The sequence below is a fragment of the Pseudomonas sp. 478 genome (genome assembly GCF_003254125.1).
In the GTDB taxonomy this organism is placed as follows: domain Bacteria; phylum Pseudomonadota; class Gammaproteobacteria; order Pseudomonadales; family Pseudomonadaceae; genus Aquipseudomonas.
The window spans coordinates 1-56,855 of sequence record NZ_QKZG01000008.1 but is presented as its reverse complement, the minus strand read 5'-3'; the positions used below and the strand labels follow the sequence as shown (position 1 = coordinate 56,855).

Here is a 56,855-nt window from a genome sequence, read left to right as displayed (position 1 = left end):
AGATATTGAAGGTGACGGGTTGCAGGGTGGGGTCGAATGCTGGCGCACCGGCGTGACACAGGTTGATGCTTTCCAGGATCTTCAGCACGTGGGCGTACATGGTGCTGGCTTTGTAGGTGGGGCGCATACCCGCGCGGGTATTGATGAACAACTCGTCTTCGAAACTGGTACGCAGCTTTTTCAGGCAGTAACTCACGGTGGACTGGCTGACGCAGAGCGCCTCGGATACACCGCTGACGCTGCTTTGCTCATACACGGCGATAAACACCATGAGGTCCTGCATATCGAGCTTTCTAAGCAAGTTACTGTTCAACATCCGTTCGTCTCGCTGTGCTCCTTGCGCTGACTGTGCGCAAACTTGTGCGAGTGATCCTAACGGAACGATGGTGCCAGGAGAATGCCTTGTAGGCGTTTTCATGGAAAGTTGTGGGGCAATTCCAGAGGCCTTCAGTCCTGAACGGCGACAGGTACCCCGCGGCGGCTGGACATCAGCAGTGCCCACATACCGACTCCGACCAGCAACGCGCCAATGATTTCCAGCGACAGTGGCGACTGACGTAACCAGAACCAGTGAAACAATGTAAGAAACAGTGTGCTCAGGTAAATGTAGGAAATGACCGAGGAGGGGGCGATAACGCCGATGGCCCGATGCAGCAGCCAGAAGGTCGCCAGCGTGGCGAACACCGCCAGGTAAATCAGCCACCAGAAATCGCTCACGGTCAGCAATGACGCCGATCGCCAGCCGCCGCTGAACCCACAGAATGTCAGCAGAAACAGCGCGCCGAACAGCATGTTCCAGAACGTCATGCCCACCGGGCCGCGACCCTTGAGGCTGCGAGTCTTGAGCCGTTGACTCAGGGGCGAATAGAGCGCCATCGCCAGGCAACCGACGCCATACACCGACACTGCATACAGCGAAGGCAGCTCACCAGGGCCTGCGCCTTTCAAAACCAGCAACACGGCCCCGGCAGCGGCAATCAGCATCGGCAGCACCCGTTGTTTCAGGTGGCTGTCGGGCATCAAAACGGCTTCGAACAGCAATGTCAGCAGTGGCACCAAGGTGAACATCGTCCCGGTGTTGACCGCCGAGGTATAGCGCAGAGCCTCGAACAGCGAGCCGAAATACACCGCCAGCAGCAAGCCGAGTACGGCATGGCCGAACAGTCCGCGGGCGGTCATGGCGGTATCGCCCTTGAACAGCAGCAGCGGCAAAAATACCAGGGCGCAGAACAGCAGGCGCAAACCGGTCAGAAGGATCGGGTCGATGGCTTGGCTGACCTGTGCTGCCGCCGAAAACGATGCAGCGATCAACAGTGCCCAGAGCAACATGCCGACGTGAGCGGCGGCGAAACCGGTGTGTTTCATGGTGGGGTTTCCGGGTCAGTGAATGTGTTGGGCGTAATGCCGCGGATCGAAGCGCAAGACCATCAGGACCATCAGTGCCATGACGCCGGTCAGTGACCACCAGGCCCATTCGAAGCTGCCAAGCTGATCGCGGATCAACCCGGCAATCAGCGGCGAGAGACCGGCGATCAGGTAGCCGATGCCTTGCACGAACGCGGTCAGGCCACCGGCACGCTGGGGATTGTCCAGATGATCCAGGGACACAATCAGGCTCATCGGGAACAGTCCGCCGATACCGAGCCCCAGCAGACATGGCCATAACAGAGCCAGGTGTTGCGGACTGAGAACAAGCCCGCAGAAACCGGCCATGATCAGCGCCAGCAACACCACCAGCACCACGCGCCGGTCACGGCTGCGGTTGGCGATGGCCGGTGTCAGCAGGCCGGACAACACTTCCATGGCGGTCAGGAAACCCAGCAGCAACCCGGCGTTTTGTTCGCCCCAACCCTTTTCCACGTAGTACGGCGCCAGCCAGGCCAGCACACAGGTGTAGGACGCCGTGCCCAGGCCGAAGAAGATTGCGAGCAGCCAGGCGCGGGAATTGCCGAAGAAGGAGCCATTGCGCTGCGCCTGAGCAGTCTGCGCCGGCAGCCTTTCACGTTGCACGCACCAAAACAGCAGCGCTACCAGCGCCAGTGCCGCCCAGATCGCCAGGCCTACGCGCCAGCTGCCAGTGCGGATCATCACCAGCGGCGCAAACGACGCCGCAATCGCTGCGCCGCCCATGATCGACGTGACGTAGAGCCCCATGCACACGGCAACGTTGTCGCTGAAGCGGGATTTGATCAGCGCCGGCATCAACGCCTGGATCAGCGCGATACCGATACCCGCCAGCACGGCGCTGAGGATCAGTTCGGCCGCCGAATCGAGGAATAACCGCGATACCGTGGCCACGCCGATGATCAGCAGCGAGAGCACCACGGTGCGTTGTTCGCCGATTCGTTGGCTGACGCCCAGCCCAAAGAACATCGCCAGCCCCATTGCCATCACTGGCAGCATGGTCAACAACGAGGCCAGGCTGAAACTCAGTGCAATGTCGCCGCGAATCGCTGACAGCAAAGGACCGACGGCGGCCATGGACGGTCGCAGGTTCAGGGCGACAAGAATGATGCTGAATATCAGCCAGAGGGCGGGGCGGGAGATTACGCGAACGTTTTCCATCTATCGGACCTTGAATGACAAGGAGCCGATTAGGCGCGCGAGGCCTGCGGGCCGCAAATCAGAAAGTCCGGGGCAGTATTTAGAAATTAAATACTTCTGCCGTGACATTGAACCCTGTGGGAGCGGGCTTGCTCGCGAAAGCGGTGTGTCAGTCGCTACTCATGTGGCTGACACGCCGCTTTCGCGAGCAAGTCGAATCGTCGCACCGCCGCTCCCACATTGGATAGTGGTGTTTTGGAGGTTGATTGTTTAGTCGTATCGCAACCAAAGTTCTTCAAATCCCGATTTAACGGCTTATCTACCCGTGTGACGCTGCGGCTCATCTGTTTCCTGTGGTTTTTTCTATGGACGGTTGTCCCGTCGCACTTCCCTGCGAATTAGCCTTTTGGGCGCTGTGGCACTGCCGTCACGCGCGCCCACCGGATTCCTGCATTTCCCGTTGATTGTTCTTACAGGTCCCGCGCTATGCGCCGGGATCAAAGCGGCGACGCCTGTGCGTTTGCCTGACGCGGAAATAAGAGAATTGCCATGAGCGTTGCCACGACATCTTTCGCCTCCAAGCAAGAAGCCCTGACCTTTCTGGAACAGAACCCGGATATCGAGATGTTCGAGTTGTTCATCCTCGACAATAACGGTGTACCGCGGGGCAAGTTGCTGCACCGCGATGAGTTGCTGGCGGTGTACGAAAGCGGGCGGCCATTGCCGAGCACCATTCTTGGCCTGACCATCAACGGCGATGACGTGGAAAACTCTGGCCTGGTCTGGGACGTTGGCGATATCGACTGCCGGGCGTACCCGATCAGCGGCAGTTTGACGCGCATGCCGTGGCGGCTGATTCCTACGGCGGCGGTGCAGGTCAGCATGCACCCGAAAGAGGGCATGCCCGCGACGATTGCCGATCCACGGCATCTGCTGGCGAAAGTTATCGAAGGCTTGCAGGCCGACGGTTATTACCCGGTGATGGCGGCGGAGCTGGAGTTCTACCTGCTGGATCAGCAGCGCGACAGCAACGGTCGGCCGCAACCGGCGCGGGATGCCGATGGCGGGCGGCCGCGAGGGACTCAAGTCTACGGATTGCGTGAACTGGAACAGATCGAGCCGTTTCTGGCCGATCTCTACAGCGCCTGCAAACTGCAGGGCATTCCGGCGCGCACGGCGATTTCCGAATACGCGCCGGGGCAAGTGGAAATCACCCTCGAACACCGCACCGACGCCTTGCAGGCGATGGACGAAGCGGTGCGCTACAAGCGACTGGTCAAAGGCGTGGCGCACAAGCACGGGATGACGGCGTGCTTCATGGCCAAACCGTTCGATGACCTGGCGGGCACTGGCATGCACATGCACGTCAGCCTGGCGGACAAGGAGGGCAACAACCTGTTCGCCAGCGAAGCTGCGGACGGCACGCCGCTGCTCAAACAGGCGGTCGGCGGGATGCTCAGCACCTTGCTCGATTCGTTGCTGCTGTTCTGTCCGAACGCCAACTCTTACCGTCGCTTTCAAACCAACAGCTATGCGCCGCTGGCACCTACGTGGGGCGTGGACAATCGCACCGTGAGTTTGCGCGTGCCCGGCGGGCCGGCGTTTTCCCGGCATATCGAACACCGCATCTGTGGCGCCGACGCCAACCCGTATCTGGCGGCCGCGGCGATTCTGGCCGGGATCCATCGCGGTATTCGCGAGCAACTCGATCCTGGCGCGCCGGTGGAGGGCAATGGGTACGCCCAGGCCACGGAACTGTTGCCGACTGACTGGCTGACCACGTTACGAGCGCTGGAAGGTTCGAGCTGGGCACGGGAAGCGTTCGGCAGTGAATTCCTCGGTGTGTACCTGGCAGTAAAACGTGCCGAGTATCGACAGTTCATGGGCGAGGTCGGCGAGCAGGACTGGCGTTGGTATTTGCATCAAGCCTGAACAGAACCTGAATCGTTCTCAAATAAGTTAGAGATTTTGGCCCAACGCCATGAGCCAACCAATCGTTGGCTTCTTTTTCACAAAATATTGATGGTTGGCTGACTAAAATTAGTGATGTTACGGCCAATGAAATTTTCACATTTGGCGAAGGCACTTTTATTCAGGAACAGCCGATCATCATGTTGAAGATTAAAGCCGTGCGCCCCGAATGGGTCACACTGATTGCCAGTGCCTTTCTATTGGCAGGATTCAATTTAGTTCTCTGGCAACACCTGTTTGAAATCACGGCCTCTGATGGTCAAGGCATCGTCATGCGCGTGGCGTTCGGCTTGATGATTCTGGCTGCCTTCAACATTGTGCTGACCCTGCTGGCGTTCCGGCCTGTGCTCAAACCGGTCTTGACCCTGATCTTTATGGTCAGCGCCGGGGTGGCGTATTTCATGGCCCAATACGGTGTTTTGATTGACACCGGGATGTTGCGTAACTTTGCGCAAACCAATGCGACGGAAGTGCGTGACTTACTCTCGATCAAGTTGCTTGTTTATATTGTTTTGCTCGGTATTTTGCCGTCTTTTTTGTTATGGAAGACGCCGGTTAGTTACCGTCGCTGGCACCGTGAGCTACTCAGTAAAGTTCTCGTGAGTGTCGCATCGGTTGCTGTGATCGGGGGGGTCGCACTGGTTAACTATCAAGGCTTGTCCTCATTGTTTCGCAATCACCATGAGTTGCGCCTGATGGTGGTGCCGAGCAACTACATCGGCGCCTCGGCCGGCTATCTGCGTGAGCAGGTCGTCTCTGCGCGGCAACCCTTCGTCAAACTGGGCGAAGATGCCCAGCGAAATCCCGCCTTGCAAACCCACGGCCGCAAATCCCTGACCGTACTGGTGGTGGGCGAAAGTGCCCGGGCCGAGAACTTCGGCATCCTGGGGTATGACCGTGACACTACGCCCAAACTGAGTAAAGAAGCTGGCTTGATCGCTTTTACCGATGTGCATTCCTGCGGGACGGAAACAGCGGTGTCGGTGCCGTGCATGTTCTCCGACATGGGCCGCAAGAATTACAACGCCAGCAAGGCAAAAAACCAGGAAGGCCTGCTGGACGTGCTCAAGCGCGCGGGTCTCGATGTGATCTGGCGCGATAACCAATCGGGCTGCAAGGGCACGTGCGATCGGGTCACCCTCGACGACGTCAGTAACCTGAAAGACCCGGTACTGTGCGCCAATAGCGAATGCCGCGATGAAATCCTGCTGCAGGGTTTGCAGCACTTCATCGATACCCTGGATAAAGACACGGTACTGGTGTTGCACCAGATGGGCAGTCACGGTCCGGAATACTTCAAGCGCTACCCGAAAGAGTACGAGCGCTTCACCCCGGTTTGTGAAAGTAACGCCCTGAACAATTGCAGCCGCGAAAGTATCGTCAATGGCTACGACAACACCCTGGTGTATACCGACCACGTGCTGTCCACCCTGATCGATTTGTTGCGTAGCAATCAGGGTAAAGTCGACACCGCGATGCTCTATCTGTCGGACCACGGCGAATCCCTGGGTGAGTACAACTTGTTCCTGCATGGCACGCCTTACATGCTGGCGCCGGAACAACAAAAACATGTCGCGATGCTGGCCTGGTTTTCCGACAGCTATCAAAAGTCGTACTCGGTGGACGCTAATTGCCTGCAACAGAGCCGCGAAAAACCCTTGAGCCAGGACAACCTGTTCCATTCGATGCTCGGTTTGCTGGAGGTCAAGAGCAAGGTCTACAACCAGGACCTGGATATGTTTGCCGGGTGTCGCGGTGCAGTGACCGACGGTGTGTTGGCCAAAGAGTGAGTGCTTCAACCTTTTTTCCACGCACCGGTCGCTAACCCGCGGCCGGTTAGCGTTTTTCCCCCGAGAACCATTGCACATGTCTGCTCAATCCCCATCCGCCATCGAGCTTGAGATCGCCCGGCGCTACGATCAGGAGCACGCCCGCGTCTGTCTTCAGCCGCGACCCCGTGGCCTGGCCGGGCGGTTGACGTTCTGGCGTGACGAGCAACTGGTGCGCAATGCGCTCAAGGCTGCCGGCGAACCGGGGTTGGTTCTTGATTTGGCCTGCGGTGTCGGGCGCTACTGGCCGGTACTGGCTGAGCATGCAAACCGGGTGATTCTCGCGGCCGACCCGTCGCAGGACATACTCGATCATGCCCGCACCCACCATCCGCAGAACTTGCTGGAACGGGTCAAGACCTTTCAGAGTTCAGCGTTCACCATTGGCTTGTCGGCGAATGCGGTTGACTGCATTTTTTGCATGCAACTGTTTCAACACATCGCCTGCCCTGAGCATCGTTTGGCCATGCTTAAGGAATTCCATCGGGTCAGTCGCGATACGGTGATTGTGGCGGTACGGGTCGATGCTCATTTCAAAGGCCGGCGCATAGATGTACAGGGCGTTCCGGTCCGACCGTTGGTCAGCAAGGCCGAGGTGGAAGCCGAGTTCAAGCGCGCAGGTTTGCGCTTGCTCAGTCATCAGGACTTTCTGCCCGGCTGTGCGCGGATGCGCGTCTACGTACTGCGTAAGGCCGGCTAGTCTCCGCTTATCAGACATTTCTTGCTGTTCGGCAGGCATTTTCGCTAAAGCTCTTGTTCAGTGGATGCGAGGAAATCGCCGGGGGCGATATATACTGCGCGCCATTCTTCAAGGGAGAGCCGTGTGGCCATCGATATTCACTGGATTCGCGACAACGATAGCCTCGGTCAGTTTTGCGCCGAGTGGCAGCAGCTGCCATTCGTTGCCCTCGACACCGAATTCATGCGGGTCGACACCTTTTATCCGATTGCAGGCCTGCTGCAGATCGGCGATGGCGTACGCGCTTACCTGATTGACCCGCTGAGCATCGACAACTGGCAGCCGCTGGCCGCGTTGCTGGAAAACCCGGCCGTGGTCAAAGTCGTCCATGCGTGCAGCGAAGACCTCGAAGTCCTGCTGCGCCTGACCGGCAGCCTGCCAGTGCCGCTGTTCGACACCCAGTTGGCCGCCGCTTACCTGAACCTCGGTTTTTCCATGGGCTATTCGCGGCTGGTGCAGGAAGTGCTCGGCATCGACCTGCCCAAGGGCGAGACCCGTTCCGACTGGCTGCAACGTCCACTTTCCGACACCCAAATCAGCTACGCCGCCGAAGATGCCTTGCACTTGGCGGAAGTTTTTGTACAGCTGCGTCCGAAACTGTCTGACGACAAGTACGCCTGGGTCCTGGAAGACGGCGCCGAGCTGGTGGCCAACCTGCGCCGTGAAGTTGATCCGTATGAGGTCTATCGCGAAGCCAAGCTGGCCTGGAAGCTTTCCCGCGCCCAGCTCGCCGTATTGCGTGAACTGTGCGCCTGGCGCGAGCGCGAAGCCCGCGCCCGTGATCTGCCGCGCAACCGCATCGTGCGTGAGCATTCCCTGTGGCCGCTGGCGCGGACTCAGCCGGACAACCTTGGCGCGTTGGCGAAAATCGAAGACATGCACCCGCGTACCGTGCGTCAGGACGGCGAGTTTCTGCTTGATCTGATCAAACGCTCTGGCAGTGTGTCGCCAGATCAATGGCCGCCAGCAGTGCCAGAGCCTTTGCCGGTGGACGCCGCCGCACTGGTCAAACAGCTGCGTGCGATCGGCCAGGCCGAAGCCGAGCGCCTGAACATTGCGCCGGAGCTGATGCTGCGCAAGAAAACCCTGGAAGCGCTGCTCAAGAGCGGCTACCCCAACGGTCCTTACCAATTGCCTGATTCGCTGCGTGGCTGGCGCCGCGAATTGATGGGCCAGGCGCTGCTCGACAGCCTGGCCACCGCCGGAGAACAGTCTTGAAGCGTATTTGTTCCATTTATCGAAGCTTGAAGAAAAACGAGATGTACCTCTATGTGCTCAAAAGCGATGCACTGGAGCGTGTTCCGGAAAGTCTGATGGCCGCCTTCGGCAAACCGCATCACGCCTTCGACCTGGTGCTGACCCCGGAGCGCAAACTGTCGCGCGAGGACATCACCGTGGTGTTGGAAAACCTTGAGAAGCAGGGTTACCACTTGCAAATGCCGCCGGCCGAAGACGAATACATCGAACACTTGCCGGAAGAATTGCTGCGCCGCAACGACCCGATGTGACCGGCAGACAGGCTCTGTTCAGAGCCTTTATGAAACACTGGAATGATTTTGGCGATGGCCAGGCCGATGGAGCATTACTCCATTGGCGGCCGACTGCTCTGTTTTTGAAAGGTTTGAACCATGCGCGTTCTGATTGCTGAACACGACCACCCTGTGTACGCCCAGCTGTTGCGTCAAGCAGCGCCCGACCTGGAAGTGCTGACCAGCGGCGACTCCGCCGAACTGGCCAGCCAGGCCGCTGATTGTCCGATCTGGCTCGGTCAGCCGGACTTGCTGGCGACCTTGCTACGTCAGGGCCACGAGCCACAATGGCTGCAATCGACCTGGGCGGGCATTACGCCGCTGCTGGCCGACGGCTTGCCACGTCACTATCGCCTGACTCGGGCGGTGGGGATTTTTGGTCAGGTCATGGCCGAATACGTGCTGACCTACATGCTCGGCCACGAGCGCGAAGTGCTGCCGCGGCTGGTCAGCCAGGTCGAGCGCAAGTGGGACAGTCGCCAGGGCCAAAGCCTGGCTGGCCGCAAAGTGTTGATCGTTGGCACCGGTGACATCGGCCAGACCGTGGCGCAGTTTCTTCTGCCGTTTGGCGTCGAGTTGTACGGCATCGCCAGCGAAGCCCGCGAGCAGGCGCCGTTTGTCGAAGTCGGGGCATTGGCTGATCTGCCGCGTCTGGTGGGTGAAGTGGATTACGTGATCAATCTGCTGCCCAATACACCAAACACCCACGACCTGTACGACGCGGCGCTGTTCAAGCAGTTCAAGCCGACCGGGTTGTTCATCAACGTCGGGCGTGGCGTGGCGGTGGTCGATGCGGACCTGGTGGAGGCCTTGAAAGAAGGGCATCTGGCCGGTGCCGTGATTGACGTCTGCCGTCAGGAGCCGCTACCGCAACGTCATCCGTTCTGGACCGCCTGGGGTCTGCTGCTGACCGGCCACAGCTCGGCACCGACCTCGCCATCGATGATGGTGAACCTGTTTGTCGAGAACCTGCGGGCGTATCAGGCGGGTGAGGCATTGCGTGGGGAAGTGGATTTCAATCGCGGGTATTGAATTACACCGATGATCGTTCCCACGCTCTGCGTGGGAATGCATCCGGTGACGCTCTGTGTCACATCTCAAAGCGGAACGCGGAGCGTCCCTGGCGGCATTCCCACGCAGAGCGTGGGAACGATCGGGTTCAGCGCGCTTAGAGGGTGAAGTCGCCTTCAGCGGCCAACTCGCTCAGCGGACGACGTGGGCTTGGCTCTTCACGCGCTTGCAGGTACTCCGCCAGCGTCGCTTTGTCGCCCAGTTTGCCCACCGCTACCGCTGCGTGCAGCGCATAACCCTCTGGAATGTTCAGCTCCTTGCGCGTCAGGTCCTGGTCGAAACCGGCCATGCCGTGGGTGTGCCAGCCGCTGATGCTTGCTTGTAGCGCCAGATGGCCCCAAGCGGAACCGGTGTCGAAGGTGTGCCACAAGGCCGGGGTTTCTTCGGTGGCGCCAGGTACCGCGAAGGTGGTTTTCGAGATCACGATCACCAGTGCCGAGGCGTGCTGCGCCCAGCCGCGGTTGAACTCATTCAGCAGGCCCAGGAAACGCTCCCAGTTCGGCGTGTCGCGACGTGCATAGAGAAACCGCCAAGGCTGCGAGTTGTACGCCGATGGCGCCCAGCGCGCGGCTTCGAAGAAGCTCAGCAGCGTTTCTTCCGGGATGCTTTCGCCGGTAAAGGCGCGGGGCGACCAGCGGTCGGTGAACTGAGGGTGGATGGCATAGTCGGCAACGCGTGGATTAGCGCTCATCAAGTGATTCCTTGCTACGTTTGAAAGAATTGGGGCGACGCAAAACCCTACTGGGCGGCGCAATAACTGACAAGCTCGTTCTACCGGCAGTCGCCAACGCTTGGCCCACAAGGGCCTTGGCACTAGACTGGCGGCCTTTTCACCACCTGATGTTGATGCTTGAGCCATGGCCGCCAAAGTCGAACCGTTCTGGATACGCAAAACCCTCGATCAACTCGATCAAGAGGAATGGGAATCGCTGTGCGACGGCTGTGGCCTGTGCTGCCTGCAAAAGCTCGAAGATGAAGACGACAACAGCGTCTACTACACGCGTATCGCCTGCAAACTGCTGGACCTGAAAACCTGTCAGTGCACCGATTACCCGAACCGCCGCGATTTCGTCCCCGACTGCATCCAGCTCACACCGGGCAAGGCTGACGAGTTCAAATGGTTGCCGCCGACCTGCGGCTATCGACTGGTCAGCGAAGGCAAGGACCTGCCGCTTTGGCACCATCTGGTGTGCGGTGATCGCGATGCGGTGCACCACGAGCGAATTTCCCAGTCCGGGCGCATGCTCGCCGAAGGCAGCGTGGCCGAAGACGATTGGGAAGACCATCTGATTTTTCGGGCGGGTTAATTCCCACTCACAAAATGGGTAGTGATTACTAGAATTCAGGGCTGCTACGCAGCCCAGCGCGAGCAAGCTCGCTCGCCACAAGGAGTGTGTATGGCTGTGGGATGGCGGCTGGCGTTGGCCTTTGGGCTTTTGGCCCTGGGTTCGCCCGTGTGGGCGGCGAAGAAGGTTGATCTGGATTACCACGTGCGCCTGTTGCCGCAAAGCGACCAGGCCGAAGTGCGACTGACCCTGGCCCAGGGTTCGGCAGTACGCAGCCTGGATTTTGACCTGGGCGACGGTAGCCAATACAGCGATTTCAAGGCCGACGGCCAATGGCAGTTCACGCCGGGCAAGCAGACCCGTGGTGTCTGGCGTCCGTCCGCCGACAAGGCCAGCCTGACCTACCGCGTACGCATCAGCCAAGGGCGCAAGAGCGGCAGCTTCGATACGCGCATGACGCCAACGTGGGCGCTGATGCGCGGCGATGATCTGGTGCCGGCGGCCAAACTCGATCAGCAGGACGGCATCGAGTTGGTTTCACGCCTTGAATTCGAATTGCCCACCGGCTGGAAAAGCGTCGAAACTGCCTGGCCGCGAATCGGCAAGAACAAATTCCGGGTCGATAACGTTTCTCGCTTGTTCGACCGGCCCACGGGCTGGATGCTCGCCGGCCACCTCGGTAGCCGTCGCACGCGGCTTGGGGAAACCGAAGTCACCGTCGCCTCGCCTCAGGGCCAGGGCATGCGCCGCATGGATGTGCTGACGCTGCTGACTTTTGTCTGGCCGCAAGTGCAGGCGGTGTATCCCCGTCATCCCGTCAAACTGTTGATCGTCGGTGCCAATGACCCGATGTGGCGTGGCAGTCTGGGCGCTCACGAATCGATCTATCTGAACACGCGTCTGCCGCTGGTCAGCGAAAGCGGCACCAGTGCACTGGTGCGGGAATTGGCACAGGTGTTCGGACGGATCAACGACCAACAGCGCAGTGACTGGATCAGCGAAGGATTTGCCGAGTATTACGCCATCGAACTGGTGCGCCGCGCCGGCGGCATGAGCGATGAGCGGTATGAGAGTTTGCAGAAGAAGTTGGCCAAGGACAGCCAGAAGGTCACGACCTTGCGTGGTGATCAGGCCAGCCCGGCGCAGGTGTCGAAAGCGGTCGTGTTATTGCAGGAACTGGATCGCGAGATTCGCCTGAAGACCCGCAACAAGCGTTCGCTGGATGATGTGTTGCGCGGGGCGATGCATTTGCAGAGTGTGGATACCAAGGAGTTTGTTCAACTGGCCGAGAGCATCATTGGTGAATCTTCGAAGGTCCTCGACACCGAGTTGCTTCAGTAATACCGTCATCGCGGGCAAGCCTTGCTCCTACAGGTAGTGTGTCGTTCACAAATGTCGTGATCGACACACTACCTGTAGGAGCAAGGCTTGCCCGCGATGGGGCCCTGAACCTCGCCACAAAATTCCGGATCAAACCCCGGTTTTAGGCGACTTCAACGAATCATTACCGGTCACGGTAGCGGTATTGGTCGCCGCTTCGGCATTCGCCTTCAACCGGTTCAGCTCTTCACCCGCCCGCTGAATCTTCGCCCGCACGTTGTTCATGTCCTGACGGCTTTTCTCCAGCAGGCTTTTCGCTGAACTGTGCCCGGTAATACCACGCGCCAGGGCCACACCGCCGATCGCCACTTGAATCAACCCGAACACACCACCGCGACGCAGGCCCTTGCCGACCATCACCACGCCGCCGGCCAGTGAAGCGATACGTTCCCAACCCTGCACGTTCTGCTCCGTGTGAGTCTGGAACGGGGTGGATTCGATGCGTTCTACGCGTTTGAGTTCGCTCATGATCTGTCTCCTGGCTGGAATGACTGCTTCAAGAATAGATAAATAAGCTGACTGCCGAGGCGGGCGGCTTGTTCCATCGGATATGTGCTGAATCAGCGAAACTTTGCCCCGGAACGAGTGTTGAGCCCCTTGGACATGCGGTCATAGAGCACGACGTTGACGGTGGCCGCCAGGTTCATGCAACCGGTGGTGGGGATGTAGACCACGTCTTCGCACCAGTCGCGAATCTCTTTATCCAGCGAGCCGTCTTCCGGGCCGAAGATGTACAGCGCGCGGTCCGGATGGGTGTATTCCGGCAGCGAGCGGGCACCTTCCACCAGTTCCACAGCGACTGGAACACAGCCCAGCGGCAGGATTTTTTTCAGGTCGTCGATGCCGATCAGCGGAATGTCGTAGTGGACGCGCTTGGTGTCGGTGACGAAGTCGGCGGCGCGTTCATAACGCTTGCCGGTATAGAACACGGACGCCACGCCATAACAGCCAGCGGCGCGCATCACCGAACCGACGTTCTCCGGTGATTTGGGGTTATACAAACCAATGCAGCTGTACCGTTTGTCTGCCACGAGCGGGGTGCCTTCGGGGAAAAAACGGCGATTATACGGGGATTGGGGGAGGGTGGTCAGTTTGTAGATTGGTGGTGTCTGGTCGGCCGTCTTCGCGAGCAAGCCCGCTCCCACATCGATCTCAGGTGAATACACTACTGGCGTACGCCACAGATCAATGTGGGAGCGGGCTTGCTCGCGAAGGGGCCGGTTGAAGCACTGAAGATCTTCAGTCTTCTTTCTTCATCAAGCCGGCCAACGCGGCAAACGGGTTGTGCGTCGCCTTGGCGATTTTCGGCGAGCTCAGCGAGCCTTCACCGAAATACTGCTGGTCGGTGTACCGCGAGTGTTCGTTGTCGTGGCAATACAGGCACAGCAATTCCCAGTTCGAGCCATCCTGAGGGTTGTTGTCGTGGTTATGGTCGCGGTGGTGCACGGTCAGTTCGCTCAGGCGCTTGCCGGAAAACTCACGGGCGCAACGACCGCAAACGTGCGGGTACATTTTCAGGGCCTTGTCGCGGTAACCCATTTCCTTGTCGCGCTGGTTGTCGGCAAGGATGCGGTCCAGTTTCGACGTATTGGTAGGTGTTGACGAACTCATGGGTTCACCTTTGTAAAAGACTAATGACGGTATTAAACGCAGTTTAGCTCAGCCCTTGAGCTTCTCGGCAATCCAGATGGTGTGACGGGTGCCTTTGTTGCCATGGGCGAAGACCTGGACTTCCTCGGCCTTGAAGCCGGCCTTCTTCAGTTTGTCGGAAAACTGTCGGTCAGCGCTCGCGGACCAGACGGCCAGCACGCCTTTAGGCCGCAGGGCCTTGGCGCAGGCGCTCAGGCCGCCAGCGGAGTAGAGCCAGCTGTTGGCCTTCTGGGTCAGGCCTTCGGGGCCGTTGTCGACGTCGAGCATGATTGCGTCGAATCCTTGTGGCTCGGCTTGCAGGACGTTGGCCACGTCTTCCATGCGAATGACCGTGCGCGGGTCCAGCAGCGGGTTCCCGGCTTTCTCACCCAGCGCGCCACGGTTCCACTCCACCACCCCCGGCACCAGTTCGGCGACCACCACTTCAGCGGTCTTGCCCAAATGCTTGAGGGCCGAGGCGAGGGTGAAGCCCATGCCCAGGCCGCCGATCAGCACGCGCGAATTCGGCCGGCCGGCCACTTTACGGCACGGGATCTCCGCCAGAGCGTCTTCCGAGCCGTGCATGCGGGTGTTCATCAGTTGCCCGCCGTCGCCGCCCTGGATCTTGATGACGAAATCCTCACCGTATTCGAACAGGCACAAGGCACCGCCATTTTCAGGAATTGGAGCGGTGTCGAGCAGAACGAAACGTTTCATGGGACTCACTTGAGGAGAAATTGGCATAAGAGGGAGAAGGCAAACACGCGCCGTTGGGAGTAGCCTGCAAAAACACAAAAAGGCCAACGGAGCCATTGATGAAGCGCACCATTCTAACGGTCATTGCCTTGGCCGCGCTCTCGATAACTGCAGTGCAGGCCCAGCAGTTGCAAACCACCCCCACTAGCCCTGCGCCGCTGCCCGGTTCGCCCGGCACCGCGACCCCGACACCGTACCCGCAAATCACCCCGACCAGCGTGCCCAAGGTCGGGCCCGGCAGTGGCGGCCCGCCGTTGGTGCCGATTGAAATGCCTAGCCCGCCGACCAAGGACCAGCCACTGCCGGTGCCGGAGCAAACCCCGTCGAAAGCCAAACCGCCCGGCGGTTAAACCTGCTGCGAGAGCAGTTGCCCATCGGCCATGCGCAGGCGTTTGGAGAGGGAAACGGCGAGGGCGCGGATGATTTTGGCGGCGATTTTCGGCGCATCGTTGAGCATCTTTTCCAGCGAATCCTTGCCCAGATTGAGCAACTGGCAATTGCTTGCGGCCACGCAACTGGCCGAGCGGCGTTCGCCGTCGAGTACAGCCATTTCGCCGAACGCCCGACCGCTGCGCAACGTTGCCATGGTCACCAGGTGACCGTCGCTGTTGGTTTTCTGCACCGCCACCTGGCCGGTGTGGATGATGCACATGAAGCTGCCGGCATCGCCCTCATGGAAAATCTCTTCGCCCTGAGCAATGGTGCTGATGCTGAAGTAGCCCGAGGCCGCGGCGAAGTCCGCCGGAAGCAGTTGATCGAACAGGCCACAGTCCATCAGCCAGTCGCGAATTTCGTTGTTCAGTAAGGTCGGTTCTGACATGTCGTCACGGTCTTTTTCTTGTGTCTGTTGCAGGCTCGAATTCGAAATCACCGCAAATCCCCCTGTGGGAGCGGGCTTGCTCGCGAAGGCGGTGTGTCAGACAACATTGATGTTGAATGTGATGGCCTCTTCGCGAGCAAGCCCGCTCCCACAGGGGGGATGTGTGGTGTATCGGCGTTCGGTGTTCGGTGTTCGGTGTTAAGACCGACACGCCGGGCCAAGTTCCTCAGGCGATGCCCAAAACCTTGAAAACAAATGCGTATTCGAGTGCTACGTCACGCAATCCCTGATAACGACCGCTCATCCCGCCGTGCCCGGCACCCAATTCGGTCTTGAGCAGCAGGGGATTTGCGTCGGTTTTGGTCGCGCGTAATTTCGCCACCCACTTGGCCGCTTCCCAGTACTGCACGCGACTGTCGTTGTAGCCGGCGATCACCAGGGTCGCCGGATAAGCCTGTGCGGTGACGTTTTCGTACGGGGCGTAGGCCTTGATCCGATCATAGACGTCCGGCTCTTCAGGATTGCCCCACTCGTCGTATTCGGTGACGGTCAACGGCAGGTCCGGGTCGAGCATGGTGTTCAGCACGTCGACGAACGGCACTTCGGCAATCGCAGCAGCAAACAACTCCGGCCGCTGATTGAGCACCGCGCCGATCAGCAGGCCACCGGCGCTGCCGCCGCTGATCGCCAGTTGCTGTGAGGTCGTGAAGCCATTGGCGATCAGGTGTTCGGCGCAGGCGATGAAGTCGCTGAAAGTGTTGTGTTTGTGTTCCTGCTTGCCGGCGCGATACCAGGCTTCGCCCAGTTCACCGCCACCACGCACGTGAGCAATGGCGAACGCCACGCCGCGATCCAGCAGACTCAAGCGGGCATGGGAGAACCACGGGTCGAGGCTTTCGCCGTAAGCGCCATAGCCGTACAGATAAAGCGGCGTCGGCTTACCGAGTGCTTCGCGTTTGACGACGAGGCTGATCGGCACTTTCGTACCGTCAGGTGCGGTCGCCCACAGGCGCTGACTGACGTAGGCATCGGCGTCGAACGGACCGAGCACCGGGGTTTCCTTGAGGACTTTCTGCTCGCCGCTGCCCAATATCAGTTGGCGGATTTGCGCCGGACGGTTCAGCGCTTCATAGCGCAGGCGGATCCTGTCGCTGACGAACTCCAGGCTGTTCTGCACGTGCAGGCTGTAGGCCGCATCCGGTAATTGCACGCGGTAGCTCGGCAGGTCTTGCGGATGAACTTCGATGATCGGCAAGCCACCCTCACGCAAGCTCAGGGTCATGGCGCCGGTATTCAGGCTCATGCCTTCGATCATCACCGTGTCGCTGTGGGGGATCAGGTTCTGCCAGTCGGCCTCGGTCGGCGCCACTCCGGTGTCTACGGCGTGGTACAGGGCAAAGTTGATGCCGTCGCGATTGGTGCGAATGAACCAGGTCCATTGACCGTCGAGCGCGCCGTGGTCGACGTCGTACTCATGGTCTTCAACCCTCGGTGCGATGCAGGTAAACGCCTGTTGCGGCTGGAACGCGTCGAGCACCCAGACTTCGCTGGTGGTCTTGCTGCCAAGGGACAGCAGCAATTGCTGCTCGGAACTGGAGCGGTAGCAATGCATGAAGAATCGACCGTCCGGCTCATGGAACACTTCTTCGGCTGCCGTACCGTCCAGCCGATAGCGGAACAATTTGTGCGGGCGATGGGTGTCGTCCAGTTCGCCGAAGAACAGCGTCAGGCTGTCATTGGCCCAGGTCATGCTGCCGTCGCAATCCTGGAATTCCAGTTCACTGACACGGCCGTTGGACAATTCCTTCACGAACAGCGTGAAAATCTCATCACCCGTGGCGTCGATGCTGTAGGCCAGACGCTGGTGGTCCGGGCTGATACTGAAGGCACCCAGGGAAAAGAAGCCGCCGTTGGCCAGTTCATTGGGGTCCAGCAGCAGTTGTTCCTGGCTTTCGTCGAGCTGCAGGCTGTCATCGGCAGGGCGCGGACAGCGGTAGTGGCGGGCATATTCATCACCGGCCGTGGTGCGCGTGTAATACAGGTACGGACCCCAAGGGGAGGGCAAGGACAGGTCGGTTTCGAGAATCCGGGCCTTGATCTCTTCGAACAGGGTTTCACGCAACCCGGCCTGATCGGCGGTTTGCGCCTCTTGGTAGCGGTTTTCCGCTTTCAGGTAGTCGAGCACCGCGTCGGTGTCGCGCTCCTGCAGCCAGGCATACGGGTCGTCGCCTTCGGCCTTGTGGGCGATGGGAGCGTCGGAAACGTTGACGGATAGGGGCATGAAGGACTCTCGAACAATGTACAGAATAAGGGCTTCGCAACTTGTGGGAGCGGGCTTGCTCGCGAAGAGGCCAGCAGTTTCAACATCTCTGTTGACTGACACATCGCTTTCGCGAGCAAGCCCGCTCCCACAGGGGGTGCGTTTTTCAGACTGGCATTGGAGCAAGCCTGACGTGCGAAAAGTCGTTACTATAAGCGCCTCTTTGCCTGCCTTGCCATGGACACCATGACCGAGAACGACTATCTGATCGCTTGGGGCCTCTACGCCTTCGCCGCTTTGGGCTGCCTGTTGGTGTGGATGCGTATCACCCGCTGGATGTGGCGCTGGCTGCGTGAGCCGCTGCGGCTATTGGTTGCTGTGTTGCTGTTCAGCCCGACCATCATTGATCCGGTGAAGGAAAAGGTTGCCCCGGCCATCGCCATTACTGCCCTTGATCTATTGTTCAAGGTCGGCAACAACGCCTGGCGCGCAATTTCCGACCTGTTCATGTACGGCATGATCGCCTTCGGCATTTACCTGGTATTTGTGGCGATCCGTTTCCCTATCGAACGTGCGTCCAACGCTCGCAAGGAACAGGCTGCCGCTGCCAAGGCTGCGGCCAGGTCCGATGATCCTGAAGAGGATCATCCCTTCGGCGGTGCGGGCGATGATCGTTACGGTCGTCCACCGGTGCCGAGCAACCCTCAGCGAATGCGGGTCGAACCGCGACTGTAACCTGCCCCTGCCTTTGAGCGAGAATCCGAGCATGTGTGAGTTATTGGGCATGAGCGCCAATGTGCCGACCGATATCGTGTTCAGCTTCACCGGGCTGATGCAGCGCGGCGGCCGCACCGGTCCGCACCGTGACGGCTGGGGCATCGCTTTTTACGAGGGCCGTGGCCTGCGCCTGTTTCAGGACCCGGCGGCGAGCTGTGAGTCCGAGGTCGCGAACCTGGTGCAGCGCTATCCGATCAAGAGCGAAGTGGTGATCGGGCACATCCGCCAGGCCAACGTCGGCAAGGTCTGCCTGTCCAATACCCATCCGTTTGTGCGTGAGCTGTGGGGCCGTAACTGGTGTTTCGCCCACAACGGCCAACTCGCGGACTTTCAACCGATCAAGCGGTTTTACCGCCCGGTCGGCGATACCGACAGTGAGGCGGCGTTCTGCGATTTGCTCAACCGCGTGCGCGCAGCGTTCCCGGAACCGGTCGAGGTCGAAGAACTGCTGCCAGACCTGGTGGCCGCCTGCGCTGAATACCGCAGCAAAGGCGTGTTCAATTGCCTGCTCAGCGATGGCGACTGGTTGTTCTGCTATTGCTCGACCAAACTGGCGCAAATCACCCGTCGCGCGCCCTTCGGCCCGGCGCGCTTGAAGGACGTCGATGTGATCGTCGATTTCCAGGCCGAAACCACGCCCAACGACGTGGTCACGGTGATCGCCACCGAACCGTTGACCGAAAACGAAACCTGGACCCGCTACGAACCGGGCCAATGGAGCCTCTGGCGACGCGGTGAATGCGTCAGCCAGGGCAAGACCGAATAAGGATTTCCCTTCATGTTGCTCAGTTATCTACGGCTGGTGTTGTTCGCGGCGGGCCTGTTGATCGGTGTCCAGGTGCCGGGATTCATCAACGACTATGCCAAGCGCGTCGAAGCGCATCTGATTGAGGCGCAGACCGGTCTGAGCGGTTTTCAGGGCACGGCGAATCAGTTCTTCAAGGGTGACATGCAGGCATTGGTGGCCCATTACCGCGCCAGCGAAGACCCGATCTTTCGCAGCGATGCCGACAGCCTGAGCACCTTGTTGACCCGTCAACTGGCCCTCGATAAACAGTTCCAGGCCATGCAGGGGCCGTGGTACATCCGCTTCCTGCAGGTTGCATTGGCAGCTGATCCGGATATTCGCAAGGAAACCTGGAACGGCTACAGTTACCAGATCCTGCTGACGCCGGAAGCGATGATCTGGGGCATGAGCGGGGCGTTGCTGTTGTCGTTCGGCATTGAATGCCTGTTCCGTCTGATCGACTGGGTGGTGCTGGGCGGCAAACGCCTGCGCCAGAGCCGGCCGATCGAAGATCGGGATGTGCGCGGGTTGTAAGGGGGTTACGCGATCTCTGTGGCGAGGGGGTTTACCCCCGTTCGGCTGCGCAGCAGTCGTAAAACCGGCACACGCGGTTTACCTGATACATCGAGGCGTCTGGTTTTGGGGCCGCTTCGCGACCCAACGGGGGTGAACCCCCTCGCCACAGGGGGGCGGTGTTCAGCGGGCTAGGACGATGTAGTTCTCACCCACCTTCTTCGCATACCCGTCCAGCACCTGCTGACACAACGCCACGATTTCTTCGACCCACTCCACGCCAACCCGCCACGACACCACCACCTGCAAGTTCGGTGGCCGTTGATCGATGGCCAGCAAGGTCAACTCCCCCCGCGCCAGTTCCTCGGCGACCAGCACCGGTGGCAGCGCGCCAATACCGAAACCGTCCCGCAGCAACCGGGTGATCGCCGATACCGAGTTCACGCAGTTCAACCGTGGCGTCAGGATGCCGTTGGCCTGCATCAGGGCGAGAATCTCCTGATGCGGATGGGAGTTTTTCGAATAGGTAATGATCCGTTCCCGCGCCAGATCGGCAATGCCTGAATACTCGCGGTTGTAGATCGAATTCGTAGCCACAATCCAGCCCATCGGGTGACTGGCGAGCTCAAGGCTGCGCACGCTTTCCTGACGCAACAGGTCGGTTTGCAGGATCAGATCGAGAAAGCCTTTTTGCAGCTGATCGCAGAGGTTGAGCGCGGTATCGGCCACCAACTCGATTTCCACCAGCGGATAGTGATCCATCATTTGCGCCACCAACGGGCTCAACCAGGTATGGATGACCGTGTCCATCACACCAATGCGAACCCGTCCGACCTTGCTCGAGCGGGTTTCGATCGACTGCTTGAGGGCTTGCATGGTGTCCATCATTTGCTCGGCGTACTCGAGCACTTTCAAGCCTTCGGGCGTCAGGCTCACACCACGTGAATCGCGCAGGAACAGCTTCACCCCGAGCTCGCCTTCAAGCACGGCAATGCGGCTGGAAATCGACGCCTGGGTGGTGAAGAGCTTGTCTGCCGTCAGGCGAAAACTCTTGAGTCGGGCGACCCAGACAAAGGTCTCGAGAAACTTCAGGTTCATAAGGACAAATTTTTCTTATGTCTAGAGCGGGTTTTTATTAGTTGGACGCAGCAGGGCCGGGAGCCCAAAAATCAGGTCATCCGGTTCCCACGATAGGCGTCGTCGGGGCTCAGAACAATACCAATAAAAATTAGCGCGGAGATTTGCCATGAGTGCGCCCGACACGCTCGACATCCCCAAAGCCACGGTTCGCCCGGGACCTTTCGACTGGTACCACAACATCAACAAGCAGGAGCGCCGCACCTTCTGGAGCTGCAAGATCGGCTATGGCCTGGACGGCATGGACACCCAGATGCTCAGCTTCGTGGTGCCGACCCTGATTGCGATGTGGGGCATCACCACCGGCGAGGCCGGGTTGATTCACACCAGCACCTTGATCGCCTCGGCCATCGGCGGTTGGGTGGCGGGGATTCTCTCCGACCGCATCGGTCGCGTACGCACCTTGCAACTCACCGTGCTGTGGTTCGCCTTCTTCACCTTCCTCTGCGGCTTCGCCCAGAACTACGAGCAACTGCTGATCAGCCGCACGCTGATGGGCTTCGGTTTCGGCGGCGAATGGACCGCCGGCGCGGTGCTGATGGGTGAAGTGATTCGCGCCAAGGACCGCGGCAAAGCGGTGGGCATGGTGCAATCTGGCTGGGCATTGGGTTGGGGGCTGACGGCGATCTTGTATGCGCTGCTGTTCTCGGTACTGCCGCCGGAAGACGCCTGGCGCGCACTGTTCATCCTTGGCATCGTGCCGGCGATCTTTGTGATCTTCGTCCGTCGACTGGTCAAGGACCCGGAAATCTATCGCGAAGCCAAGGCCAAGCAAGAACCCGGCAACCCGGCAAAATTCTACGAGATCTTCGCTCCCGGCATCCTTTTCACCACAATTCGCGCGTCGGTGCTGACCACCGGTGCTCTGGGCGGCTACTACGCGATCACCTCCTGGTTGCCGACCTTTCTGAAGAACGAACGCGGTTTGAGCGTACTCGGTACGGGTGGCTATCTGGCGATGGTGATCATCGGTTCCTACGTCGGCTATGTCATCAGCGCGTATTTGACTGACATCCTCGGGCGTAAAAAGAACTTCATTCTGTTCGCGGTCGGCTCGTTCACCATTGTTCTGCTCTACACCCAATTGCCGGTTAGCAATGGCGTGATGCTCTGGCTAGGCTTTCCTCTGGGCTTCTTCGCTTCGGGGATTTTCAGTGGCATGGGCGCGTTTTTGACCGAGCTGTTTCCAACGCGGATTCGCGGTTCGGGTCAGGGCTTTTGCTACAACATCGGCCGGGCGCTGGCGGCATTGTTCCCGCTGTTGATCGGTTTGATGAGCCAGAAGGTGCCATTGAGTGTGGGAATCGGTGCTTTTGCGGCGGTGTCCTACGGGGTGGTGATTCTTGCGGCCCTGAGCCTGCCGGAAACCCGTGGCAAGCAACTCGAAGCCCAGTAACTTAATGCACAGCAACTGATAATCTGCGGGCAAATGCCTTACAGATAGTAAAGAATAAAACTTACAGGAGTGTTCACCGTGAGCCGCCTGCTATTGAACTGCGACATCGGCGAGAGTTTCGGCAACTGGACCATGGGTCTGGACGCCGAGGTCATGCCCTTCATCGATTGCGCCAATATCGCCTGCGGTTTCCACGCCGGCGACCCGAGCATCATGCGCAAGACCGTAAGCCTGGCCTTGAGCAACGGCGTGCAGATCGGCGCACATCCTGCGTATCAGGATCTGGTCGGCTTCGGCCGCCGTTCCATGGCCTACACCGCCCAGGAACTTCAGGACATTGTGCATTACCAGATCGGCGCCCTCGACGGCATTTGCCGGGCTCAGGGCGCGCGGGTAAGTTACGTCAAACCACACGGCGCGATGTACAACGACATGATGGCCAACCCGGCGCAATTGCGCGCGGTGCTTCAGGCCGTGGCGTCCTATGATCGTGAGTTGCCGCTGATGTTGATGGCCACTCGCGACAACAGCGCAGCCCAGCGATTGGGCGATGAATACGGCGTGACCCTGTGGTTCGAAGCCTTCGCCGATCGCGCTTACGACAGCGCGGGAATGCTGGTCTCGCGGCAACTGCCGGGCGCAGTGCATCACGATCCCGAGACAATCATCGAACAAGCCCTGACCATTGCCCGCGGCGGCAATCTCACGGCCAGCGATGGCAGTGCCTTGCATTTGCAGGCCAACACCCTTTGCGTACACGGCGACAATGCCAGTTCGGTAGCCGCCGTGCGGCGTATTCGCGAAGCACTTGATCAGCAGAGCGCGCCATGAACCTGCGGGTAGAAGTGGTGGCGCTGGATTGTTTGATGGTCCGTCTGTTTGATGAGATCAGCGAAGCCAACATGCCGTGGATGCTCGCCGCCAGTGAAAGTCTGCGTGCTGCATTTGCCGGGCATCTGATCGATCTGGTGCCGTCCTATACGACGTTGATGGTGCATTACGACCTGACCGCGTTGAGTCCGGCTCAGGCTCGGGAGCTGATCGCCGAGGCCTTGATCGATCTGTCGCCCAACGCCTGCACCCGCGGCAAATGTCATGTGTTGCCGGTCTGGTATGACTTGAACGTTGGCCCGGAGTTGAGCCTGTTGTCCCAGCGCAGCGGATTGGCCGTGGATGAAGTGATCCGTCGCCACAGCGCACGTGAATATCAGGTGTTCGCCTTGGGCTTCGCGCCGGGTTTCGCCTTCATGGGGCTGGTGGAAGAAGCGTTGGCCGCGCCGCGTTTGAACACTCCGCGTAAAAAGGTGGCTGCGGGCAGTGTCGGCATCGCCGAACGGCAAACCGCTGCTTATCCGGTGGTGTCCCCCGGTGGCTGGAATCTGATCGGCCGCACCCCGGCCAAATTGTTCGACCGTGAACGCGACGGCTACAGCCTGATGCAACCAGGCGACACGGTGCGCTTCGAAGCCGTCAGCCATGCCGAATTCATCAATCTGGGCGGTGATGACACGCCGTTGGAGGCGCAGGCATGAGCCGTCTATCAATAGAAGCGAGTACACCGCTGTGCCTGTTGCAAGACGCTGGCCGTTTCGGCGTGCGGCATCTGGGCGTGACCCAGGGCGGGGCGGCGGATTGGCGATCGATGTCTTGGGCCAATTGGTTGCTGGGCAATGGCCTGGATGCACCGGTGATTGAAATCACCCTCGGCGGGTTTACCGTCGTGGCCCAAGAGGATTGCGTGCTGGCGTTGGCCGGGGCGGATTTGGGGGCGCAGGTGGATGGCGAGGCGTTGGCGCCGTGGCGCAGTTTCAGGCTGAACAAAGGTCAGCGATTGCAATTCACTCAGCCGCTGCTTGGCGCCCGGGCATATTTGGCGGCCCCGGGCGGATTTGATGCGCCAAAGGTGTTGGGCAGTAGCGCAACGGTGGTCCGTGAGGAGCTCGGTGGGCTTGACGGTATGGGCCGGGCGTTGGCCAAAGATGCGCAGTTGAGCTACTCGGGCAGCTCGCTGTTACTGCTGCGGCAATTGGCGCCCGAACAGGTGCCGGATTTCAAACTCAACGCGCCGCTGGACCTGGTGCTCGGCGCCCAGATCGGCGAGTTCAGTGGACAGAGTTCGTTTGACGCGTTCAACAGCATCTGGACCCTCGACAGTCGTGCCGACCGGATGGGCATCCGCTTGCTGGGAACGGCGTTGCAGTATCAGGGTAAGCCGATGATTTCCGAAGGCATCCCGCTGGGCGCGGTTCAGGTGCCGCCGGACGGGCAGCCAATTGTGCTGCTCAATGATCGGCAGACCATTGGCGGTTATCCGCGATTGGGGGCGTTGACGCCATTGGCGCTGGCGCGACTGGCGCAGTGTTTGCCGGGGGCGAAGGTGCGGTTGAAACCGGTGGTGCAGGATGTTGCGCATCGGGAGCAGGTCGAGTACCTACGCCGGTTTGTGAACCGCTAAAAGCATCGCGAGCAGGCTCGCTCCCACATTGGATTTTGGTCGTACACAAATAATATGCACGCTGGAGATCAACTGTGGGAGCGAGCCTGCTCGCGATAGCGTCAGGACAGACAACAGAGATTACTTGGAGAGAAACCGCATCCCTTCTTCCAACCCCCGCAACGTCAGCGGATACATCTGGTCGTTAATCAAGTCCCGCACGATGTTGGTCGAAGACGTATAACCCCACGTATCTTTCGGATACGGGTTGATCCAGATGACCTTCTTGTACTTCTCCATGAACCGCTGCATCCACACATAACCCGCTTCTTCGTTCCAGTGCTCGACGCTGCCGCCGGCCTGGGTGATTTCGTATGGGGCCATGGCGGCATCACCGATGAAGATCACTTTGTAATCAGCGCCGTATTTGTGCAGCAGATCCTGGGTCGAAGTGCGCTCGGACGTGCGGCGCATGTTGTTCTTCCATACCGATTCATAAACGAAGTTGTGGAAGTAGAAATACTCCAAGTGCTTGAACTCGGTCTTGCAGGCCGAGAACAGCTCTTCGCAGATCTTCACATGGGCGTCCATCGAGCCGCCGATGTCGAACAGCAGCAACAACTTGACGGTGTTGCGCCGCTCCGGACGCATCTGAATATTCAGCAGCCCGGCATCGCGCGCGGTGTGGTCGATGGTGCCATCGATGTCCAGCTCTTCCGCCGCACCCTGGCGCGCGAATTTGCGCAGCCGTCGCAGGGCGACCTTGATGTTGCGCGTGCCCAGTTCGACCGAATCGTCGAGGTTCTTGTATTCGCGCTGATCCCAGACCTTGACCGCTTTGCCCTGGCGTTTGCCGGCATCGCCGACCCGAATGCCTTCCGGGTTGAAGCCCCCGGAGCCAAACGGACTGGTGCCGCCAGTGCCGATCCACTTGTTACCGCCGGCATGGCGTTCTTTCTGTTCTTCGAGGCGTTTCTTGAACTCTTCGATCAGCTTGTCCAGGCCACCGAGGGACTGGATCGCCGCCCGCTCTTCGTCGGTCAGCGAACGCTCGAACTCCTTGCGCAACCAGTCTTCCGGGATCAAGGCCTGAAGGTGGTCGTCGAGTTTTTCCAGGCCATTGAAATAGGCGCCGAAGGCCCGGTCGAACTTGTCGAAATGCTTTTCGTCCTTCACCAGAATCGCCCGGGACAAGTAATAAAACTCGTCCATGTCGGCGAAGGTCACGCGCTGTTTCAGCGCGTTGATCAGGTCGAGCAGCTCCCGTACCGAGACCGGTACCTTGGCTGCGCGCATTTCATTGAACAGGTTAAGCAGCATGGCTATCGCCCTCTATCTTGTTAAACAGAGGGATCAGCGAGTGCCGCGACGGCTCATGAACGCCAGACGCTCAAGCAATTGCACGTCTTGTTCGTTCTTTACCAACGCGCCGGCCAGTGGCGGAATGGCCTTGGTCGGATCGCGCTCGCGAAGCACCGCTTCGCCGATGTTGTCGGCCATCAGCAGCTTCAGCCAGTCCACCAGTTCGGAGGTCGATGGCTTCTTCTTCAGGCCCGGCACCTTGCGCACATCGAAGAAAACGTCCAGCGCTTCGCTGACCAGGTCTTTCTTGATGTTTGGGTAGTGCACATCGACGATCCTCTGCATCGTGATGCGATCTGGAAAGGCGATGTAGTGGAAGAAGCAGCGGCGCAGGAAGGCGTCCGGCAGTTCTTTCTCGTTGTTGGAGGTAATGATGATGATCGGGCGTTTCTTGGCCTTGATGGTCTCGTCGATCTCGTAAACGTAGAACTCCATCTTGTCGAGTTCTTGCAGCAGGTCGTTCGGGAATTCGATGTCGGCCTTGTCGATTTCGTCGATCAGCAGGATCACCCGCTCTTCGGATTCGAAGGCTTCCCAGAGCTTGCCTTTTTTCAGGTAGTTGCGAACGTCGTGAACCTTTTCCGTGCCCAGTTGTGAGTCGCGCAGACGGCTGACCGCGTCGTACTCGTACAGGCCCTGATGCGCCTTGGTGGTGGACTTGATGTGCCAGGTGATCAGTTTGGCGCCGAAGGACTCGGCCAGTTGCTCGGCGAGCATGGTCTTGCCCGTGCCCGGCTCACCCTTGACCAGCAGCGGACGCTCCAGGGTGATGGCGGCGTTGACTGCCAGCTTCAGGTCATCGGTGGCGACGTAGGCCTGGGTGCCTTCGAACTTCATCTGCTAATCCTCGAACGGTAACGCCGACCTGAACGAGGCAGGGCGGGGCGCAATAATTGTAGTACCCGACTATAACGCGGTGCCCGGTCGACTGTGAACGCAGACGGCTTATTCAGTCTCTGAATGGGGCGTCACATCTTGACTCAGTCTCGGCTGCTGGCCAGTATTGAGCTATCGCCATTTTGGCGATAGCTTGCGGGGCATGTCTACTAAATACCGATTTCGCGATACGTACCGCATTCAGTTACGCGAGAAGGATCACCCGCCGCCCCATGTTCACCTGACCGGTGGCGGGCTGGACGTGATGCTCAGCCTGGAAACCGTCGAAGTGATGGTGGGCAAGGCGCCGCCGCTGATTATCAAGGAAGCGCTGGCGTGGGTCAGGGCCCATCAGGTGCAATTGCTGGAGGATTGGAAACAATGTTACCCATGAAGCGACCACGGCTGTCGGCCGTGCAGGCGTTGCCGGATCACCGCCTTATGCTGACCTTTATCGACGGTCAGCAACTGAACCTGGATTTGAGTCGAGACCTGCGCGCCTACCCTGGATTGCAGCCATTGCTGGAGGTGGTCGCTTTCGAAAGAGCAACCCTGGGTGATGAAGGCTGGAGTGTCGAGTGGCCCGAGCTGGACATCCAGATCGGCGCAGACACCCTGTATCTGGATGCTCTCGCACAAAATGCAGTAGACGAAAACACCCGGATCTTCATCGACTGGCGCGCGCGCACCGGGCTGCCGCTCAATCAGGCGGCCGAAGCGTTGGGGGTCAGTGCCCGCAGCATCACGCGCTACAGCAGTGGTCGTGAAGCTGTTCCGCGATCGCTGGCACTGGCCTGCCTGGGCTGGGACTTCTTGCAGCAGCAATCGAACCCGGCGCGGGCGGCGGAAGAAACCGGTCGTTACACCGTCACACGCAAGTCTTAGCCGGCATCCGGTTTCGGCCGTTCGTACTGGGCATTGAACGCCTCTATGAAACCATTACGCAAAATCTGCAAAAAAGCCTCGAATGCGCTGATATCTCGTTGATGCACGCTGCCTCTGAGCTGGACGCGAGTGGCGAACTGGTTTTTCGGCTGGTTCTTCAGCACATTCTCGGTACCCCCGACGAGTGCTTCCCAGATGGAGCGAAAAATCCCTTTGTCTTTGTTTTCCACGTCCTGTTGCCAATTGAACACGTCGACGTCCTTCAGCAGCGGTTTGATGTAACCCGTCAATTGAGCTTTTTTAGCCTCGGCTTCAATGACCACATCACCGTGACCGGCATTGAAGTCGAACTTGCCATAGGCCGAAGCGAAGTCGTTCATGCGTTTGAGTTCGATGTCTTTGGCCCGCAGGCGGAACTCGAAATCTTCAAAGTTGCTAAAAGGGTCGAAGGTGGCGGTGGTTTCCAGTGGTGCGTGCCCAAGTAGCAGCGCCTTGCCGTCGAAGCGAGCGTCGCGTTTGCCTTTGGTATCGACCACGTTGGTCAGGTTGTAAATGCTGGCATTGACCTGAGTGGCATTCATGTTCACGGGCGGTTTTGAATTGAAGTTTCGGAAGGTGACCCGCCCGTCGTTGATCCGCACTTCGTTCAGGGTAATCGGCAGCAATTTTTCCAATTGTGCCCGCCAGTCGGTGCCTTCACCGGTCTGGGAGTTTTTCTTGTTGGCACCGCCGTCGACGAAGTTCACCTCGGGTTTGTCGAACTGCGCCTCGGCCACCACCGCGTGGTCATACCAGAGCGAGTGCCAGCTGACGGAGAGGTCAATCAATGGTGCGTTGACGAAAGGCACGGGGACCTTGCCATTGACCTTGACGATTTTCAGTCCATTGATTTTGTAGGCGCCGCGCCACAGGGCCAGGTCCACGTCGGTAATCTGCCCGCGGTAGTCACCCATGTTCGCCAATCTTTCGTTGAGGTAGTCGCGCACCACGTAGGGCAGGGCGATGTGCAGGGCAACCAGCAGCACAACGAGGCCGGCGAGGGTCCACAGGGGCCAACTGTATCGACGCTTCATGGCGGCAAATCTCTGGCGGTATAAAGCGATTGACTGCTGCGGTTACGGGACGTTCGACTGACTGGACGACCAAGGGCAACAGGCATACCTTGGAGAGCTTATTTAACGCTGTATAAGGACCCAGCCATGAGCCGTATCTACGCTGACAACGCCCATTCCATCGGCAATACACCGCTGGTGCAGATCAACCGTATCGCCCCGCGCGGCGTGACCATCCTGGCCAAGATCGAAGGGCGTAACCCCGGTTACTCGGTCAAGTGCCGGATCGGTGCAAACATGATCTGGGACGCCGAAAGCACCGGCAAACTCAAGCCTGGCATGACCATCGTCGAACCGACCTCAGGCAACACCGGTATCGGCCTGGCGTTCGTCGCTGCGGCTCGCGGTTACAAGTTGATGCTGACCATGCCGGCGTCCATGAGTATCGAGCGACGCAAAGTGCTCAAGGCTTTGGGGGCCGAACTGGTACTGACCGAACCGGCCAAGGGCATGAAAGGAGCGATCGAAAAGGCGGCTGACATTGTCGCCAGCGACCCGGCGGCCTACTTCATGCCGTCACAGTTTGAAAACCCGGCCAACCCGGCCATCCACGAAAAAACAACCGGTCCGGAAATCTGGAACGACACGGACGGTGCAGTCGACGTACTGGTGGCAGGCGTCGGAACGGGTGGAACCATTACCGGGGTTTCGCGGTATATCAAGAATACCCAGGGCAAACCGATTATTTCGGTGGCGGTGGAGCCAGCGGCGTCGCCAGTTATCACCCAGGCAATGGCCGGTGAAGAAATCAAGCCGAGCCCTCACAAGATCCAGGGTATTGGTGCCGGTTTTGTGCCGAAGAATCTTGATCTGTCGATGGTCGATCGGGTCGAGTTGGTCAGCGATGAAGAATCCAAGGCCATGGCCCTGCGCCTGATGCAGGAAGAAGGGATTTTGAGCGGCATTTCCTGCGGCGCCGCCATGGCGGTGGCCGTTCGCCTGGCGGAAACCCCGGAAATGCAGGGCAAGACCATCGTGGTGATCCTACCGGACTCCGGTGAACGCTACCTGTCGAGCATGCTGTTCAGTGATCTGTTTACCGAGCAGGAGAATCAGCAATAGGCGTTGCGGTTTTTTTGATCCAGTCGGAGGGGGTTGATTCAGGTCAGCCCCCGTTCAGGAGCCTTATGTTAAGAAGTGCTTTATTGCGTAATCCTTAACACTGAATGTTGGGATACACGGGTGTTTCCCGAGGCCGGTAATGTTTATCATGACGGGCTGCCACGTCGGGTAAATGGCGTTATGCAAAGTTGTCTACTATCAAGGAGTTGTTGATGACCGTTTCCCTTGCCGCAAAGGCGTCGCTGTTGTTGCTGTTCTTCGGCAGCACTCTCTATGTGCATTTGCGCGGCAAGGCGCGTTTGCCGGTCTTGCGTCAGTTCGTCAACCATTCAGCGTTGTTCGCGCCCTATAACGCCTTGATGTACCTGTTCTCCAGCGTACCGTCCAAACCCTATCTTGACCGCAGCAAGTTCCCGGAACTGGATGTGCTCAAAGACAACTGGGAAGTCATCCGCGACGAAGCGATGCATTTGTTCGACGAGGGTTACATTCGCGCCGCCGAAAAGAACAACGACGCTGGCTTCGGTTCGTTCTTCAAGAAAGGCTGGAAGCGCTTTTACCTCAAGTGGTACGACAAACCACTGCCATCGGCCGAAGCCCTGTGCCCGAAAACCGTGGCATTGGTCAGTAGCATTCCCAACGTCAAAGGCGCCATGTTCGCGTTGCTGCCAGGCGGCAGCCACCTCAACCCGCACCGTGATCCGTTCGGCGGTTCCCTGCGTTATCACTTAGGGCTGTCGACGCCGAACTCCGACGATTGCCGGATCTTCGTTGACGGTCAGGTCTACGCCTGGCGTGATGGCGAAGACGTGATGTTCGACGAAACCTACGTGCATTGGGTCAAGAATGAAACCGACAAGACTCGGGTCATCCTCTTTTGCGACATCGAACGACCGCTGAGCAACCGCCTGATGACCCGCCTCAACCGCTGGGTCAGTGGTTTTTTGGGTCGCGCCACTGCACCGCAGAATCTTGATGATGAACATGTTGGCGGGATTAACCATGTTTACGCATGGAGCAAGAACTCCAGCGACAAGTTCAGCGGTGTGATCAAACAGTGGAAGCGTCGCAATCCCAAGGCCTACCGCGTGCTGCGACCGGTGTTGGCGGTGGTAGTGTTTACGTTGTTGGGGTATTGGTTGTTTGGGTGATTCCGTGCAAGAAATGAAAAACCGCTCATTGGAGCGGTTTTTTTTCGCCGAAGTTATGGTCGCCCGGCGAGCACGTCAGGTTCGCCTTCGATACCCGTCGCAAGGACCTGTAAAATGCGCCGCTGACTGGCCGTCAGTTCTACTTTGACAGGTTTGTTTTCCTGGGCAGAGGAGCGTTTTCTTATGTGCGGGTTTCTGATGACTCCGTGCATATTTCCTCCGTTATCGGTCATTAATTGAACAGTTTTCACGATACTAGGCTCTCCACAGTTTTGACACGTCGACGCTTCAGCGTCTTCGTAGAAATCGAGTCGTTTATAAATAGAAATTGCACCTTCCAGCGGTTCCTGTACTTCGATGAATCTACTACCGATAATCACGGCGTAATGTTCGATGGCCGAAACAGCGAGGGCCGCAATCCGGTTTTTTAAAGGATGTGCTTCTCGCGGTCGCCCTTCCAATCGCACGATGCGGATTCGTTGCCGACTGTTGTTCGGATTCGCGAAGCATAGTCCGCACAATTCCTCTTCGAACCAGATGGCAATATCCAGAGACAAAGGCTCCTTTGCTTTCCATCCTATGACCTCATTCCATAAAAAGTGTGGATCCTCCCAGCGCTCGCAAGCATCCAGCGCCTGCGCATTGATGGCGTCAAACCGCACCCGCGATAGATCAATGTCCGTTGGGCCTGCCAGTTCCAGTTCATGTTGCAACTGAGCAGCGCTGATAGCAGCAAGCGTTCTAGCCCTCGATCGATACAACTGATACCGAAGATGCGTCCGTTCCCTTGGCATGTGATCTCGTGCATTCCCTGTCCCTCATAGCGGGCGTTTGCATTTCTCTCCAAGGTAGATTGCGGTGCTGCAGCTGTCGTTACTGGCCCTTTGACCAAGTCATTGCAATCTATGTCGCGGGCTGGTTATAGTCGGCGCTCGCCTGCTTTCCCGAGCACGGCCCTCAAAAAAGATCAGCCCAATGCCTGCATCCCTCATCAACGCGGTAGTCGATTCAGCGGTCAACGCTGGCGTCGTGCCGTGCGGGAATCAGCAGCCTGCGCAGATCAGTCATTACCCCCCACCTGTCAGTAGCTCGCCGGTGTGCGCAGTCGTATCACCGCCAGGCGTTGGCTTTTCGGGCTGATCAGCTTTTTTTCTGCTGTTCCCACGCCCGTCTGAAAAAGCGCTCGCTTGAAAAAAACTACTGAATTTCAGCTTCGGCTGAGTTGGCTTTTTGCCTGACTACAGGTGGTATTCATGTTTGTCCTTTCGAAAAACACCGCGCTCGCGGCGGCGTCCACGAGCCTGTTCGTTCTGCTGTGGAGCAGCGGGGCGATCTTCTCCAAATGGGGCCTGGCCCACGCATCACCCTTTGCCTTTCTGCTGTTTCGCTTTGCCATCGCGCTATTCGGTCTGGTGCTGCTGGTGCCGTTGCTCAAGCTGAAGCTGCCCAAGGGCGGCAAGCCGATGGTGTATGCGATGGCCACGGGTGTGGTGTTGCTGGGGGCTTATCAGATTTTCTATCTGCTGGCCCTGGACCTGAAAGTCACCCCGGGAGTGATGGCGACGATCATGGGCGTGCAGCCCATTCTCACGGTGGTGATCATGGAGCGTCAGCGATCAGCCAGCAGAATGTTTGGTCTGACGCTGGGGTTGGCCGGGTTGATCATGGTGGTTTACCAAGGCATCGGTCTGGCCGGTATTTCGCTGGCCGGGATGCTCTTCGGTTTGCTGGCACTGGCGAGCATGACGTTCGGTTCGATCATGCAGAAGCGCATCACCGACAATCCACTCGGCACGCTGCCCGTGCAGTACCTGGCGGGGCTGTTGCTCTGCGGAGTCTTCGTGCCGTTCCAACCCTTTCATTTCGAACACAGCACCGGTTTTATCGTACCGGTGTTGTGGATGGGATTGGTCGTGTCGGTGCTGGCGACCTTGCTGCTGTATCGCCTGATTGCCCGGGGCAACCTGGTGAATGTCACCAGTCTGTTTTACCTGGTGCCAGCGGTAACGGCGGTGATGGACTACCTGATTTTCGGCAACCGGCTGGCGGCGTTGAGCATGCTGGGCATGTTGCTGATCATCATCGGTTTGGTGTTCGTATTCCGTAAAAACGCTTGAAACAAAACAAGGCGCTGCAGAACGCCAATCCGCTGGGGATTCGGCGGTTGGTGGATGGTGAGGTGAGTCAGTCAGCTTTGTAGCGTCTGAACAATCGCCTTCGCGAGCAAGCCCGCTCCCACAGGTTCAGCGCAATCCCTGTGGGAGCGGGCTTGCTCGCGAAGGCGTCATCAGCCGCACCACAACTCTACTTGGTCGCCCCCCCAACAGCCTTCACTACCGAAGGCTTCAACACCAACCACAACGCCGCCGCAATCAACACCCCGCCATAGAGGTGCGCCATCGACAACGGCTCATCCAGCAACAATGCCCCCCACAACACCCCGAACGGCGGAATCAGAAAGGTCGTGGTCATCGACTTCACCGGCCCGACCGAGCTGAGCAGGCGGAAGTAAATAATGTACGCAAGCGCCGTACATACCAGCCCCAACCCCAGCAGCGACAACCAGACACTCCAGCCGCCCCAGCTCTCCGGTGGCTGGCTGATCACGCTGTAACCGAACAGCGGCAACAGAAACAACGTCGCGCCCAGCATGCTGCCCACCGCCGATAGACGACTGTCGAGACCTCCGGCCTGATCGAGCCAGCGGCGCGCGAGGAATCCGGCGAAACCGTAGCAGGTCGTGGCGAGCAGGCAGGCGAGGGCGCCCATCAGCAGTTCCATGTCGAACGCCACCGGACCGGCTCGGGTCAGGATACCCACGCCAAGCAGCCCGAGGAAAACGCCGCCAAGCTTGGCGGCGGTGAGCCTTTCATGAAAGAACAGACCGCCGATCAGCACGCCCATCAATGGCGTGGTGGCGTTGAAAATCGCCGAATAACCGGCCGGCAATACTTGTGCAGCCACCGAATAGAGGGTCGCCGGAATCCCTGAGTTGATCACTCCGAGCAGCATCACGGTTTTGAGTTTGCCTTTGAAATCCCAGCTGATGCGCATCAGACCGAGAATCACCAGCAGGCCGGTAGCGGCAATCGATACGCGGAAAAAAGCAGTGGGGATTGTGCCAATTACCGGGGCGATGATGCGCATGAACAGAAAGCTCGCGCCCCAAATGGCGGCAAGCGATAACAAACGCAGAGTATCGACGGGGTTCACAGCACGTTCCTTCCTTGATGGGCGCGCAAGTGTCGCGCCAGTCCGGACGCAAGGCAATGGTTGCGTTGCGTAACAAAGGGCCACTAAGCTCAGGCCCCACGATAAGCATCAGCCGCCGAGGTTTTACCTATGCCGCAGCAATGGCCAGCCGCCGACATCGCCCGAATGATCCTCGATGGCTTTGACGATTACCGCGAGCATTTCCGCCAGATCACCGACGGCGCCCGGGCTCGCTTCGAGCAGGCCAAGTGGCAGGAGACGCAATCGGCGTCGGCCGCGCGGATCAATCTCTACGAAGAAAAAGTCAGCGAAACGGTGGAACGGCTGCGCATCGCTTTCGACGCCGACACGCTGGATGTCAGCTGCTGGCCGCTGGTCAAAAGCGCTTACATCACGCTGATCGACCTGCGCTTCGACGATGAACTGTCCGAAACCTGGTACAACTCGATCTTCTGCGGGCTGTTCAGCCACGACTTGATCAGCGACGGCTGCATGTTCATTCACACCACCCGGCCGAGCCTGCGCCGGGCCCGCGCCGCACAAACCCGTACCTACAAGCCTCAGGGGCAGCTGTCCGGGATGCTGGCGAGCATTTTTGCCGACTACCGCTTCAGCGAGGATTACGCCGACCTGGCCGGCGACCTGCGCCGCCTCGAAGCACAACTACGTGAAAACCTGCCGGACTGGGTCTGCAAGGACCCGGAATTGAGCGTCGAACTGTTTTCCTCGGTGCTTTACCGCAACAAAGGCGCGTACCTGGTCGGGCGCATCTACACCCAGGACGAACAATGGCCGCTGGTGATTCCGCTGCTGCACCGCGAAGGTCGCGGGATTCAGATCGATGCGCTGATCACCGATGAAGCGGACGTGTCGATCATCTTCTCGTTCACCCGTTCGTATTTCATGGTCGACGTGCCGGTACCGGCGGAGTTCATCGGTTTCCTCAAGCGCATTTTGCCGGGAAAGCACATCGCCGAGCTGTACACCTCGATCGGCTTTTACAAACACGGCAAGTCCGAGTTCTACCGGGCGCTGATCAATCACCTGGCCAACACCGACGACCAGTTCATCATGGCCCCGGGCGTGCGTGGCATGGTGATGAGCGTGTTTACCCTGCCGGGTTTCAACACCGTATTCAAAATCATCAAGGACCGCTTTTCGCCGTCGAAAAACGTCGACCGCGCCACGGTGATCGAGAAGTACCGCTTGGTGAAAAGTGTCGACCGGGTCGGGCGCATGGCCGACACCCAGGAGTTTTCCGACTTCCGTTTCCCGTTGAGCAAGTTCGAGCCGGCCTGTCTGCAAGAATTGCTCGAGGTGGCCGCGTCCACCGTGTCGGTAGAGGACGACACCGTGCTGATCCGCCACTGCTGGACCGAACGGCGGATGACGCCGTTGAACCTGTATCTGGAGAACGCCAACGACGCTCAGGTCCGCGAGGCGCTGGAAGATTACGGCCTGGCGATCAAGCAACTGGCGGCGGCGAACATCTTTCCCGGCGACATGCTGCTGAAGAACTTCGGCGTCACGCGTCACGGGCGGGTGGTGTTTTATGACTATGACGAGATCTGCTTCCTGACCGAGGCCAACTTCCGGCATATCCCTCAACCGCGCACGCCGGAAGACGAGATGGCGTCGGAGCCGTGGTATTCGATTGGGCCGCTGGATGTGTTTCCCGAAGAGTTTCCGCCGTTTTTGTTTGCTGATTCCGGGCAGCGCAAGTTGTTTGATCAGTTGCACGGGGAGCTGTACAACGCCGATTACTGGAAAAGCCTTCAGGAAGCGATTCGCGCCGGGAAGGTGATTGATGTGTTCCCGTATCGGCGCAAAGGCCTGGATAACGAGTAACGGCTGAAAACCACCCCTCACCCCAGCCCTCCCGAAACGTCGGACCGCCCCATGGGGGAGAGGGGGAAAGGGAGCCGATCGGGGGCTTTTCAGAACCTGAGTTCGACTCGGACTTTCAGGTCGATGTCATTCGAAAGAGCAACTCGGTCAGTCCCCTCGCCCCTTTGGGGAGAGGGTTAGGGTGAGGGGTGGCCCTCCCTGACACGCCAAACACCCCCAAATCTGCGACAATCCACCCCCTGCGCCACTAGACGACTTATTGCGTACCTGATGACTGACGAATCGCCTTCCATCGACAAACTGCTGAAAAACCTCGATCACGCCATGCTCGCCGACCGCCACCGGCTGCGGCGGCAGTTGCTTGAGCTGCGCAAAAAACCTGACGAGGCCAAGCTGGCCCAGTGGGTGACGCGCACGCAGGCGTCCTGTGATCAGGTGTTGGCGCGGCGGGCCAGCCTGCCGGTGATTCGTTACGACGACAGCCTGCCGATCGCCGCCAAGCGCGACGAAATCAAAGCAGCGCTGCTCAAGCATCAGGTGCTGATCATTGCCGGTGAAACCGGTTCGGGTAAAACCACCCAGTTGCCGAAGATCTGCCTGGAAATCGGTCGCGGCCAGCATGGCCTGATCGGCCACACCCAGCCCCGTCGAATCGCCGCCCGCAGCGTGGCGAGCCGGGTCGCTGAAGAACTGGCGACGCCGTTGGGGGCGCTGGTCGGCTATCAGGTGCGGTTCGAAGACCAGAGCGATTCCAACACCCTGATCAAACTGATGACCGACGGCATCCTGCTGGCGGAAACCCAGAACGACCGCTACCTCGAACGCTACGACACGATCATCGTCGACGAAGCCCACGAACGCAGCCTGAACATCGACTTCCTGCTCGGTTACCTGAAAACCCTGTTGCCGCGTCGTCCGGACCTGAAAGTCATCATCACTTCGGCGACCATCGACCTGGAGCGTTTCTCCAAGCACTTCGATGACGCGCCGATTGTTGAAGTCTCCGGCCGCACCTTTCCCGTGGAAACCTGGTATCGCCCGCTGACCCTGGAGCAGGATGAGGAGGGCAACCGCGTCGAGGACGACTTGACGGTGGATCAGGCGATCCTCGCCACCCTCGACGAAATCGCCGCGTTCGAACGCAGCGAGCGCAAGAGCCCCGGCGACGTGCTGGTGTTCCTGCCCGGCGAGCGCGAGATTCGCGACGCGGCGGACATGCTGCGCAAGGCCCAGCTCAAGCACACCGAGATTCTGCCGCTCTATGCACGGCTGTCGCCGGCCGAACAGCAGCGGATTTTCCAGTCGCACCCAGGTCGGCGCGTGGTCCTGGCGACCAACGTCGCGGAAACCTCGCTGACCGTGCCGGGCATTCGTTATGTGATCGACAGCGGTACCGCGCGCATCAGCCGTTACAGCTACCGCGCCAAGGTCCAGCGCCTGCCCATCGAAGCCATTTCCCAGGCCAGCGCCAACCAGCGTAAAGGTCGCTGCGGGCGGGTCGAGCCGGGTATTTGTATTCGTCTATACGGTGAAGAAGATTTCATCGGTCGCCCGGAATTTACCGATCCGGAAATCCTGCGCACCAACCTCGCGGCGGTGATTTTGCAGATGCTGCATCTGCGCCTCGGCGAGATCACCGATTTCCCGTTTATCGAGCCGCCGGATGGCAAAGCCATCAGCGACGGTTTCAACCTGCTGCAAGAACTCTCGGCGGTCGACCGCAACAGCCAACTGACGCCGCTTGGCCGCCAATTGGCGCGGCTGCCGGTGGACCCGCGCATGGGCCGCATGCTGCTGGAAGCGGCGAAACTCGGCAGCTTGCAGGAAGTGCTGATCGTCGCCAGCGCCATGTCGATTCAGGACCCGCGCGAGCGTCCGCCGGAACGTCAGCAAGCGGCGGATCAGGCTCACGCGCAATGGAAAGACGTGGACTCGGATTTCGCCGGGCTGGTCAATCTGTGGCGTGGTTTCGAAGAACAGCGTCAGGCCCTGACCGCCAGCCCGCTGCGCAATTGGTGCCGCAAGAACTTCCTGAATTACCTGCGTCTGCGCGAATGGCGCGACTCCCATCGGCAGTTGAGCCTGATCTGCCGCGACATGCAGTTGAGCCTCAACAAAGAACCGGCGGATTACCCGAAACTGCACAAAGCCGTGCTCTCGGGGCTCCTCAGCCAGATCGGCCAGAAAACCGATGAAGGCGATTACCTCGGTGCGCGTCAGCGGCGCTTCTGGATTCACCCGTCATCGGGTCTCGGTAAAAAGCGTCCGCAATGGCTGATGGCGGCCGAACTGGTGGAAACCACCAAGCTCTATGCGCGCATGGTCGCCAAGATCGACGCCGACTGGATCGAGCCGCTGGCTGGGCACCTGATCAAGAAAAACCACTTCGAACCCCATTGGGAGAAGAAGCGAGGTCAAGTCGTGGCGTTCGAGCAGATCACGTTGTTCGGGCTGATCGTGGTCGGTCGCCGGCCGGTGCACTACGGGCCGATCGACCCGGTGGTGTCTCGTGAGTTCTTCATTCGCGAAGGCCTGGTACGCGGCGAGATTCAGTCCAAGGCCAAGTGCCTGACAGCCAATGCGCAGTTGCTGGAACAGCTCGACGAACTGGAAGCCAAGGCTCGCCGTCGCGACATTCTGGCCGACGAAGAAACCCTGTATGCCTTCTACGATGCACGACTGCTGGCGGAGATCCACCAGACTGCGACCTTCGACAGCTGGTATCGGGTCAACAGTCAGAAAGACCCGCAGCTGCTGATCATGCGCGAAGAAGACGTGCTGGCCCGCGAGGCGAGTGAAGTCACCGCTTTGCATTACCCGGACACCTTGCACATCGGTGATCTGGAGTTGGCGCTCAGTTACCACTTCGAACCGAACCATCCACGCGACGGCGTAACCCTGCGCGTGCCGGCGCCGTTGTTGCCGATGCTGCCGCCTGAGCGCCTGGAATGGCTGGTGCCGGGCGTAATCGAGGCCAAGTGCATCGCGCTGGTGCGCAACCTGCCCAAAGCCCTGCGCAAGAATTTCGTACCGGTGCCGGACTTCGTCAAAGCCGCATTGCAGCGCATGACTTTTGCCGAGGGCTCGTTGCCTCAAGCGCTGGGTCGTGAACTGTTGCGCATGACCGGTGCGCGGGTCAGTGATGAAGCCTGGGCCGAAGCGTCGCAGCAGGTCGACAGTCATTTGCGGATGAACCTGGAAATCGTCGACGGCCAAGGCAAGTTCCTCGGTGAAGGGCGCGATCTGGCGGAACTGACCGCACGCTTTGCCGAAGCCAGTCAGGCTGCATTGGCTGTGCCGCAAACCGCGAAAAACCAGCAACCGGTGGAGCCGAAAGTGTTTGCCGCCGTCGCCGAGAAAACCCAGCAGAAGATCGCCGGGTTATCGATGACGGTGTATCCGGCGCTGGTGGAAGAGAGTGGCACGGTCAAGGAAGGACGTTTCTCGACGCCGGCCGAAGCCGAGTTTCAACATCGCCGCGCCTTGCAGCGTTTGCTGATGCAGCAGTTGGCTGAACCGGCGAAGTTCCTGCGCAGCAAGTTGCCGGGGCTGACCGAATTGGGCTTGATGTACCGCGACATGGGGCGCGTCGACAGTCTGGTCGAAGACATTCTGCTGGCCAGCCTCGACAGCTGCATTCTCGACGGCGAAGACCCGCTGCCACGGGATGGCGCCGGGTTGGCTTCACTGGCTGAACGCAAGCGCGGCGGCTGGACCGAGCATGCCGAGCGCTTGGCCAAGCTGACGCTGGAGATTCTCAAGCTCTGGCACGGCCTGCAAAAACGCTTCAAGGGCAAGATCGACCTGGCGCAAGCCGTGGCCCTGAACGACATCAAACAGCAACTCAGTCATCTGGTGTATCCGGGCTTCGTCCGGGAAACCCCGATGCAGTGGCTCAAGGAGTTGCCGCGGTATCTGAAAGCGGTCGAGCAGCGCTTCGAGAAAATCGGCGCTCAGGTGCAGAGGGACCGGGTCTGGAGCGGCGAGTTGTCTGGTCTGTGGACGCAATATCAAACCCGCGCCAACAAACATGCCCAGGAAGGCAAACGCGATCCGCAGCTGGAACTCTATCGCTGGTGGCTGGAGGAATATCGGGTTTCCCTGTTTGCCCAACAATTGGGGACGAAGGTGCCGATCTCCGACAAGCGCCTGAACAAGCAATGGACCCAGGTCGAACCGTAAACCCTGTGGGAGCGGGCTTGCTCGCGAAGGGGCCATCAGCTTCAACATCAATGTTGACTGATACACCGCTTTCGCGAGCAAGCCCGCTCCCACATTAGGTACGCGTTACTCTCGCAAAAGGCGCCAAAACCCATTGTTTATGGCAAACTTCGCGCCTATAAACGCCGGCCCCGCGGTTTTGAGCCTTCACAGGTCTGGGCGGATCGGAATAAAGCGATGCCAGGTTTGCTCCCCCTGACGGGAGCAGATCCTTTGTGTGTTGGTACGTCGGTGCCAACACTTTCTGCCTGAACAGATTAGAGAAACGACCATGCATAACGTCGTCATCAGCGGCACCGGCCTGTACACCCCGGCCAACAGCATCTCCAACGAAGAGCTGGTGCAGTCTTTCAACGCCTACGTCGCGCAATTCAACGCCGACAACGCCGACGCTATCGCGCGCGGCGAAATCGAAGCGTTGACCGAATCCAGCGTGGCGTTTATCGAAAGGGCGTCTGGCATCAAAAGCCGCTTTGTCATGGACAAGGAAGGCATCCTCGACCCGCAACGCATGGCGCCACGCCTGCCGGAACGCTCGAATGACGAGTGGTCCGTGCTTTGCCAAATGGCCATCGGCGCCGCCGAGCAAGCCTTGCAGCGTGCCGGCAAGACCGCCGCGGACATCGATGGCGTGATCGTCGCCTGCTCCAACCTGCAACGGGCCTATCCGGCCATCGCCATCGAAGTCCAGGAAGCCTTGGGCATCCAGGGTTTCGGTTTCGACATGAACGTTGCCTGCTCCTCGGCGACCTTCGGCATTCAGGCTGCGGCCAACAGCGTGCAACTGGGCCAGGCCCGGGCGATCCTGATGGTCAACCCGGAAGTCTGCACCGGTCACCTGAACTTCCGCGACCGTGACAGCCACTTCATCTTCGGCGACGCCGCGACTGCGGTGATCATTGAACGTGCTGACCTGGCAACGTCCAAGTACCAGTTCGACATCGTCAGCACCAAGCTGCTGACCAAGTTTTCCAACAACATCCGCAACAACTTTGGCTTCCTCAACCGCGCGGCGGAAGAGGGCATCGGCGCCAAGGACAAACTGTTCGTGCAGGAAGGCCGCAAGGTGTTCCGCGATGTCTGCCCGATGGTCGCCGAGCTGATCGCTACGCACCTGGAAGAGAACACGCTCAACATCGGCGACGTGAAACGCTTCTGGCTGCACCAGGCCAACCTCAGCATGAACCACCTGATCGTCAAGAAGCTGCTGGGCCGCGAAGCCACCGAAGAAGAAGCCCCGGTGATTCTCGACACCTACGCCAACACCAGCTCCGCCGGTTCCGTGATTGCGTTTCACAAGAACCAGGACGATCTGGCCGCCGGTTCGCTGGCCGTGCTCAGCTCGTTCGGCGCTGGTTACTCGATTGGTAGCGTGATTCTGCGCAAGCGCTGATCGCTATTGTGATGAGGGGCATTTCTGCCAAGTGAGATTACCTTGTGGCGAGGGGATTTATCCCCGTTGGACTGCGAAGCGGTCCCACAACAGGCAACCGCAATTTGCCAGATAGACCGCATCGGATGGTTTTACGACTGCTTCGCAGCCGAACGGGGATAAATCCCCTCGCCACAAGGTGTCGCCAAAGGTGGGGGCAAAAAAAACTCGCGCTGCAGTATCGGACGGATGATGGGGACCGATACCACAACGCGAGTTTGTAAAAGCGCCTCGGGCTTCCTTGCCCGAGTCGTGTAGCGGGGAATCAGAACTTCGCTTCGGCATCCAGTTGCAGGGTGTTGATGTCGGAGTCTTTCAGGTTGGCGTTAGTGTAGTCAGAGTTAGCCATGAAGTACGTCGCGCCGAGGTTGAAGTTCTTGTCCAACTCGTAACTCACTTTCAACTTGCTGCCACGCGAACCGGTGAAACCGTTGGCGAAGTCGGAGTCGGTGAAGGCGCCGACCACCGCGTTACGCTGTACGTCGCGGTAGTTGTAGTCCACTGCGAAGCCGTAGAACTTGGTCTTTACACCGGCCAACCAGGCAGAGTCCTGATCGTTGCTGGCGTCCTTGTTGTTCACGTACTGACCGTACAGCGAGAGCGGCATAGGCAGGCCACCGATGTCGAGCTGGCCGAAGCCTTCGTACAGTTTGAATTGCTCGTTCGGGCTGTTGCCGTTGATGGCCAGTGCGGCTGGAATGCTGGTGCCGCCTGTGCGGATGTCGTCGTCGTTGTCGTAACCGTAGACGCTGCCACCCAGGGTCAGTTTCAGGTTGTCGGTGATAGCGAAGCGCGCGCCCAACTGGCCGGCGTACAGACGCAAGTCGTGCTTGAACTGCACGCCGTCGCCGTCGACGTTGTCCTTGAGGGTGTAGTGGCCGGCGCTACCGAACAGCTCGGTGCTGGCGCCCAGCGGGTATTTGTAAGCCAGCGACAGACCTTCCGGGCTGATGTCGCTATCCCAGATGATGTCGCCCATGCTCACCCATTGCTGCGGCATCTTGCCGCCAACGATGTGCAGGTTCTTGATGGCGTCCGGGTGGTAGTCGACGTAACCCTGGTCCAGCCAGATCTGCTTCTTGTCGAAGTAATTGTCCAGACTCTGGTTGGTGGAGCGAGCGTCGTCGTTGTTGCCGGTGGCGATACGAATACCGGTGTCGACCTGAGGGTTGATCTCGCTGTAGGCACCCAGGCGGGCACGAATGCGCTGACGATCCTGGTCTTTGCTGTTTGAAACGCCATCGTTGTGGACGTTTTCCTGACGGAAACGCACATCACCCTTGAATTGGGTCTTGGCGGCCCACGCCAGTTTCTCGTCGAAGGTACTCAGTTCATTGGTTTTCTTCGCAGTCGCCGCGATCTGCTCGTTGGTCTCTTGTTGAGCCTGGCGGGCGATTTGCTGGTCTTTCTGATCCCTGGCCAGCTCGGCTTGCAGTTCGGTGTACTGCGCAGGCGAAATCGAGCCGTTTGCCTTGAGCATGTCGAGCAGTTTGGCGTCGACTGCGGCGCTGGCCGGTACACTCATGGCCAGCAGCAACCCGCCACACAAGGCCGCCGCAGTTTTCGTGGAAGCAAGACGCATATCAATCTCCGAAGATGTAATGGGATGACTGAGCCATCCAGGACACAACCGACCGTTGAGGGCGGAAAACAGTGACCAGGTTTAGAACCCGGCGCTCTAAAAACAGGCGCCAGTATCGCGATGGTTTATGACAGGGCAGTGGCAATGTGATGGCGTCTCGATGACGATACAAAGTCATCGAGAACTATTGAGCTAGAGCGCTGTCGTCGAATTGCTCGTGTGGATTTTTTGGCGATGGGCGATACTCGCCGGGCTTTCACGCAAAGAAGTAGGAAAGAACTGATGCCGCTGCAACGTCTGGAAAGTCTGTCCGAAATCGCGTCGCAGACGTGGGATGCCCTGGTGCCCGAGAATCAGCCCTTTCTGCGCCACGCCTTTCTCAGCACGCTGGAAGACAGCGGCAGCATCGGCCCTCATTCCGGCTGGCAACCCGAGCATTTGTTGCACATCGAAGGCGATCGCCTGATTGCCGCGCTACCCAGTTACCGCAAATGGCATTCCTACGGCGAGTACGTGTTCGACCACGCCTGGGCCGATGCCTGTGAGCGTGCCGGGATCGATTACTACCCCAAGCTGCTGACGGCTGTGCCGTTCAGTCCGGTCAGTGGCCCGCGTTTGCTGGCGGCCACGCTTGAGGACGGTTTCGAACTGTTGAAAAGCCTGCCGGGCTACCTTGAAATCGAACAACTCTCCAGTGCCCACATCAACTTCACCGACCCGTTCACTGACGCAGCCTTGGCCGAGCAGCCGGGCTGGTTGCAGCGAATCGGCTGTCAGTACCACTGGCAGAATCGCGGCTATCGGGATTTTCAGGACTTCCTCGACGCTCTCAGTTCGCGCAAGCGCAAGCAGATGCGCAAGGAACGCGAGCAAGTGGCGGGGCAGGGCATTGATTTCGAATGGCTTGAGGGTCGGCAACTCGATCAGGCGCAGTGGGATTTTGTCTATGCCTGCTACGCCAACACCTACGCAGTGCGGCGGCAAGCGCCGTATCTGACGCGGGAGTTTTTCAGTTTGCTGGCCGAGCGCATGCCAGAGTCGATTCGTGTGGTATTGGCCAAGCAAGGCTCACGGCCGGTGGCCATGGCCTTCAGTCTGGTGGGCGGCGACAGTTTTTACGGTCGTTACTGGGGCTGTCTGGCGGAGTTCGACCGTCTGCACTTCGAGACCTGTTTCTACCAGGGCATGGACTACGCAATTGCCAATGGCTTCCAGCGTTTCGATGCCGGTGCCCAGGGTGAGCACAAGTTGATTCGCGGGTTCGAACCCGTGATCACTCATTCATGGCACTACTTGCGTCATCCCGGGCTGAAAGCTGCTGTCAAAGACTTCCTGCAGCAAGAGCGCGCTGGTGTATTGGCGTATGCCGAGGAAGCGAGGACAGCCTTGCCTTACCGGCAAGCCTGAAGGGGGGCAAGATCGTTCCCACGCTCTGCGTGGGAATGCAGCCCGTGACGCTCCGCGTCACTGGACGCGGAGCGTCCCTTGAGGCATTCCCACGCAGACCAGAGCGTGGGAACGATCATCAATCGATGCCGACAAATCCACCTGTCTGGTGCTGCCACAACCGCGCATACAGCCCGCCATGAGCCAGCAGTTCGGCGTGGCTGCCGGTTTCGGCGATCTTGCCTTTTTCCAGCACCACCAGCCGGTCCATGCGGGCGATGGTCGAGAGCCGGTGAGCGATGGCAATTACGGTTTTGCCCTGCATCAGGGTTTCGAGGCTTTCCTGGATCGCTGCTTCGACCTCCGAATCCAGCGCCGAGGTGGCCTCGTCCATGATCAGGATCGGCGCGTCCTTGAGCAGCACGCGAGCAATCGCAATCCGCTGACGCTGACCGCCGGAGAGTTTCACCCCACGCTCACCGACGTGGGCATCAAAACCGGTGCGACCTTCGGAGTCCGACAACAACGGGATGAACTCGTCGGCGCGGGCCTTGTGCACCGCCTCCCAGAGTTCGGCGTCGGTGGCGTTGGGTTTGCCGTACAACAAATTGTCGCGGATCGAACGATGCAGCAGGGACGTGTCCTGGGTGATCATGCCAATGCGCTCGCGCAGGCTTTCCTGGCCGACTTCGGCGATGTTCTGCCCGTCGATGAGAATGCGTCCGCCCTGCACGTCATAGAGGCGCAGCAGCAGGTTGACCAGGGTTGATTTGCCTGCGCCGGATGGACCGATCAGGCCGATTTTCTCACCGGGCTTGATGGTCAGGTTGAGGTCGCCGATGATCCCGCTCTTCTTGCCGTAATGGAAATCCACGTGCTCGAAACGCACCTCGCCACGGGTGACCGCCAGCGGTTTGGCCTGCTCGCGATCGGTGACGCTGACCGGTTGAGAAATGGTCTGCAAACCGTCCTGAACCATGCCGATGTTTTCGAAAATGCCAGTGACCACCCACATGATCCAGCCGGACATGTTGACGATGCGGATCACCAGGCCGGTGGCCAGGGCAATCGCGCCTACGGTGATCAGCGACTGCGTCCACAGCCACAGGGCCAGGCCGGTGGTGCCGACGATCAGCAAGCCGTTCATGCTGGTGATGACCACGTCCATGCTGGTGACCACCCGGCCGGCCAGTTGGGCTTTTTCGGTTTGTTCCTTGATCGCTTCGCGAGCGTATTGCTGCTCGAAGTTGGTGTGGGCGAACAGCTTCAGGGTGGTGATGTTGGTGTAGCCGTCGACGATCCGCCCCATGAGTTTGGAGCGCGCATCGGAGGACACGACCGAACGTTCCTTGACCCGTGGCACGAAGTAGTAAAGGGCACTGATGAAGGCGACGATCCAGGTCAGCAGCGGGATCATCAGGCGCCAGTCGGCTTCGGCGAACAGCACCAGCGAACTGATCGCGTAGATCAGCACGTGCCACAGCGCGTCCACCGCTTGCACGGCTGAATCGCGCAGCGAGTTGCCGGTCTGCATGATGCGTTGGGCGATGCGCCCGGCGAAGTCGTTCTGGAAAAAATTCAGGCTCTGTTTGAGCACATAACTGTGGTTCTGCCAGCGGATCAGGCTGGTCATGCTGGGGCTCAGGGTCTGGTGCACCAGCAGGTCATGCAAGCCGACAAAAATCGGCCGGAACACCAGGGCTACCACCGCCATCCAGGCCAGTTCGATGCCATGTTCCTTGAAGAAATCGACGTTCGGCGTGCCTTGGGTCAGGTCGATGATGCGGCTCAGGTAACTGAACAGCGCCACTTCGATCAGCGCACCGATCAGACCGACGATCAGCAGGACGGCGAAACTCGGCCAGACCTGCTTCAGGTAATAGGTATAAAAAGGCAGAACCCGATCCGGCGGCGCGGCCGTCGGGGCCTCGCGGAAAATGTCGATCAGTTTCTCGAAACGGCGATAAAGCATTGGTTCTCCGCCCGCGCACGGGCTCTCCTTTGAACAGTGTGAGCGGCGCACTCCGGCAGCCGCTCAAGACTTCCTGTGTAGCTTAGTCGATGACTTTGGCCGACTTGATGAACACAGGGTCGGCTGGCACATCTTTCATGCCGCCACGGGTGGTGGTTTGCGAGTTGACGATGACGTCTACCACGTCCATGCCTTTCACGACCTTACCGAAGACCGCATAGCCATCACCGCTGTCGAGGAAGTCATTGTCTTTGACGTTCACGAAGAACTGGCTGGTGGCCGAATCAGGATTGGAGGTGCGGGCCATGGACAGCGTGCCACGGACGTTATGCAGACCGTTTTTGGACTCGTTCTTGATCGGTGCCTTGGTTTCTTTCTGCTGCATTTGTTGAGTGAAACCACCGCCCTGGATCATGAACCCTGGAATCACACGGTGAAAAATCGTGTTGTTGTAGAAGCCGCTGTTGACGTAATCAAGGAAGTTCTTGGTACTGATCGGCGCCTTGACCGGGTCCAGTTCGATTTCGATCTGGCCATTGGTGGTTTCCAGCAGCACGTGCGGCGCCTTGGCGGGCGTTGCGGCCATCAGGTTGGCGGCAAACAGAACGGAGCCAGCGACGAGGGCGATTTTTTTCAGCATGGGTCAGTGATCCTGAGTGAGGTGGTGTCGACTGCGGTGAGAAACTCGAGCAGCGTTTGGTTGAATATTTCGGGTTGATCCAGCGGGGTGGCGTGGCGCGAATCGGCGATCACCACCAGCCGCGCATCGGGCAGCAGTTTTACGTAGGTCTCTTTCAGTGAGACCGGTGTGTAGTCACGGTCGGCGCTGACGATGAGGGTTGGACAGGAGACCCTGGAAAGTCGTTCCTGAACCCCCCAGCCAACGATTGCATCGAAGCTGGCGAGATAAGCATGTTTGTCGTTTTTTGCCCAGCGCTCGGCCATTTTTTGTCGCAGGTCAGCCTGTTCCGGTTTGGGAAACAGCTTGCCGCCCAGAGCCGTGCCGATGGCGCCGAGACTGAGGACACGCATCAGGCTCCAGCGCTTGAACCACTGCCAGTAATCGTCGCGGCTGCGCAGTTTGACCTCGGGCGCGCTGTTGACGATGCACAGGCTTTTGAGCAATTGCGGCTGGTCCACGGCCAGTTGAAAACCGATCATGCCACCCATGGACAGGCCCACGTAATGAACGGGGCCCAGGTTCAGGTGTTCAATGAGGGCGACCAGGTCGGCGCTGAACCCGGCGATGCTGTAGCGCTCGCGGGGTTTGTCGGAGCGGCCGTGGCCGCGTACATCCGGGACGATCACCCGGTAGCGGGCCGACAACGCCGGGATCTGCTTTTCCCAGTCCAGAGTGCTGGAGCCGAGCCCATGAACCAGCAGCAACGGCGTGCCGTGGCCATATTCCTCATAGTGCAGGTTGCAACCTTCGTGTTCGAAATAGGCCATGCATACACTCCTTGTCAGGCTTGTTCAGGGGCGGCGAAAGGTGCATCCAGCGGCGCAGTGTCGAAAGTGCGCAGCAGTTCGATGAGAATCTGCGTGGCCGGACCCAAGGGTTTGTCCTTGTTCGAGTACAGATAGAAGCTCGGGTTGCGGCTGCCACCCTGGTCCAACGGTAGCAGCTTGAGCAGGCCTTCCTTGATTTCCCGTTCAATCATGTGCCGAGGCAACCAGGCGAAACCCAGTCCGCTGCTGACAAACGTTGCCGCGGTGGCCAGGCTGCCGACGGTCCAGCGCTGTTCCGCGCCGAGCCAGCCGACGTCCCGTGGCTGCTGGCGACCGGAGTCGCGGATGACGACTTGCAGCTGGCTTTCCAGGTCCTGGAAATTCAGTTCGCGATTGAGACGGTGCAATGGATGTTCGGGATGGGCAACCGCCACGAACTCGACGTCGCTCAATTCCGCGCCCAGGTAACCGGGAATGCTGAAGCCACTGATGGCCAGATCGGCCACGCCTTCGAGCAAGACTTCTTCCACCCCCGACAATACTTCTTCGCGCAGACGCACCCGGCAGCCACGGCTTTGCGGCATGAACGCGGTCAAGGCGCGAACGAGGCGGGCACTCGGGTAGGCGGCGTCGACCACCAGCCGCACTTCTGCTTCCCAGCCCTGTTCCATGTGATGGGCCAGGTCTTCCAGCTGACTGGCCTGTTTCACCAGTTGCCGCGAACGGCGCAACAGCACGCCGCCGGCTTCGGTCAGCACCGCTTTGCGGCCGTCGATGCGCAACAGCGGTACGCCGAGTTGGTCCTGCATGCGCGCCACGGTGTAGCTCACCGATGATTGCGAGCGGTGCAGCGCTTCGGCGGCCTGGGCGAAACCGCCGTGGTCGACCACGGCCTGTAACGTTCGCCATTGATCAAGGGTCACGCGGGGCGCTTTCATGAATAGCTCCTCTTGTCCTAAGCTGGCAGTCCATATTGGAGACTGCTGAATGAAAAAGCTTTGTGGTGTGGTATCGGGTTGTGTGCTGCTGGCGATGCTGCCGCTGACGGCGTTTGCCTATCCGATCGACGTTGAAAAACAGCTGAACGGCATGAGCATCGACTACAACGCGTATGACACGGATAACGACATCGCCTCCATTCAGGTGAACAACTACGGCACCACCGATGCGGCCTGTAAGGTAGTTTTCAACAATGGCCCGGAAGCGCCACGTACCCGCAATATCGAAGTCGCCGCCGGTAAACACAAAAATGCTACCGCCAAGTTCAACCGAAGCATCATCAAGATGCGTATCAAACTGACCTGCACCCCCAAATGACATTACAACCGTGTGGGAGCGGGCTTGCTCGCGAAGGGGTCGTGTCAGTCGACATCAATGTTGACTGATATACCGCTTTCGCGAGCAAGCCCGCTCCCACAGGGCATGCTCTGCTTATAAACGAATTTATTGATGGTTTATAGCAGTTATTTGCGCTTTTTCATCGATTTAACTCTGTTTAACCTTCACTCCATCGACTTACAACATTCTCAGATGGAGGCTACATCCCATGTCCCGCGTTCTGATCATCGAAAGCAGCGCTCGTCAGCAAGACTCGGTTTCGCGTCAACTGACCCAGACCTTCATCAGCCAGTGGCAAACCGCGCACCCGAACGACCACATCACCGTTCGTGACCTGGCCGCCAACCCGGTGCCGCACCTGGATATCAACCTGTTGGGCGGCTGGATGAAACCTGCCGAGCAGCGCAACGACATCGAACAGGTTTCCCTGGAACGCTCCAACCAGTTGACTGACGAATTGCTGGCTGCCGATGTACTGGTGATGGCCGCGCCGATGTACAACTTCGCCATCCCGAGCACCCTCAAAGCCTGGCTCGACCATGTGCTGCGTGCTGGCGTGACCTTCAAGTACACCGACACTGGCCCGCAAGGCTTGCTCAGCGGCAAACGTGCCTACGTACTGACTGCCCGCGGCGGAATCTACGCCGGCAGCACCGCGGATCACCAGGAACCCTACCTGCGCCAGGTCATGGCGTTCATCGGGATCCACGACGTGACGTTCATTCACGCCGAAGGCATGAACCTGGGCGGTGACTTCCAGGAAAAAGGCCTGAGCCAGGCCAACGCCAAGCTTTCCCTCGTCGCCTGAGGTTTTAATCGCCAGATAATCCCTTGATGTTCAAGTGACCTGGCGCAACCCCTTCATGGCTTTACGCGCATCGAACCTCCCTTTGCACTTGTTGCTCCTGAGTGCTGTAGCCCGATTGAACGCTTAGCGAGATCGGGCTTTTTTTTGCCTGCGATTTGGTAATGAGCACACAACCCCTGTGGGAGCGGGCCTGCTCGCGATAGCGGTGTGTCAGCCAACATCAATGTTGAATGTAACGCCGTCATCGCGAGCAGGCTCACTCCCACAGGGGGTTGTGTTGCCTGACGGGTCGCGATGGCTGGCAAAAAAAGCTATCGTCGCCGCCATTCGAAACGAGGTGAGCATGGGCTATCTACTTTTTGTCACGCTGATTCAGGCGTTTTCCTTCAGTTTGATCGGCGAGTACCTGGCCGGTCATGTCGACAGTTACTTCGCGGTGCTGGTGCGAGTGATGCTGGCGGGGATGGTGTTCATTCCGTTGACCCGCTGGCGTTCGGTTGAACCGGCGTTCATGCGCGGCATGCTGCTGATCGGCGCGTTGCAGTTCGGCGTGACCTACGTCTGCCTGTACCTGAGCTTTCGGGTGCTGACAGTGCCGGAGGTGTTGCTGTTCACCATCCTCACACCGCTGCACGTGACCTTGATCGAAGACGCGCTGAACCGGCGCTTCAATCCGTGGGCATTGGTCGCGGCACTGGTGGCGGTGATGGGTGCGGCAGTGATTCGCTACGACCGGATCAACCCGGATTTCTTCATGGGGTTCCTGCTGCTGCAACTGGCCAACTTCACCTACGCCGCCGGACAGGTGCTTTATAAACATCTGGTGGCGCGCCACCCGAGCGATTTGCCGCATTACCGGCGCTTTGGCTACTTCTACCTGGGGGCATTGGCGGTGGCGCTACCGGCGTTTCTGCTGTTCGGCAAACAGAACTTCCTGCCCGAAGCGCCTCTGCAATGGGGCGTGCTGGTGTTCCTCGGCCTGGTCTCGACTGCGCTCGGGTTGTACTGGTGGAACAAGGGCGCGTGCCTGGTGAATGGCGGGACGCTCGCGGTGATGAACAACCTGCATGTGCCGGTGGGGTTGCTGATCAATCTGCTGATCTGGAATCAGCATGAAGCGCTGGGGCGGTTGTTCCTGGGTGGGTCGGTGATTTTGATGGCGGTGTGGATCAGCCGGTTGGGTGTCAGGCGAGAACCGCAGCCGTTGCGGGAACGGTCATGACAGACCTGATCGCCGCCATCGAGCAGATCTACAAGCCCGCAGGTATGACGTTAACGCATGAAGCTCGGCGCGAGGAGGAGAGTGCCGACTACGGCGCCTGCCGCTTCGGCCTCGATGGCCAGGTGATTGTCTTCCGAGTGGCGAAAACCACGCCGACCAAGATGGGTCAGTTCGTCACGTTGTGGAAGCGGCCAACGCCGACCAGCGAGATTGCACCGCTCGATAGCGGCGATGGCGTCGCTTTTGTGGTGGTGAGCGTTGCTGATGAAACCCATCGCGGGCAGTTTGTGTTTGACCGGGAGATATTGGCGGCCAAAGGGGTCATGTCGATTGATGGTGAAGGCGGCAAGCGAGCGATTCGCGTGTATCCGCCGTGGTCCAGGCCCGTCGCTAAACAGGCAGTCAGGACGCAGCAATGGCAGCTGAAGTATTTCCTCACGCTGGACCAAAGCGGTCATGCCGACCCCGTTCAGGTACGCCGACTCTTCAAAAAATAAACACTAACCCCCTGTGGGAGCGGGCTTGCTCGCGAAGAGGCCGTATCAGTCGACATTAATGTTGAATGACACACCGTATTCGCGAGCAAGCCCGCTCCCACAGGGATTTACGGTGTCACATGATGTGTTTTTCGGGTTCAGGGATATGGCTCGCGCCTAACACCGCCGGTAACAACCCGGCCCGTAAATCCCCGCCACTGGGCTGCTGATACAAGCTCAAGCCAAACTCCGGCAACACCGCCAGCAAGTAATCGAAAATATCCCCCTGAATCCGCTCGTAATCCGCCCACGCGGTGGTGCGAGTGAAGCAGTAGATCTCGAGGGGAATGCCCTGCGCGGTGGTTTGCATCTGGCGGACCATGCAGGTCATGTTCGGCTGAATCTCCGGGTGACTCTTCAAATACGCCAGTGCATACGCGCGGAACGTCCCGATATTGGTCATCCGCCGACGGTTGGCCGACATCGCCGCCACATTACCCTGGGCTTCGTTCCAGGCCTTGAGTTCAGCCTGCTTGCGACTGATGTAGTCGGTCAGCAGATGCACCTGAGCCAGTTTTGCCTCTTCGTCGTCGCGCACAAACCGCACGCCACTGGCGTCGATGAACAGGCTGCGCTTGATCCGTCGTCCACCGGATTGCTGCATGCCGCGCCAGTTTTTGAACGACTCGGACATCAGGCGCCAGGTTGGAATCGAAACGATGGTCTTGTCGAAATTCTGCACCTTGACCGTGTGCAGCGTGATGTCGACCACGTCACCGTCGGCGCCGACTTGCGGCATCTCGATCCAGTCGCCAACCCGCAGCATGTCATTGCTGGTCAACTGCACGCTGGCGACGAACGACAGCAAGGTGTCTTTGTAGACCAACAGAATCACCGCCGACATGGCGCCCAGCCCTGACAGCAGCAAGAGCGGCGAACGGTCGATCAGCGTGGCGACGATGATGATCGCGCCAAACACGTACAAGACCATTTTCGCCAGTTGTATGTAGCCTTTGATCGAGCGGGTACGGGCATGTTCGGTGCGCGCGTAGATGTCGAGCAGTGCGCTGAGCAGGGCACTGACTGCCAACAGCAAAAACAGAATGGTAAATGCCAGCGCGACGTTACCCAGGAAGATCAGACTGGTCTTGCCCAACTCCGGCACCAGGTGCAAGCCGAACTGGATCACCAGCGAGGGGGTGATCTGCGCCAGTCGATGAAAGACCTTGTTATGCCGAAAGTCATTGATCCAGTGCAATGCCGGCTGGCGACCGAGCATTTTGGTCGCATGCAGAATGAGAAAGCGCGCCACTCGTCCGAGGACCAGCGCCACCACCAGCAATACCACCAAAGCCAGGCTGGAATGCAGGAGGGGGTGCTGATCGAGGGCACCCCAAAGGTCTTGGACGTTGAGCCAGAGCTGTTTGATATCCATGGGTAAAAACGGTTCTTCTGTAGGACGCGACGGGGCGATTAGAGCATTTAAGACGCTTTGGATGACGTTTGAGGACAAAAGACGCAACAAAGAAAACACTGTTTAGCGCCGTTTGTATAAAGAAACTCGGCCTGAGCGCTCGAAACCGTTACCCTATGCAGCTGTTTTTTTGTATTTCTTCGAGGTAGCACCCGTGTTTTCCCAATTCGCCCTGCACGAACGCCTGCTCAAAGCCGTGGCCGAGCTTAAATTTGTCGAGCCAACGCCTGTGCAAGCAGCGGCTATTCCGCTGGCGCTCCAAGGGCGTGACCTGCGGGTGACAGCGCAAACCGGCAGCGGCAAAACCGCTGCATTCGTTTTGCCGATCCTCAACCGTCTGATCGGCCCGGCTAAAGTCCGCGTCAGCATCAAGACCCTGATCCTGCTGCCGACCCGCGAGCTGGCCCAGCAGACCATTAAGGAAGTTGAGCGTTTCGCTCAGTTCACCTTCATCAAGTCCGGCCTGATTACCGGCGGTGAAGACTTCAAGGTCCAGGCCGCCATGCTGCGCAAGGTGCCGGACATCCTGATCGGTACGCCGGGCCGGATGATCGAGCAACTGAACGCCGGCAACCTCGACCTCAAGGAAGTCGAAGTACTGGTCCTCGACGAAGCCGACCGCATGCTCGACATGGGCTTTGCCGAAGACGTCCAGCGTCTGGTGGAAGAGTGCACCAACCGCCAGCAGACCATGCTGTTCTCCGCCACCACCGGCGGTTCGGGCCTGCGCGAGATGGTCGCCAAGGTACTGAACAACCCTGAGCACTTGCAGCTCAACAACGTCAGCGATCTGAATGCGACCACTCGCCAACAGATCATCACTGCCGACCACAATCAGCACAAAGAACAGATCGTGAACTGGCTGCTGGCCAACGAGACCTACCAGAAGGCCATCGTGTTCACCAACACCCGGGCCATGGCCGACCGTATCTACGGCCGCCTGGTGGCGCAGGAATACAAAGCGTTTGTCCTGCACGGTGACAAAGACCAGAAAGATCGCAAGCTGGCCATCGACCGCCTGAAGCAGGGCGGCGTGAAAATCCTCGTCGCCACCGACGTCGCCGCTCGCGGCCTCGACGTGGAAGGCCTGGACCTGGTGATCAACTTCGACATGCCGCGCAGCGGCGACGAATACGTTCACCGCATTGGTCGTACCGGTCGCGCCGGCAACGATGGCCTGGCCATCTCGCTGATCTGCCACGGCGACTGGAACCTGATGTCGAGCGTCGAGCGCTACCTCAAGCAGAGCTTCGAGCGCCGCACCATCAAGGAAGTCAAAGGCACCTACGGCGGACCGAAAAAGGTCAAGGCCTCGGGCAAAGCCGTTGGCGTGAAGAAGAAAAAAGTCGACGCCAAAGGCGACAAGAAGAAAACCGGCGCCAAGGCTCCGACCAAACGCAAAATCGCCAACCGTCCGAAGACCGACGCCCTGTCGCTGGTCAGCAAGGACGGCATGGCGCCGCTCAAGCGCCGCAAGCCGGAAGCGCCGGCTGCTGAATAAGCAGTTCTATCGACCCATAATAAAACCGGACTTATGTCCGGTTTTTGTATGCCTGGGATTCCTGAGCCGGATCAACCCTCGGTTTTCTTCTCTGCGGAATCCAGCTCCTTCAATCGCTGATCGATCAACTGGCACTTGTCCGGCAGATCCTTGCTGGCCGTCCCCAGATCCATCTTCTGCAGCTCATCGTTGATCTCCTTGGCCTTGGCTGGGTTCTGCTCGGTGAGCTTGGTCACTTCCTTGGCCAATTGTTCGCGCTTGGCGGTGGCTTCCTCGGGTGTGCAGGCCCAAGCGGGAAGGGCGCAGGCGAGGGTGGCAGCGAGGGTGAGTTTGAGCAGGGTGGTTTTCATGAGCAGGGCCTCATTGATCAATGTCACGGCGTTATTGAGTGGAGGGTTTCTCCACCCAGAAAGTTCAGGCAGTGGACCCAAATCCGCGCGTTAGAGCGTCCGCCAAAAACATCCTGAACGGCTTATTGACGTCAGGATGATGGCAACTTAACATCGCGCCATCACATTGATATCACTTCGCCGTTTCGAGGGACCGAACAGACCATTTGCACGCTGATGCAATGGTCGTTTACGCCACGCTTTGGACCTTCTGACCCAAGCGCGTATTTATCCCCTTATGACGTATTCGCTCTGCAAATGCCCCCAGCGTTTGCCGTGTCGGGAAGGCTGTGTCTGTGAATTGCTCATTCCATTCTTACCGAGTCGAAACGAGACCTTTTGACATGGACGTTCGCCACTACGCCTTCCTCGCTGGCCAGCCTTCTGCGGACCTGAAAACCCGCGATCACTTCTGGGGCATGCCCAAACGCGGGTTGGCGTTCCTGTTGGCCAACGTCATGTTCTGGCAGCCGATGTGGGCGCAGGCTGACGGGATTGTGGTAGCCACGCCGGGCACCAGTCTCGGCCAGGCGGGCAACGGGGTGCCGATCGTCAATATCGCCACGCCGAATGGCACCGGGTTGTCGCATAACCAGTTTCACGATTACAACGTCGGCACCCAGGGTGTGATCCTCAACAACGTCGCCAACCAGACCGGCGCGACGCAGTTGGGCGGGATCATTGTCGGCAACCCCAACCTGACCAACCGGGTTGCCGCGCAAACCATCCTCAACGAAGTGGTCGGCGGCAGTCCGAGCCAGTTGCGCGGTTACACCGAAGTGGCGGGGCAGTCGGCGCGAGTGATCGTCGCCAACCCCTATGGCATCAGCTGCAACGGTTGCGGCTTCATCAACACGCCGCGCGTGACCCTGACCACCGGCAAACCGGTGCTGGACAACGGTCGACTGGATCGTTTTCAGGTGGATCAGGGCAGCGTCTCTATTGACGGTGCCGGGTTGAATGCCAACAACGTCGACAGCTTCGAAATCATCACCCGCAGCGCAAAGATCAACGCTGAGATTCAGGCGAAGAACCTGACGATTGTCGCTGGTCGTAACGACGTCAACGCCGACACCCTCAACGCCACCGCTCGCGCCGATGACGGCAGTGCCAAACCGCAATTGGCCATCGACTCTTCGGCCCTGGGCGGCATGTACGCCGGGGCGATCAAACTGGTGGGCACCGAGGCCGGGGTCGGGGTGAAGCTCGACGGCAACCTGGCGGCTAGTGGTGGAGAT

The 56,855-nt window shown here is 59.1% G+C and carries 53 protein-coding genes and 1 pseudogene (1 of these 54 running past the window's edge); 31 read left to right on the top strand and 23 right to left on the bottom strand.

Annotated elements, in window-relative coordinates; translation table 11 throughout:
* The 3 genes from DFS28_RS17620 to DFS28_RS17610 form a co-directional block, all read right to left on the bottom strand.
* Positions 1–316: the start of a LysR family transcriptional regulator gene (locus DFS28_RS17620; RefSeq protein WP_111450820.1), read on the bottom strand. The gene continues 620 nt to the left of window position 1, outside the view; only the first 316 of its 936 coding nucleotides appear in the window; its start codon is at positions 314–316; the stop codon falls past the left edge of the window.
* A gap of 131 nt (positions 317–447) precedes the next feature.
* On the bottom strand, positions 448–1,365 hold the full coding sequence (locus DFS28_RS17615) for a DMT family transporter (RefSeq protein ID WP_111450819.1): 918 nt from the start codon (positions 1,363–1,365) through the stop codon (positions 448–450).
* A gap of 15 nt (positions 1,366–1,380) precedes the next feature.
* Complete coding sequence (locus DFS28_RS17610) at positions 1,381–2,565, bottom strand: cyanate transporter (RefSeq protein ID WP_111450818.1); 1,185 nt, start codon at positions 2,563–2,565, stop codon at positions 1,381–1,383.
* A 528-nt stretch (positions 2,566–3,093) separates the two neighbouring features.
* Here DFS28_RS17610 and DFS28_RS17605 point away from each other — a divergent pair.
* From DFS28_RS17605 to DFS28_RS17580, 6 genes are all read left to right on the top strand, one after another.
* Positions 3,094–4,476 (top strand): glutamine synthetase family protein, encoded by a 1,383-nt coding sequence (locus DFS28_RS17605; protein WP_111450817.1) that lies wholly within the window; start codon positions 3,094–3,096, stop codon positions 4,474–4,476.
* A gap of 179 nt (positions 4,477–4,655) precedes the next feature.
* Entirely contained in the window at positions 4,656–6,305 is a 1,650-nt protein-coding gene (locus tag DFS28_RS17600; RefSeq protein WP_111451035.1) for a phosphoethanolamine transferase, read from the top strand.
* 76 nt (positions 6,306–6,381) lie between these two features.
* The gene (locus DFS28_RS17595) at positions 6,382–7,044 is read left to right on the top strand and encodes a class I SAM-dependent methyltransferase (protein ID WP_111450815.1); all 663 of its coding nucleotides are present in this window, start codon (positions 6,382–6,384) and stop codon (positions 7,042–7,044) included.
* A 123-nt stretch (positions 7,045–7,167) separates the two neighbouring features.
* Positions 7,168–8,301 carry a ribonuclease D gene (gene rnd / locus DFS28_RS17590; RefSeq protein ID WP_111450814.1) on the top strand — a complete coding sequence of 378 codons (1,134 nt, stop codon included), beginning with the start codon at positions 7,168–7,170 and terminating at the stop codon, positions 8,299–8,301.
* Positions 8,298–8,591 (top strand): YcgL domain-containing protein, encoded by a 294-nt coding sequence (locus DFS28_RS17585; RefSeq protein ID WP_007898694.1) that lies wholly within the window; start codon positions 8,298–8,300, stop codon positions 8,589–8,591. The genes rnd and DFS28_RS17585 overlap by 4 nt, the downstream gene beginning before the upstream one ends.
* A gap of 120 nt (positions 8,592–8,711) precedes the next feature.
* The gene (locus tag DFS28_RS17580) at positions 8,712–9,644 is read left to right on the top strand and encodes a D-2-hydroxyacid dehydrogenase (RefSeq protein ID WP_111450813.1); all 933 of its coding nucleotides are present in this window, start codon (positions 8,712–8,714) and stop codon (positions 9,642–9,644) included.
* A gap of 136 nt (positions 9,645–9,780) precedes the next feature.
* On the opposite strand, the gene DFS28_RS17575 is transcribed toward DFS28_RS17580, so the two are convergent.
* A complete protein-coding gene (locus DFS28_RS17575) occupies positions 9,781–10,374 on the bottom strand; it encodes a nitroreductase family protein (RefSeq protein ID WP_008153118.1) in 594 nt (197 codons plus the stop codon).
* 166 nt (positions 10,375–10,540) lie between these two features.
* On the opposite strand from DFS28_RS17575, the gene DFS28_RS17570 reads away from it, so the two are divergent.
* Entirely contained in the window at positions 10,541–10,990 is a 450-nt protein-coding gene (locus DFS28_RS17570; protein WP_007898698.1) for a YcgN family cysteine cluster protein, read from the top strand.
* A 90-nt stretch (positions 10,991–11,080) separates the two neighbouring features.
* Positions 11,081–12,310: a hypothetical protein gene (locus DFS28_RS17565; RefSeq protein WP_111450811.1), complete on the top strand. Its 1,230-nt coding sequence runs from the start codon at positions 11,081–11,083 to the stop codon at positions 12,308–12,310.
* A 129-nt stretch (positions 12,311–12,439) separates the two neighbouring features.
* Here DFS28_RS17565 and DFS28_RS17560 read toward each other — a convergent pair whose 3' ends face one another.
* The 4 genes from DFS28_RS17560 to DFS28_RS17545 all read right to left on the bottom strand — a co-directional run bounded on the left by DFS28_RS17560 (position 12,440) and on the right by DFS28_RS17545 (position 14,695).
* The gene (locus DFS28_RS17560) at positions 12,440–12,817 is read right to left on the bottom strand and encodes a DUF2892 domain-containing protein (protein ID WP_111450810.1); all 378 of its coding nucleotides are present in this window, start codon (positions 12,815–12,817) and stop codon (positions 12,440–12,442) included.
* Positions 12,818–12,909: 92 nt separating this feature from the next.
* Positions 12,910–13,380 (bottom strand): RNA methyltransferase, encoded by a 471-nt coding sequence (locus tag DFS28_RS17555; protein WP_008153126.1) that lies wholly within the window; start codon positions 13,378–13,380, stop codon positions 12,910–12,912.
* Positions 13,381–13,588: 208 nt separating this feature from the next.
* Entirely contained in the window at positions 13,589–13,960 is a 372-nt protein-coding gene (locus DFS28_RS17550) for a YajD family HNH nuclease (protein ID WP_111450808.1), read from the bottom strand.
* A gap of 48 nt (positions 13,961–14,008) precedes the next feature.
* Complete coding sequence (locus DFS28_RS17545; protein ID WP_111450806.1) at positions 14,009–14,695, bottom strand: spermidine synthase; 687 nt, start codon at positions 14,693–14,695, stop codon at positions 14,009–14,011.
* 98 nt (positions 14,696–14,793) lie between these two features.
* Here DFS28_RS17545 and DFS28_RS17540 point away from each other — a divergent pair, with 98 nt between their 5' ends.
* Positions 14,794–15,084: a hypothetical protein gene (locus DFS28_RS17540; protein WP_111450805.1), complete on the top strand. Its 291-nt coding sequence runs from the start codon at positions 14,794–14,796 to the stop codon at positions 15,082–15,084.
* Here DFS28_RS17540 and DFS28_RS17535 read toward each other — a convergent pair.
* Entirely contained in the window at positions 15,081–15,554 is a 474-nt protein-coding gene (locus DFS28_RS17535) for a cyclic nucleotide-binding domain-containing protein (protein WP_033053557.1), read from the bottom strand. The genes DFS28_RS17540 and DFS28_RS17535 overlap by 4 nt on opposite strands.
* Positions 15,555–15,780: 226 nt before the next feature.
* Complete coding sequence (locus DFS28_RS17530) at positions 15,781–17,835, bottom strand: S9 family peptidase (protein ID WP_111450804.1); 2,055 nt, start codon at positions 17,833–17,835, stop codon at positions 15,781–15,783.
* A 216-nt stretch (positions 17,836–18,051) separates the two neighbouring features.
* Between DFS28_RS17530 and DFS28_RS17520 the strand changes: the two genes are divergently transcribed.
* Genes DFS28_RS17520 through DFS28_RS17510 form a run of 3 tightly spaced genes read left to right on the top strand, consistent with a single transcriptional unit; the run spans position 18,052 to position 19,912 of the window.
* Entirely contained in the window at positions 18,052–18,549 is a 498-nt protein-coding gene (locus tag DFS28_RS17520) for an MFS transporter (RefSeq protein WP_111450802.1), read from the top strand.
* Positions 18,550–18,580: 31 nt separating this feature from the next.
* On the top strand, positions 18,581–19,357 hold the full coding sequence (locus tag DFS28_RS17515) for a class II glutamine amidotransferase (RefSeq protein WP_111450801.1): 777 nt from the start codon (positions 18,581–18,583) through the stop codon (positions 19,355–19,357).
* Between the two features lie 12 nt (positions 19,358–19,369).
* Entirely contained in the window at positions 19,370–19,912 is a 543-nt protein-coding gene (locus DFS28_RS17510) for a DUF2937 family protein (RefSeq protein ID WP_111450799.1), read from the top strand.
* A 162-nt stretch (positions 19,913–20,074) separates the two neighbouring features.
* Here DFS28_RS17510 and DFS28_RS17505 read toward each other — a convergent pair whose 3' ends face one another.
* The gene (locus tag DFS28_RS17505) at positions 20,075–20,989 is read right to left on the bottom strand and encodes a LysR family transcriptional regulator (RefSeq protein WP_111450798.1); all 915 of its coding nucleotides are present in this window, start codon (positions 20,987–20,989) and stop codon (positions 20,075–20,077) included.
* 148 nt (positions 20,990–21,137) lie between these two features.
* On the opposite strand from DFS28_RS17505, the gene DFS28_RS17500 reads away from it, so the two are divergent.
* From DFS28_RS17500 to DFS28_RS17485, 4 genes are all read left to right on the top strand, one after another.
* Complete coding sequence (locus tag DFS28_RS17500; RefSeq protein WP_111450797.1) at positions 21,138–22,424, top strand: MFS transporter; 1,287 nt, start codon at positions 21,138–21,140, stop codon at positions 22,422–22,424.
* 78 nt (positions 22,425–22,502) lie between these two features.
* Positions 22,503–23,255 (top strand): 5-oxoprolinase subunit PxpA, encoded by a 753-nt coding sequence (locus DFS28_RS17495; protein WP_111450796.1) that lies wholly within the window; start codon positions 22,503–22,505, stop codon positions 23,253–23,255.
* Positions 23,252–23,956 carry an allophanate hydrolase subunit 1 gene (locus DFS28_RS17490; protein ID WP_111450795.1) on the top strand — a complete coding sequence of 235 codons (705 nt, stop codon included), beginning with the start codon at positions 23,252–23,254 and terminating at the stop codon, positions 23,954–23,956. The genes DFS28_RS17495 and DFS28_RS17490 overlap by 4 nt, the downstream gene beginning before the upstream one ends.
* Positions 23,953–24,879: a biotin-dependent carboxyltransferase family protein gene (locus DFS28_RS17485; protein ID WP_111450794.1), complete on the top strand. Its 927-nt coding sequence runs from the start codon at positions 23,953–23,955 to the stop codon at positions 24,877–24,879. Before DFS28_RS17490 ends, DFS28_RS17485 begins: the two co-directional genes overlap by 4 nt.
* Positions 24,880–24,999: 120 nt before the next feature.
* On the opposite strand, the gene DFS28_RS17480 is transcribed toward DFS28_RS17485, so the two are convergent.
* Both DFS28_RS17480 and DFS28_RS17475 read right to left on the bottom strand, forming a co-directional pair.
* Complete coding sequence (locus tag DFS28_RS17480) at positions 25,000–26,178, bottom strand: VWA domain-containing protein (RefSeq protein ID WP_008153157.1); 1,179 nt, start codon at positions 26,176–26,178, stop codon at positions 25,000–25,002.
* A gap of 33 nt (positions 26,179–26,211) precedes the next feature.
* A complete protein-coding gene (locus DFS28_RS17475) occupies positions 26,212–27,057 on the bottom strand; it encodes a MoxR family ATPase (RefSeq protein WP_008067574.1) in 846 nt (281 codons plus the stop codon).
* A gap of 202 nt (positions 27,058–27,259) precedes the next feature.
* Here DFS28_RS17475 and DFS28_RS17470 point away from each other — a divergent pair, with 202 nt between their 5' ends.
* Entirely contained in the window at positions 27,260–27,490 is a 231-nt protein-coding gene (locus DFS28_RS17470; RefSeq protein ID WP_165934043.1) for a DUF4160 domain-containing protein, read from the top strand.
* Entirely contained in the window at positions 27,478–27,981 is a 504-nt protein-coding gene (locus DFS28_RS17465) for a DUF2442 domain-containing protein (RefSeq protein ID WP_111450792.1), read from the top strand. The genes DFS28_RS17470 and DFS28_RS17465 overlap by 13 nt, the downstream gene beginning before the upstream one ends.
* Here DFS28_RS17465 and DFS28_RS17460 read toward each other — a convergent pair.
* Positions 27,978–29,054, bottom strand: a complete 1,077-nt coding sequence (locus tag DFS28_RS17460; protein ID WP_111450791.1) for a DUF748 domain-containing protein — start codon at positions 29,052–29,054, stop codon at positions 27,978–27,980. The two genes, DFS28_RS17465 and DFS28_RS17460, sit on opposite strands and share 4 nt — an antisense overlap.
* A 126-nt stretch (positions 29,055–29,180) precedes the next feature.
* Here DFS28_RS17460 and cysK point away from each other — a divergent pair, with 126 nt between their 5' ends.
* Together cysK and DFS28_RS17450 are read left to right on the top strand one after the other, a co-directional pair.
* The gene (cysK, locus tag DFS28_RS17455) at positions 29,181–30,155 is read left to right on the top strand and encodes a cysteine synthase A (protein ID WP_111450790.1); all 975 of its coding nucleotides are present in this window, start codon (positions 29,181–29,183) and stop codon (positions 30,153–30,155) included.
* 212 nt (positions 30,156–30,367) lie between these two features.
* Complete coding sequence (locus DFS28_RS17450; protein ID WP_111450789.1) at positions 30,368–31,306, top strand: aspartyl/asparaginyl beta-hydroxylase domain-containing protein; 939 nt, start codon at positions 30,368–30,370, stop codon at positions 31,304–31,306.
* Between the two features lie 53 nt (positions 31,307–31,359).
* On the opposite strand, the gene DFS28_RS17445 is transcribed toward DFS28_RS17450, so the two are convergent.
* Positions 31,360–32,100, bottom strand: a complete 741-nt coding sequence (locus tag DFS28_RS17445) for a hypothetical protein (protein WP_306109819.1) — start codon at positions 32,098–32,100, stop codon at positions 31,360–31,362.
* 459 nt (positions 32,101–32,559) lie between these two features.
* On the opposite strand from DFS28_RS17445, the gene DFS28_RS17440 reads away from it, so the two are divergent.
* On the top strand, positions 32,560–33,423 hold the full coding sequence (locus tag DFS28_RS17440; protein WP_111450788.1) for a DMT family transporter: 864 nt from the start codon (positions 32,560–32,562) through the stop codon (positions 33,421–33,423).
* 187 nt (positions 33,424–33,610) lie between these two features.
* Here the strand turns inward: DFS28_RS17440 and DFS28_RS17435 are convergent, their stop codons facing one another.
* A complete protein-coding gene (locus tag DFS28_RS17435) occupies positions 33,611–34,519 on the bottom strand; it encodes a DMT family transporter (protein WP_111450787.1) in 909 nt (302 codons plus the stop codon).
* Positions 34,520–34,648: 129 nt separating this feature from the next.
* On the opposite strand from DFS28_RS17435, the gene aceK reads away from it, so the two are divergent.
* The 3 genes from aceK (at position 34,649) to DFS28_RS17415 (ending at position 41,981) form a co-directional block, all read left to right on the top strand.
* Positions 34,649–36,367, top strand: a complete 1,719-nt coding sequence (gene aceK / locus DFS28_RS17430) for a bifunctional isocitrate dehydrogenase kinase/phosphatase (protein ID WP_111450786.1) — start codon at positions 34,649–34,651, stop codon at positions 36,365–36,367.
* Positions 36,368–36,637: 270 nt separating this feature from the next.
* Positions 36,638–40,549 (top strand): ATP-dependent RNA helicase HrpA, encoded by a 3,912-nt coding sequence (gene hrpA / locus DFS28_RS17425; RefSeq protein ID WP_111450785.1) that lies wholly within the window; start codon positions 36,638–36,640, stop codon positions 40,547–40,549.
* 310 nt (positions 40,550–40,859) lie between these two features.
* Positions 40,860–41,981, top strand: a complete 1,122-nt coding sequence (locus DFS28_RS17415; RefSeq protein ID WP_111450784.1) for a beta-ketoacyl-ACP synthase III — start codon at positions 40,860–40,862, stop codon at positions 41,979–41,981.
* A gap of 304 nt (positions 41,982–42,285) precedes the next feature.
* Here DFS28_RS17415 and DFS28_RS17410 read toward each other — a convergent pair whose 3' ends face one another.
* On the bottom strand, positions 42,286–43,602 hold the full coding sequence (locus tag DFS28_RS17410; protein WP_111450783.1) for a putative porin: 1,317 nt from the start codon (positions 43,600–43,602) through the stop codon (positions 42,286–42,288).
* A 282-nt stretch (positions 43,603–43,884) separates the two neighbouring features.
* Between DFS28_RS17410 and DFS28_RS17405 the strand changes: the two genes are divergently transcribed.
* Entirely contained in the window at positions 43,885–45,009 is a 1,125-nt protein-coding gene (locus tag DFS28_RS17405) for a GNAT family N-acetyltransferase (RefSeq protein ID WP_111450782.1), read from the top strand.
* A gap of 118 nt (positions 45,010–45,127) precedes the next feature.
* Here the strand turns inward: DFS28_RS17405 and DFS28_RS17400 are convergent, their stop codons facing one another.
* The 4 genes and pseudogenes from DFS28_RS17400 to DFS28_RS17385 all read right to left on the bottom strand — a co-directional run bounded on the left by DFS28_RS17400 (position 45,128) and on the right by DFS28_RS17385 (position 49,347).
* On the bottom strand, positions 45,128–46,960 hold the full coding sequence (locus tag DFS28_RS17400; RefSeq protein WP_111450781.1) for an ABC transporter ATP-binding protein: 1,833 nt from the start codon (positions 46,958–46,960) through the stop codon (positions 45,128–45,130).
* Between the two features lie 82 nt (positions 46,961–47,042).
* Complete coding sequence (locus tag DFS28_RS17395) at positions 47,043–47,600, bottom strand: peptidylprolyl isomerase A (protein ID WP_008153188.1); 558 nt, start codon at positions 47,598–47,600, stop codon at positions 47,043–47,045.
* A 3-nt stretch (positions 47,601–47,603) separates the two neighbouring features.
* A pseudogene (locus DFS28_RS17390) lies at positions 47,604–48,409 on the bottom strand (alpha/beta fold hydrolase).
* Between the two features lie 14 nt (positions 48,410–48,423).
* Complete coding sequence (locus DFS28_RS17385; protein WP_074874335.1) at positions 48,424–49,347, bottom strand: LysR family transcriptional regulator; 924 nt, start codon at positions 49,345–49,347, stop codon at positions 48,424–48,426.
* Between the two features lie 49 nt (positions 49,348–49,396).
* Between DFS28_RS17385 and DFS28_RS17380 the strand changes: the two genes are divergently transcribed.
* From DFS28_RS17380 to DFS28_RS17360, 4 genes are all read left to right on the top strand, one after another.
* On the top strand, positions 49,397–49,726 hold the full coding sequence (locus tag DFS28_RS17380; protein ID WP_111450779.1) for a 3-phosphoglycerate kinase: 330 nt from the start codon (positions 49,397–49,399) through the stop codon (positions 49,724–49,726).
* Between the two features lie 229 nt (positions 49,727–49,955).
* Positions 49,956–50,555: an FMN-dependent NADH-azoreductase gene (locus tag DFS28_RS17370; RefSeq protein WP_111450778.1), complete on the top strand. Its 600-nt coding sequence runs from the start codon at positions 49,956–49,958 to the stop codon at positions 50,553–50,555.
* Between the two features lie 343 nt (positions 50,556–50,898).
* The gene (locus tag DFS28_RS17365) at positions 50,899–51,777 is read left to right on the top strand and encodes a carboxylate/amino acid/amine transporter (RefSeq protein ID WP_111450777.1); all 879 of its coding nucleotides are present in this window, start codon (positions 50,899–50,901) and stop codon (positions 51,775–51,777) included.
* Positions 51,774–52,274, top strand: coding sequence for a MepB family protein (locus DFS28_RS17360; RefSeq protein ID WP_111450776.1), 501 nt, complete (start codon positions 51,774–51,776; stop codon positions 52,272–52,274). The genes DFS28_RS17365 and DFS28_RS17360 overlap by 4 nt, the downstream gene beginning before the upstream one ends.
* Positions 52,275–52,389: 115 nt before the next feature.
* Here DFS28_RS17360 and DFS28_RS17355 read toward each other — a convergent pair whose 3' ends face one another.
* Positions 52,390–53,688 (bottom strand): mechanosensitive ion channel family protein, encoded by a 1,299-nt coding sequence (locus DFS28_RS17355; protein ID WP_111450775.1) that lies wholly within the window; start codon positions 53,686–53,688, stop codon positions 52,390–52,392.
* A gap of 193 nt (positions 53,689–53,881) precedes the next feature.
* Here DFS28_RS17355 and DFS28_RS17350 point away from each other — a divergent pair, with 193 nt between their 5' ends.
* Entirely contained in the window at positions 53,882–55,228 is a 1,347-nt protein-coding gene (locus tag DFS28_RS17350; RefSeq protein ID WP_008153197.1) for a DEAD/DEAH box helicase, read from the top strand.
* 71 nt (positions 55,229–55,299) lie between these two features.
* Here the strand turns inward: DFS28_RS17350 and DFS28_RS17345 are convergent, their stop codons facing one another.
* Positions 55,300–55,578 (bottom strand): hypothetical protein, encoded by a 279-nt coding sequence (locus tag DFS28_RS17345; RefSeq protein WP_111450774.1) that lies wholly within the window; start codon positions 55,576–55,578, stop codon positions 55,300–55,302.
* Between the two features lie 383 nt (positions 55,579–55,961).
* On the opposite strand from DFS28_RS17345, the gene DFS28_RS17340 reads away from it, so the two are divergent.
* Positions 55,962–56,855: filamentous hemagglutinin N-terminal domain-containing protein (locus DFS28_RS17340; RefSeq protein ID WP_132834358.1), on the top strand; the 894-nt coding region annotated here is incomplete at its 3' end.

Excerpts from the sequence above, each read along its gene's own strand:
- DFS28_RS17615 (WP_111450819.1), bottom strand. The coding sequence starts at position 1,365 with ATGAAACACACCGGTTTCGCCGCCGCTCACGTCGGCATGTTGCTCTGG.
- DFS28_RS17610 (WP_111450818.1), bottom strand. The coding sequence starts at position 2,565 with ATGGAAAACGTTCGCGTAATCTCCCGCCCCGCCCTCTGGCTGATATTC.
- DFS28_RS17605 (WP_111450817.1), top strand. The coding sequence starts at position 3,094 with ATGAGCGTTGCCACGACATCTTTCGCCTCCAAGCAAGAAGCCCTGACC.
- DFS28_RS17600 (WP_111451035.1), top strand. The coding sequence starts at position 4,656 with ATGTTGAAGATTAAAGCCGTGCGCCCCGAATGGGTCACACTGATTGCC.
- DFS28_RS17595 (WP_111450815.1), top strand. The coding sequence starts at position 6,382 with ATGTCTGCTCAATCCCCATCCGCCATCGAGCTTGAGATCGCCCGGCGC.
- DFS28_RS17580 (WP_111450813.1), top strand. The coding sequence starts at position 8,712 with ATGCGCGTTCTGATTGCTGAACACGACCACCCTGTGTACGCCCAGCTG.
- DFS28_RS17575 (WP_008153118.1), bottom strand. The coding sequence starts at position 10,374 with ATGAGCGCTAATCCACGCGTTGCCGACTATGCCATCCACCCTCAGTTC.
- DFS28_RS17570 (WP_007898698.1), top strand. The coding sequence starts at position 10,541 with ATGGCCGCCAAAGTCGAACCGTTCTGGATACGCAAAACCCTCGATCAA.
- DFS28_RS17565 (WP_111450811.1), top strand. The coding sequence starts at position 11,081 with ATGGCTGTGGGATGGCGGCTGGCGTTGGCCTTTGGGCTTTTGGCCCTG.
- DFS28_RS17560 (WP_111450810.1), bottom strand. The coding sequence starts at position 12,817 with ATGAGCGAACTCAAACGCGTAGAACGCATCGAATCCACCCCGTTCCAG.
- DFS28_RS17550 (WP_111450808.1), bottom strand. The coding sequence starts at position 13,960 with ATGAGTTCGTCAACACCTACCAATACGTCGAAACTGGACCGCATCCTT.
- DFS28_RS17545 (WP_111450806.1), bottom strand. The coding sequence starts at position 14,695 with ATGAAACGTTTCGTTCTGCTCGACACCGCTCCAATTCCTGAAAATGGC.
- DFS28_RS17540 (WP_111450805.1), top strand. The coding sequence starts at position 14,794 with ATGAAGCGCACCATTCTAACGGTCATTGCCTTGGCCGCGCTCTCGATA.
- DFS28_RS17535 (WP_033053557.1), bottom strand. The coding sequence starts at position 15,554 with ATGTCAGAACCGACCTTACTGAACAACGAAATTCGCGACTGGCTGATG.
- DFS28_RS17530 (WP_111450804.1), bottom strand. The coding sequence starts at position 17,835 with ATGCCCCTATCCGTCAACGTTTCCGACGCTCCCATCGCCCACAAGGCC.
- DFS28_RS17520 (WP_111450802.1), top strand. The coding sequence starts at position 18,052 with ATGGACACCATGACCGAGAACGACTATCTGATCGCTTGGGGCCTCTAC.
- DFS28_RS17515 (WP_111450801.1), top strand. The coding sequence starts at position 18,581 with ATGTGTGAGTTATTGGGCATGAGCGCCAATGTGCCGACCGATATCGTG.
- DFS28_RS17510 (WP_111450799.1), top strand. The coding sequence starts at position 19,370 with ATGTTGCTCAGTTATCTACGGCTGGTGTTGTTCGCGGCGGGCCTGTTG.
- DFS28_RS17505 (WP_111450798.1), bottom strand. The coding sequence starts at position 20,989 with ATGAACCTGAAGTTTCTCGAGACCTTTGTCTGGGTCGCCCGACTCAAG.
- DFS28_RS17500 (WP_111450797.1), top strand. The coding sequence starts at position 21,138 with ATGAGTGCGCCCGACACGCTCGACATCCCCAAAGCCACGGTTCGCCCG.
- DFS28_RS17490 (WP_111450795.1), top strand. The coding sequence starts at position 23,252 with ATGAACCTGCGGGTAGAAGTGGTGGCGCTGGATTGTTTGATGGTCCGT.
- DFS28_RS17485 (WP_111450794.1), top strand. The coding sequence starts at position 23,953 with ATGAGCCGTCTATCAATAGAAGCGAGTACACCGCTGTGCCTGTTGCAA.
- DFS28_RS17480 (WP_008153157.1), bottom strand. The coding sequence starts at position 26,178 with ATGCTGCTTAACCTGTTCAATGAAATGCGCGCAGCCAAGGTACCGGTC.
- DFS28_RS17475 (WP_008067574.1), bottom strand. The coding sequence starts at position 27,057 with ATGAAGTTCGAAGGCACCCAGGCCTACGTCGCCACCGATGACCTGAAG.
- DFS28_RS17470 (WP_165934043.1), top strand. The coding sequence starts at position 27,260 with ATGTCTACTAAATACCGATTTCGCGATACGTACCGCATTCAGTTACGC.
- DFS28_RS17465 (WP_111450792.1), top strand. The coding sequence starts at position 27,478 with ATGTTACCCATGAAGCGACCACGGCTGTCGGCCGTGCAGGCGTTGCCG.
- DFS28_RS17460 (WP_111450791.1), bottom strand. The coding sequence starts at position 29,054 with ATGAAGCGTCGATACAGTTGGCCCCTGTGGACCCTCGCCGGCCTCGTT.
- cysK (WP_111450790.1), top strand. The coding sequence starts at position 29,181 with ATGAGCCGTATCTACGCTGACAACGCCCATTCCATCGGCAATACACCG.
- DFS28_RS17450 (WP_111450789.1), top strand. The coding sequence starts at position 30,368 with ATGACCGTTTCCCTTGCCGCAAAGGCGTCGCTGTTGTTGCTGTTCTTC.
- DFS28_RS17445 (WP_306109819.1), bottom strand. The coding sequence starts at position 32,100 with ATGCCAAGGGAACGGACGCATCTTCGGTATCAGTTGTATCGATCGAGG.
- DFS28_RS17440 (WP_111450788.1), top strand. The coding sequence starts at position 32,560 with ATGTTTGTCCTTTCGAAAAACACCGCGCTCGCGGCGGCGTCCACGAGC.
- aceK (WP_111450786.1), top strand. The coding sequence starts at position 34,649 with ATGCCGCAGCAATGGCCAGCCGCCGACATCGCCCGAATGATCCTCGAT.
- hrpA (WP_111450785.1), top strand. The coding sequence starts at position 36,638 with ATGACTGACGAATCGCCTTCCATCGACAAACTGCTGAAAAACCTCGAT.
- DFS28_RS17415 (WP_111450784.1), top strand. The coding sequence starts at position 40,860 with ATGCATAACGTCGTCATCAGCGGCACCGGCCTGTACACCCCGGCCAAC.
- DFS28_RS17410 (WP_111450783.1), bottom strand. The coding sequence starts at position 43,602 with ATGCGTCTTGCTTCCACGAAAACTGCGGCGGCCTTGTGTGGCGGGTTG.
- DFS28_RS17405 (WP_111450782.1), top strand. The coding sequence starts at position 43,885 with ATGCCGCTGCAACGTCTGGAAAGTCTGTCCGAAATCGCGTCGCAGACG.
- DFS28_RS17400 (WP_111450781.1), bottom strand. The coding sequence starts at position 46,960 with ATGCTTTATCGCCGTTTCGAGAAACTGATCGACATTTTCCGCGAGGCC.
- DFS28_RS17395 (WP_008153188.1), bottom strand. The coding sequence starts at position 47,600 with ATGCTGAAAAAAATCGCCCTCGTCGCTGGCTCCGTTCTGTTTGCCGCC.
- DFS28_RS17385 (WP_074874335.1), bottom strand. The coding sequence starts at position 49,347 with ATGAAAGCGCCCCGCGTGACCCTTGATCAATGGCGAACGTTACAGGCC.
- DFS28_RS17380 (WP_111450779.1), top strand. The coding sequence starts at position 49,397 with ATGAAAAAGCTTTGTGGTGTGGTATCGGGTTGTGTGCTGCTGGCGATG.
- DFS28_RS17370 (WP_111450778.1), top strand. The coding sequence starts at position 49,956 with ATGTCCCGCGTTCTGATCATCGAAAGCAGCGCTCGTCAGCAAGACTCG.
- DFS28_RS17365 (WP_111450777.1), top strand. The coding sequence starts at position 50,899 with ATGGGCTATCTACTTTTTGTCACGCTGATTCAGGCGTTTTCCTTCAGT.
- DFS28_RS17360 (WP_111450776.1), top strand. The coding sequence starts at position 51,774 with ATGACAGACCTGATCGCCGCCATCGAGCAGATCTACAAGCCCGCAGGT.
- DFS28_RS17355 (WP_111450775.1), bottom strand. The coding sequence starts at position 53,688 with ATGGATATCAAACAGCTCTGGCTCAACGTCCAAGACCTTTGGGGTGCC.
- DFS28_RS17345 (WP_111450774.1), bottom strand. The coding sequence starts at position 55,578 with ATGAAAACCACCCTGCTCAAACTCACCCTCGCTGCCACCCTCGCCTGC.